Here is a 57,671-nt window from a genome sequence, read left to right as displayed (position 1 = left end):
GTCTTCATATACGGCCAGACGTTTTTTTGCAAATTCCAGTGTCAAAGGGATGCCGCATTTCATTTCAATGCAGACCTTCCAGTCTTCAAAATTTTGTGGAATGACACTCATTGTTCTTTCATTTTGAATCAAAAATACGAATAAAAACCATAAACGCAATAATGTTGCATTAATATATTTATATTTGTCTTTCACTTAGTTGTATCCAGATATGTTAAATAAACTACTGATCTTGATGTTTTTCGTAGCTTTTGTAGCTTGGCCGGGTCACGCGAAGACCCAGCAGAAATCTGCTGAAATGCAGCATCTGGAGGATCACAAGCCGTTAATGAACAAAGTATGAGAGACGTTTGATATGCTGATGTATAAAGTGACCAAAGAAAACGGCAAAACGGTCTACACACCGCATTTCCCTCCACCCTTGGCCGCATTGGACGGTAAGACCGTGGAACTACAGGGCTACATGATCCCGATCACGTCCGGTTTTCGGCATAATACTTTCATGTTATCCGTTTTACCGATCCAGCAGTGTATGTTCTGCGGGCAGAACGGGATTCCTGCCATGGTAGAGGTCATCCTTTCCGATAGCAAAAAGGAAAAGATGTCTGAGCGCCCCGTGACCATAAAAGGAAAAACTGTTCTGAATCGAAAGGAAAGGAATCGGTTAGAAATATGGGTCACAGACGCCGTCATCATGTAATTACCTGATAAAAAAAGAATCGGACAAAAAATGTCCGATTCCTTCCTGCCATGTGATAAGGACTGTTAATGGTCGTGTCCTTCTTCAGCATGTATTTCAAACGAAAGCTTGATAACATCTTCGCCGGCAAATTTGGCTGCATAGTCGGCCAAGTTCCACTGTTCACGTGTGATGGTTGGTTTTATTAATGCAGACGAGAATTTTCTCAATACATACGTAACATCTTTCTCTCCCTCATTGGCATGTCCCACTGTAAAGTAGAATATCGTTCCCGTTGTACCGGTACCGCTTGCTCCGCTAACGTCAGTTCCGTCGCCATATTTTGTTTCTCTTGGCTGGAAGATTGCACCGCTTTCATCTTCTGTAGTAGAATTAAGTATAAACTCTCCACCGATTAAAAATGCCTTATAGTATTTAGCTACGTCTTCACTTTCGATATATTTTCCCTGTACTTCGTTTCCGGCATCGTCAAACTGTTTCAGTTCGACTTTGTAGATTCCATGAGGATCCAAATGCAGGTGTCCTCCTGTGATAGCTGATCCTTGCGCATCAAAACTCACCGTAATTATTTCTGCGCCTTCTTTGTCTGCCAGGTCATGGAAATGATTGCCATGTGCATAACCCGCTGATTCGATAAATTGTAATTGATAGGCAACAGGTACATCAGCACTTTCGATAATCAACTCAGACTCGACTGTTGCCGTGTTTCCAAGTTGATCCGTCACGGTAAAATGCAGATGATATTCTCCAGCGGGCGCAACATCAGGAATATCCAAATGCTCGTGGAATGTTGCATTTTTTTTACCGACATATTTCTCGCTGGTCCAAGATTTTTCAATCTTGTATTCCCCGCCACCTTCCTGGTGGATTTCGATATCGATCTTCGCAATCAGACCTTCTGCCAGGACATCTCCCTCCAGATGTAAGTCTGAACCTGCAACGGCAGTTCTGCTGTTTTCAAGCCCCACTTCAGAGAGGTTGATTACGGGCTTTCCAACAGGGATCTCATCATCGTCTTTACTACAGGAACTCAATGTGCCGAATATTCCTAATAAAAGGAATAAGAATAGATAAATGTTTGTTTTTTTCATGTTAACTTAATTTTAATTATGATAAATTATTGATATTATTTCTTCAATTCGTATAGCTGTTATGACATATCGGCCCCCAGCAAGCATGTTATTCCACAATCTGTATACTCAGTCCTTTTATAGTACTCCAACCAACATGATCGGATATGGATATCATAAAGTGATAGTCGCCAGGATCGATGTCGGCAGGTACTTCGATCTGTTGTACGGCCTCATAATTTTTTTGACCGGATGGTATATCGTAGGACTTGATAAACAAAAAAGGTTTTACAGGCTCTTTTTTAGGTTGCAGTTCACATTCTTCGAACTCGGTGCTATGGGTGTGGTGATCAAAGTTATGGTGGATATCTATGCTGTAGGTACCCAGTTCAACATTGTCGCTGAATTTCGTTTTAAAGATAAAACTACCGCCTCTCTTCAACGTGCTGCATTGAACGGGAAAAGCATCACCAGTAAGGTCAATAACGGGTGCATGATTATCGACAGTTGTTTCATCGTTGTCCTTTTTGCAGCTCCATAATATACACATGGCTGCCGCCACTGTTCCGATTAATCTTAGTTTCTTTTTCATATACTATTAATTTTCAATGTCCGTTTATGTTAGAGTCGGTTTAAGAATCTGCCCTCCATCTGTTTTCCTTACTGTTGTGCGTATTTACCGTAAAAATAGAGACCGTCTACCCTGAAAACCGTCAGCTCCTTATTAGAGATAAACCCCAGTTCTACCTTGCTTCCGCTTACATACTTAAAGCCGTTGCCGCCGATCAACGTATAGTTATTAACAGTATTGTCAATTTCGGCCGCGTCAGTTGTTCCCGAGCCATAGGTGGTTGTACCTGCTTTGTTGAATGTATATATCACGCCGGTCCTGTTGCTTGCTTCCCCCATTTTGAACTCTTCGCCCATGAAAGTTTTGCCGGCAAGCTCATTGGTTTCCGACACAGGTAAAAGTTGTCCGGTCGCATCGTATTCCATCGTCAATGCCCGATAATAGGCTGATGTAATCTTTTTGTTCTCATCTAAGGTAAATCTGGCAACACGCTCGTTGCCTCCTGTCACCTCAAATGTCAACTCGTCATCGGTTAAGGTGTATGTACCGACGAGGTTGTTTGAGCTGGAATTGATGAACAGCGCCTTATTGTCTTCAAGGAACTGGATAAAGAACACACTAGTATATTTACTACCGCTCTTTTGCGTCAGTGTTCCTGCTACAAAATGATCTGTAATCTCAAATGGTGATTCTGGTTCCGGTTTCGGGATTTCATCATCGCTTTTGCAGCCAGAGAAAGAAAAAATTCCCAGTAGAATAAATAAGCATAGTTTTTTAAATGGTTTCATATATCTAATTTTTATTTTTTTCACGATTTATTTTATTTAACATGTTATAGTCATCGTTATGATTTTCTTTTACGGGAGAAGTCAAAGGGTACAGACAGCGAAAGCACAATGTTTCTTCCTACTTCGGGCATTTCTATCAGCCTATAGAAACTGGTATGGTCCAGATATTTGGTATCAAAGAGATTCTGCACCTGCAGATTTATCTGTATAGGTCTACCATAGATCATCAATGGATGACCAACCTGAACGTTTACAAGTTCATATCCCGGCGTTTTCTTTTCCGGAGGAACGATTTCGTTCTGCGGAGCCACCAACCGCAAATCAACAGAGAAGTAAGAATTCTTTAGGGAACCCGTATTCGGTTGCCAGCTCATATTGGCGAGGAAGGAGGCCGGCGGCGAGAATGGTAATGGATAGCCTTTCTTGCTCCCCGAGAGTTGCTCAGCTTTTACGTATTCGGCGAGCAGCTCTGTACGGAAGACTTCCGAGAGCCGGTAACCTATTTTGATCTCTCCGCCATAGCGTTGTACCCGACTTTGTGTATATCCAAAAATCTGGTTCCCGGCTCCATAAAAATGGTCGTGGCGGGGCGTGGGGTTTAAGTATATATAGTTACTAAAGTAGTTATAGAAAGGATTCAGTTCTAAACTGAGTTTTTCTTTGCTGTAGCTGAGTCCCGCATCGAATTGATACGATTGTTCGGGCGATAGCGCCGGATCCCCAAGTTCGTAACTGAAATAATGATAGTTGACACCGTTTGCAGCCAGTTCTTTGGCTATCGGTACGCGGAAACTTTTACCAACATTGGCCTTCATTGAAAAATCTCCTTCATTGTATGTGGCTCCCAAAGACCAAACCAAGCTGTTAAAGGTGCGCTGAAGATTAGCGGCCCGCGTGAGATATGCAGTTTCCGAGTTGCCGTTCTCGTCTGAAACGACAGACGGAAACCAGTCTGTATATTTTATGGTTTCGATATGGCTATAATCATATCGTAAGCCTCCATACAGCGAAACTTTGTCATTTAACCGGTATCGGTCATATAGAAAAGCGCCGGCCGAAAGTTGATTAAAACCGGGAATGAGGAAACTCCATCCGTCAATCCGGTTATGCTGGTACTCACCATTGATTCCGGCTACAAAAGTGTGCTGTCCTACGGAAAACCTGTCACGAAGATTCAAAGAATAAACCCTTTTGTCATATTGCCGTTCAAGGTCTGAAGGCATTTTCATGCTGTCCGGATATACAGGTGGCATGTAGCCATGATTTACATATTTGCTGTATTCCTGACGGAAATTATGCTGAAATCCGGCTTCCATTTCTATACGATGGAAACCTATCGTTAAGGAACTTCGGTTGATAACCTTGAAGTGGTTCACCTGTTGATACGGCATTTGCATATCCCGGCTGGAGGTATCGTGCAGTTCGGTATCGACTCTTCTCGGTTCGAGTCCATGGGCATTAGCAAAGAAACCACTTCTGTTCGAATTGTTGCTGATATAGAAAATAGTCTCGAAATTTTCGGTAGCATACCCTCCATTGAAGTGGAGGTTCAGTTCTTTTCCGGCCGTATTCCGAGCCTTATTTTTGTGAAGGCGCACCGGATAGTCATAAACATGCACGGTATCCGTTGGAACCCGATAATCGCCATAACGCTGATAGGTAACCCTTCCTCCATAGATCCAGTTTTCTGTCCTACCCTGTGCATTTGCAGACACACCGTAGAGGTCGTTATTCGATTTGCCGATGAGGTTCAGGGATCCCGAAAGCGATTCCTTTTCGGACAAAGGCTCTGGCTTTATATCAATGACACCGCCGATAGCATCGGAGCCATACAGGAAAGACGCCGCCCCTTTGATCACTTCGATATTTCTGGCAGCAAATTGGTCGATTTCCAGTCCATGATCGGCGCCCCATTGCTGTCCTTCATGTTTGACGCCCTTTTCTACGACTACGACGCGGTTGAAACCGAGACCTCGGATCAAAGGTTTTGACTGTCCAGATCCGATACCGATATTGCTTATCCCTGGAAGTCGTGAAAGTGTCTGCATTAAGCTTCCACCCAGATGCCGATGGATATACTGCTGATCGACAAGCTCTTTATTCAGCGCACCGGCAGGCGTAGTGGCGTAAATCTCTCCCAGGACATCAACTTGTTTTATCGCATAATTGGTCTTCTTCATAACGATAATTCCCAAATCAATTGGGGTACTTTCAATCGTTATTGTTCTCTCTTCCGGTATATAACCTACATGACTGAGTACGACGACATATTTACCCTGAGGTAAACCAGCTATTGAAAACTTTCCTGTATGGTCCGATTTCGAGGAATGTCTTAATGTATCGATTGTGATCGCTACATTAGGCAAAGTCTTGCAATCAACATCAATTATCACACCTGAAAGCGTACATTCTTTTTCCTGTGCGTAAATAAATGTCGTTAATAATACGTTAAACAAGCAGATAATGTTATACTTCATCAATTCGCGTTCCTATTAGCTCATTAAAAGCAACAAAGATGCAAATATAAAACACGCAAACATCAAAAGCAACTTTATTGCTTTTATTTTTATATCCGTGTTAATCTAGATCCACTCCCAAAAATCTCAACCCTTGGTACGTAATAAATAGATAGCGTAATACAGTGAATAGTTCGCTAGAAAAAAGGGTAAATAATTCACAAAAGTGATGTTTATCATTTCTAGAAGATATTCTTTCCGTATCTTTGTTGAGATCCATTAAGAAAAAAAGGTTTGATACGTTTTTGTACCTATATTCTATTACTCGCTTTGACACTGCAATCATTCTATCGCAGTATTATGACTATGGAATATCAGATACATCTACCCGATTATCTCGCAAAGTGTGTAAACAAGGACCGACCACAGCTTCACTGTGATGGTCAATGTGTATTGATGCAGAAAATAAGCGAAAAAGAAAAAGAAGAAACAAAAAAGAATCTAGTCGTATATGAATATAATGCACTCTATCTGCATAAAGAGAGCACCATACATACGATGTATCAGCCGAAAGAAGAAATCGGCCCAAACCATTTTTCACCTTATCTGATTGATTACCTATTTAACTACAACACCTCTGTATTCCATCCCCCAATTAGCTAATCCAAAACAATGAAACGTAGCCCTGACATCAACCTGAAGCTACTTGTTATTTGGATACAATTGATTTCTTAGCTGAGACGAAAACCAATTATCATTTTATATATGATGATAATTGGGAATACCTTATCCAGCCCATATAACAATGTTGGTTCCTATTCTTGACATGTCAGTTTAATAACAGGCTACTGGATTTCAATCACTTTAACGAAACAATTGTCAATAATAATGAGAAGAAAACTATTTTTTCTTGCCGCAGCATGCTTTGCGATATTGTCCTGTACAAAAGAAAAAACGGATTACGAAGCAGAAATAGATGTCGTCGTTCCAACATACGATGAATTTAAGGAAGCTATTCATATCCATAACGGAGATTATGACATCAGCATTGAAGCATTAAATGGAACGTTCTATAAGGGCTACAATGAAATCCGTTTAAAGATTACGGATAGCCAAACGAACGAAAAAAAAACGGCTTCTTCCGCTACCTTCCTCCCCATCAGAACAGATCGGGAGGAAAACAATACTTCCTGCCCTCATCAATACGATTTGGCTTATATAACAGCGGAAAACTATTTTTCGGGGTATGTCGTATTTACGCATGAAAGTAGTCTGGACGAACAATGGGAGCTTTATATCGACTTCACCATTGATAATCAACTCCACACTATGCGACAAGCCATCACTGTTCAACAACAGACTAACAAAAATCTGAATATGGCTACATTTACGGGAAAAGACAATGACCAATACGTTATCGCATTGGTGTCTCCACAAAAACCGAAGGTCGGCGAAAATAATTTGATTGCGGGAATTTACAAATTTAACAAGCCGATCATTGCATCCTCCGACGATTATCCGGATCCTTCAAAGTTTTCCTACACTGAAGTAAATGATTATACTTTAAAGCTAGATCCCCGGATGCCAGAACCCTCTATGGGCAATCATTCGTCACCCAACAATAAAGATTTAACACCACAAAACGACGGTCTGTACCATGGCGTGGTCAATTACACGATGACCGGAAACTGGACATTGAATTTCATCATGCTGGATCAAAGCGGAAATATTATCAAAGGTACCGAAGTACCTACAGATTTTACGCCAGGAGTCGAGGGTCTAAAAAGTGAACTGCATATTGACATTCTATTCTAGATTTATGAAGAAGCTACATATTATTTTTGGAATTCTTTTTCTTGGAATGAATGCTAAAGCACAACATATGCATACCCAGCGTGATAGTATTCAGCAAATTGAAGAAGTGAAAGTTATCGCCACTGCTAAGAAAAAAATAGAAAACGAAATGAAGATGGCGGTTTCGGTAGATGAATTTTTAGCCTCTTCTGACAATATCAGTTTCATCAAACGCGGAGCATACGCATGGGAGCCCTTACTGAATAACATGAGTACGGAACGCTCTACCATTACGATCGATGGGATGCATGTTTTCGGTGCATGTACAGATAAAATGGATCCCGTCACCTCATATGTAGAAAGTAACAACCTTTCCACAATCGATATTACATCGGGTCAAGAAGGAAGTATACATGGCGCTACGGTTGCGGGAAGCATCGATCTGAAAAGAAAAAGTACCCCATTCGGGATGGAAAAAACATGGAGTGGCGGTTATCAAACTGGTTTTGAGACTAATAACAAACAGTTTTTCAACCTAGGGAACCTGTCTTATTCAAGCGATAAGTTTGTAGCGGATGGAAGTGTTGCTTTCCGGAAAGCAGGCAACTATTCTGACGGAAACAACACTGAAGTAAATCACTCGCAATACCGCAAATTTAATACTTCGTTAGGACTAGCCTATAAAACGGGGCCGCTTTCCTCCGTTCGGGTAGATGCTATATATGACAAAGCAGAGGATGTCGGCTTTCCGGCCCTCCCCATGGATTTATGGCTTTCCCGTGCATTGATCACGTCAGCCGCTTATAAACAATTGTTTGAAGAGGGAATTGTACGCGTCTGGGATACCAAGCTATATTTCAATACGATGGAACATTATATGGACGATACGAAACGGCCTGAAAATTTAGTCCATATGGATATGCCAGGCTGGAGTACTACTTACGGACTGGTTTCGCGTGCGAATTTAAAACGACATGCTTATAGCGCAGAGATTCAGTTAAATGCTTATGATAATCTTTCTATTGCGGAAATGACTATGTATCCGCAAGACCGGAGCAATAAAACTATGTTTGCATACAGCTGGCCTTGGGTTACCACGCGTTTCACCGGCTTGTCAATAAATAATTCTTGGGACTTTTCAGAAGTCAGCCGATTAAATTTCGGTGGATCGCTGGGGTGGAACTACAACCATTCCAAATATGTAGAGTTTAACTGGATTTTCTATCCCGGCACGCCGCAGGAAAAAAACAGGATATTGCCAGCTTTGCATACCAGTTATCAGTTAAATATCCAGCAGTTTGATTTTTCCGTGGGAGCGGGCTACGGACATAGAGCACCATCTGTTTCGGAAGGATATGGTTACTATATATATAACAGCTTCGACCGATACGATTATATTGGGAACCCCGACCTGAAGAATGAAATATCCTATGAAGTCAATGCGAGCACAGGATTTAAAAAGGACGGAATGGGTATTGAAGTTAAAGCAAACTACTTTCATATCCAAAATTATATCGTTGGAAAAATCTTGAGTTTGGGAAGCCCGATGAACTACCAATCGGTCGGTGTGAAAGGCTACACCTCGTTGAATTATGCTAAACTTTTCAACATGGCTTTGAATGCCAACTACGATATCCTGCAACATCTGCATTGGAAAGGCACCCTTAGCTATGCCCGGGCAACAGACGATCAACAGGGGAATCTACCTTTCATCCGTCCGTTGACCTATCAAACATCCCTTCATTTTATGCATCATAAATTCGGCATTCAAACGTCTTTGCATGGTGATTTTGCACAGGATAATTACAGTCCGGAATATGGCGAGGACCTCACTCCGGCTTATCAGATTTGGAATGCCTCCGCCGATTATACGTTTAACTTCAAAAATTATAAAGCGGTTTTGCAGGTCGGCGCAGAAAATTTATTCAACGCGTATTACAGTACATACGCAGATTGGGGCAATATCCCGAGAATGGGGCGCAATATCTTCACGGCCTTGAAATTTAATTTTTAATACACAAAGTATAAACAACTATTACATTCATACATCTCATATAACTAAAAACATGAAAACACTTAAAAACTTTCTATTATTATCGATATGTTCACTTGCATTTATAGCGTGTAGCAAAGACGATGACAAGCCTGTTGCCAACAATATCACCTTGCATTTTAATAATACGTTTAAAGAAGAGACTATCGTGCTGGGAAATGCAACATCTTCTACAGCTACGGTGAACACTTCCGCTGCAGGACAAAATCATCATTTCTCCGAATTAAAATACGTAATCAGCAACATTCGTCTTATAAAAACAGATGGCAATGAAATACCGTATAATATCAATGATTTAGATAAGGGAGCAACCGTCGTAAACCAGGCCAAACCGCAAACGTTGGATTATATATTGAGCAACGTTCCTGCGGGTGAATATAAACAAATCAAATTCGGCTTGGGCGTTAAATGGGATTTGAATACCCTAGACCGGTTTCCTCTCTTCTATGCCGAAGCTGGTGCAAACGACACCAAAATGATGTGGGAATGGGGAACAGGCTACCGCTTTACAAAAATCGAAGGCGTCTATGGCACTGACAATAAGCAACTATCTATCCATACGGGAAGCACAGTGGAAGGAACAAAGGATAATGAGGAGACCTATACCCAAGGCGTAGACGCTTACCGAGACATTACGCTGAATCTTCCTTCCAGTGCTATAGTCGGCAAGAAAGCACCCAAAATTACGATAAAAGCAGATTTTGATAAACTCTTGAGCGGCAATCTCTACAAAATTGTGTTAAAATCTGGAAGTAATCCAGATGATCATGAGCATGAGGATACAGAATATAATGACGCTACTCCAAATACGCACACTGCCCTTCAAATGGTAAAATTCGTTGATAATCTGGGCGGAAATGGTTCAAACGACGTTACCGGTATGTTTTCGATTCAAAGCATAGAAAATTAAGGTGAAGAAAAGAGCCGCCGAAAACGAGTAATAATGGTGGCTCTTTCCCCCACGATATCTTCTTAAACATGAGAAAAGTACTTGCCTTTTTATCCATTTTACTACTCTTACTATCTTGTGAGCGGGATGACATTATCGAACCAATACACCATGATAACCCCGAAATTCCACTGGATATCCCTTTAGGTTTTCCACCACTGAACAGTTCGGTAAGCAAAAATAGGCCTACAAAATATGGTGTGGAACTAGGCGAAAAATTATTCCACGAGAAAAAGTTCAGCGGGAATAATACCATTTCATGTGCAGATTGCCATCATCAATCGAGTGCTTTTGCAGACAATAACGTTCAGGCTATAGGAATTTATGGGAGAGTAGGGCTACGGAATACCCCCCCTATTCAAAATTTGGCATTTATGAAATTTTATAATTGGGATGGCAACAAACTCACGCTGGAAAGCCAGCCGTTAGTCCCCATCATCACACACGAGGAAATGAATTCCTCCATTATGGAAGTCATTGGAAAAATAAAGGATGAACATGAATATAAGTACTTATTCAAAAATGCATTCGGCGATGAAGAGATTACGCCTGACAGAATTTACAAAAGTATTGCACAGTATGAATATACACTGATCTCTGCTAACAGTAAGTACGATAAAGTGAAGCGAAACGAAGGAGAGGTATTTACAGAACGTGAGGCAAGGGGATATGAAGCGTTTAAGATTAAATGTGAAAGTTGCCATAGTACAGCGCTGTTTACCGATCAACGTTTCAGAAATGTAGGATTTCCTTTAAACCCTAGTACAGAAGAAGCAGGACGTGCCCGAGTGACAGGGATGTCTAGCGATTATATGCGTTTTCGAGTTCCATCTTTAAGAAATGCTGAATACACGGCACCATATGGTAGCTTTGGCCAGTTTCCCACTTTAAGAGCCGTTTTGGATTATTTCGATAGTGGCGTATTAGATGCTGACAACCTAGATCCTATCTTAAAAGAGAACAATAATAGAATACCCTTAAGCGAACAGGAAAAGGAGGATATTATTTCCTTCATTAAAACATTAAGCGACAGCACATTTATAGGAAAATAAATTCCCAATTGTTTCCCAAATTGAACCTAATATTTGTTCTTAGGATATGCTATAACACCTATTTCTTCGTTATAGATATGGCATAATTAAGAAAGACAATATTTTGATTAGCAAATTTATAGGCAATACTCCACTTCGGCGCTGTGATGCTCTCTCCACTCGATATCACACCAACATTTTTATTAAAGAAGAATTTCATAACCCTGGGATGTCTGCAAAAGATAGACCCGCATTGTTTATGATTAAGGATGCTATCGCTAAAAACAAAATCAAACCTGGTGGAATTTTTGTAGAAGCGAGCAGCGGTAATACTGGGCTAGGGATTACGTTAATAGCGAAAAAATTAGGATATCGTGCTAAAATATTCATTTCACAGAGCTGTTCACAAGAGAAGATTAATCTTTTGATAAAAGCGGGCGCAGACATCGAGATTTGTGAGAACTCCAATGGTTTACACGATTTCAACTCCACACAATTCAAAGCACAATCATTCGCGGCAATCCATCCTAATGCATACTTTACCAATCAATATTATAATAACCAAAATATTAGAGCGCACTATCAAACAACGGCTCCCGAAATATGGGAACAAACCGTTGGGAATATCACCCATTTCATCGCAGGGGTAGGCACAGGGGGAACGATCTCGGGCGTAGGTCGTTTTTTAAAAGAACAGCGTTCGGATATTAAAGTGTGGGGTATAGAGCCAAAAGGTTCTATTCTCAGCCATTTTCTTAAACATCGCACGTTACCCACGAGCATGATTCCTTTTGATGCCATCGAAGGAATTGGAAGAAACTTCGTCCCGGGGTCTTTTGATGCAACCTATGTAGATCACATCTTTCAAGTAAATTGTCAAAAAACAAAGCATATTGCAAAAGAATATTATTCCCAAACGGGTATTATGGCGGGGTTTTCCAGTGCTGCTGTCATGGCATCTTTAGATTGTTATATAGATAAGATGAGCTTCATCCCCACAGATACCGTTGTCCTATTTTTTCCGGATCATGGTGACCGGTATATCAGCAAACTTTATAACGGAAGTGTTTATCCAGCCAACATCTCTTCCAACATTACTTCATTCTAATTTTTGAATATGTATACTTTCAACGATATCGCTATTCCAATTTCTTGGCCTGATAAAACTGCATTGGGTGATGAAAAATGGATGATATTTTTAAAGCAGATAGGCCTTGTAAAAAATCTCCATTTTAAAGTAGGACATGCGGCCTTATTACTTATCGAAAGAAATAGTGGCACCATACGTTATTTTGATTTCGGTCGTTATTTGTCTCCAAGGGGTTATGGAAGAGCAAGATCTACTCTTTTTGATCCACGTTTGGAGATCTTCACAAAAGCACTTATTACGCCACAAGACGATATCCAGAACATAGAAGAAATTTTGAGAGAACTTTGTAAAAAAGAAGAGGCGACACATGGGGGTGGACGTACAGTCTTCTCGATATGTAAAAACGTTTCCTTTTCAAAATGTGTCGCCTATGCGGAAAAATTGGTAGCCGAGGGACCTATTTTATATGGGGCTTTGGCAAAAAATAACAACAGCTGTTCCCGATTTGTAGCCCAAGTAGTAACAGAAGGAATGGATGCAGATGATAAAAGACGGCGTAAAATACTTTATCCCGAATGCCTAAAGGCAAGCCCGACGAGTAATGTTGTTAATGCCGCTCCTAAAGAAGAGGTTTTTTGTTACGAGCAAGGTATACTCAAACAATGGAAAATGAAACGAAAAGACTCCCTGTTGTTCCAATTCGGCTTGTTGAAGGATAATTTCACAAAAAAAGGATCGCAGAATTTGGCATCAGACCAAATACCTGGCATGATATCGGCCCCGCCATGTCCAGCCCTTGTACCTCCACATGTGCAATGGATCGGGGGTATTGGTGAGGGCGCTTGGTTCCGATTAGAGCAACTCCAAGGTGAAAACATATTTGTCATTTATAAATATGCTGTTTCGGGAAAGCTAGAATATAAAATACAAACGACCTGTATCCAAAATTTCGACATCAATCGTCCCTATACTTTTACCTTCAATTTCCTACATAGCAGCTACTCCATTTTACAGGACGATAATCTTTACATATTTTCAGCAGGGTCAACCTTTCAAGAAGCAGATGACAATACCGAAAACATAAAAGCTATTTTATAATAATAAATTTATATAGATGAAATTAACAATTTTAAAAGCAAAAATTCACACCGTTAAGGTCACGGAGGCAAATGTAGAATACAATGGATCTATTACGATCGATGCCGATTTACTCGATGCAGCCGGTATCAAAAAATATGAACAAGTTTATATTAACAATGCCGTCAGTGGTAGCCGTATCATGACCTATGTGCTCCCCGGAAAAAGAGGTAGTGGAGAGGTTTGTATGAACGGTGGTGCAGCACTTCACGCTAAAGTAGATGATACCGTACATATTCTTTCTTTTATCCAACTATCGCCAGAAGAAGCAGACACCTACCAACCCACCCTTGTTTTCACAGAGGGCGAAAACAAAATAAAATCGGTTGAACAGTACGATTATTGATAAGAAATACACACCTAAAAGGTTGCACTATACAGACAAATAGCGCAACCTTTATACGTCATCTCCTATTTTTTCTGTGATTTCTTATTTACCTTTGCATTTGGAGATAAGTTATGGCAAAAGCAGATATACAAACGTTGGATGATATCAAATTGATGGTCGATACTTTTTATGGTCGTGTGCAAGAAGACGATCGTATTGGCCCGATATTCAACAGCAAATTGGAAGGTCGCTGGCCAATACATTTAGAAAAGATGTATACATTCTGGCAAACCATCCTTCTAGACGAGTACACCTACCAGGGGCGACCCTTTCCTCCTCATGCCCAATTACCCATTGGAGTTGAACACTTCGAACGCTGGTTACAGCTTTTCGATAAGACAGTAAATGATTTATTCGAAGGGCCCATAGCGGAAGAGGCTAAAAGTCGAGGACGCAAAATGGCTGCTTTATTTCAGATAAAACTTGATCATATCCGGCAATCGCCTTTCAAGCCGTTGCTCTAACGCATATCCATTTTTTCACATGGCAAAAACATTACCGAAACCTCCAAAGATAGTGGATTTACATACAGAAGCTTTCTTGGATAACCTCGACATTTATGAGACCAATGAGTTATTGGCAGAATCGTTGGAATTGATGCGAGAGATGCTCGACGCAGCCATCTATTGGGATTATACCGAAATACGTTTTATCCACGGGAAAGGAAAGGGTATATTGCGCCAAGCCGTTTATGACGAATTAGCACATTATAGACAGAGCGCCGCCATTGCCAGCTATCACCCCTCCTATCATAACGAAGATATCGTGGTCGTTAATATCGGTCTATAAGACTTTTACGCGATAAACCTCGTAAGGGTAAGAAACCTTATCTTCACCCTCATTCCATTGCGGTAAACGATTCATTTGTGCACAAGAAAAATATAGATAACCATCGCTTCCCAGTCCCAAAGAATCCGGCCAAATCAAACGACTATCTTGTATTACAGTCTCCATTTTACCTTCGGGCGTATACCGTTTAATACTATAGTCCAACGAAGAAGTTAAATAGATATTTCCTTTTACATCTGCGACCAAACCATGCGTAATCGTCGTTTCTCCTAAATTCTCGACCTTTGATTTCAACTCCTCCGCTGTTAAAGATACATCTTCGAGGTAAACCGTTTCTATCCGATAAAGTTTGGTTGTATTAATCGGTTTGAAATAAAAATATTTGTTGTCCTTTGTCAACGCAATACCGTTCACGTTAGAACGGAACGGATTACCGTTATTGTCTCGCATGTCCTGTCCATCATAACTTAACACCACATTAGGGTCAGCTTTTGTAAATGGTGAATCCGCTAGTACCAATCTTGTTATCGCCGTATTTAAATCTAATACCACAATCCCCGCCTGTCCAGGATCCGAAAGGTAAGCCAATTTCTTATCCGTATCCACGCGTACATCATTTAGTCCTGATTTTGCTTTATCCAAATCATCGAATGTATATTGTTGCACCACTTTGTCGTTTGCCAAGTCTATCTGCACCAATTTAAATTGTCCTTGCCGACTCTCCTCCGAACCGTCTTTGCCAAAAACAGAACCCGCTGAAGAAGGTTTGGAATCCAAAATCCATAATTGATCCTCCGTATCCACATAAATGTCCTGTACATTTACAAAATGGCTATTTGGATCCCCATTTTTTGCATTCCAACTTTTATCAGGGTAAGGTTTAGGCTCACCGTTAATAATTTCAGATAGCCCCATGATGTAAGGTTCCCGTCGAGGAAAAGATACGAACACCCGGTTATTACTAGAAACACTTACCCCTATTGGCTGCGACTTCCCGAAAGAAGCGACAATTTCTAAACGAGCATCTTTTGTCTCTTGGGATAATACATGGAAACTCATCGTACATAAATAGATAAAAATTAGATTCTTGACCATTATATTATGTTTACCTATATTTTCAAACACGATAAATCGGTTTTGGTTTGTTAATTTTCAGCAAACCTTCCTACTACATCATCTACCATGAAGTCAACTGAAGTCAATCCGCCGCCGGAGATAAACCACAGATCGGGATCGAGATAAAATATCTTACCGTTTTTAAATGCACCGGTTTGTTTTATAAGAGGGTTCTCGACTTCGCTTAAATTCGCTTTTTTTCCGACTACAGCGGCATTTCGATCAACGATAAAAAGGTAGTCTGGATTGGCATCAGCAATAAGTTCGTTAGACACCCGTTGACCGTGTACCGACTCATCCTGTAATTCCATTACGGGTTTGATGTGCAATACATCATGTATAAAGCCAAACCGGCTTCCTCTACCAAAAGCGCTGAATTTACCGTTATTATAAATCAAAAAGAGCGCTTTACCCGGATTTGCTTCAAAGTCCTCCTGCGCTGTCCTGATTTTTTCTTCCAGTTTATCCAGCTTCTCCTCAGCTATGCTTTCCTTATCCACTATTTTTGCCAAAAGCATAACATTATGCTTAAAGGAGGGTAAATAGTCTTTATTATCCGTTCCGATAAATATAGCGGGTGCAATATCATTCAATTCGTCATAGAAACGTTCCTGACGGGTAGACATTAAAATCAAATCAGGAGACAACGCGTTTATTCCCTCAAAATTAGGTTCGATTACAGAACCTACATCCGCGATGTCCGGGTTATTTTTAAGGTCATCCAAATATTCCGGCATATATTTCTTCGGAATTCCGATAGGTGTTACGCCGAGTTCCTTTAGTGTCTCCAACGCTCCGATATCTAACACGACAATACGTGACGGATTTTGAGGAACCATTGTAGGACCTAGTTTATGTTCAATCTCAAGCTGATTGCCCGATGATTGTTCCTGCTTATGATTAGCATTACAGCCCGTTTGCATCAGGCAAAATAAGAGGCATGAGAAAACGAGTATTGATTTAAGTATGTTGTTCATTTTTTGTTTATGCTAAATTATCTTTCCACTCCCAAGATCGTTAAAGATTAAAATAATTGCAGATTTTCTTATTATTTTTTTCAATGATATCAAATTCAATACCGAAGATCTCCTTAAGAATTTCGGGTTTGATAATATTATTTACTTCGTCACTATAACGTATTTTACCATTTTTCATCGCAATAATATGATCCGAATATTGTGCAGCAAAATTAATTTCATGGATAACGATCACAATAGTTTTTCCTAATTCATCTACCAATCTCCGCAATGTTTTCATTACATGTACAGAATGCTTCATGTCGAGGTTATTTAACGGCTCATCCAATAAGACATACTCCGTATCCTGTGCAATAATCATCGAAATAAACGCGCGCTGGCGCTGTCCGCCACTTAGCTCATCAATATACGCATCTGTGAAATCCTGTAGGTCTGAAAATGCGATAGCCTCATGTACCTTTTGCCAATCTACCTCCGTCATTCTTCCTTTGGAATACGGAAAACGTCCAAAAGCCACGAGATCCTTGACGGTTAACTTCACATCCGTTTGGTTTGATTGCTTTAGAATGGAGAGCTTTTTAGCAAGCTCATTGCTTTTGTAATCAAGAAGCGACCTGTCCATGAAAGAAACCTCTCCCCCATCTTGTTTGAGCAAACGGCTAAGAATAGAAAGCAGTGTACTTTTACCCGCTCCATTCGGTCCGATAAGCGAGGTGATACGGTTGTTCGCTATCCTACCATCTAACTCATCAATGACACGTTTCTTTCCGTATTCTTTTATAAGCCCCTGGAAAATTAGCTTATTTTCGTTCTTGTGCTCCATATCAAATACATAAAATAAATACCCCCCACAAAGTTAATCACAATACTCACTGTAGTCGAAAAGCTTAAGATGTGTTCAACCAAAAATTGTCCCGCAATCAAACATATACAGGATACGGCACTACAAAGCCATACGGTGTACGCATGCCTGGTCGTCCTAAACAACTCGTAAGTCAAGTTGGTCACCAAAATACCCAAAAATGTAATAGGTCCTACCAAAGCTGTGGAAACAGATACTAATAAGGCAATGATAAGCATAAATGTTCGTATCAACTTGTTATAATCCAATCCTAAGTTGATGGCGTGATCTCTTCCTAGCGCAATCACATCTAAATACTTTAAATAACGAAGTGTCAAGACAAGCGTCACAATTAACGTTATCGCGGCTATTCCCAACAGTTTGACGTTCATCTTTGCGAATGAAACGAACATGAAGTTTTGTACAATCGAAAATTCATTTGGATCGATTACAACATGGAGAAATTGGCTCAATGTGTTAAACAGCGTCCCCATCACCATTCCCATCAACAATAAGTAGAAGATATTTTTTCGTTGTCTCCCAAAGATCAGCAAATACATAAATACAGAGAAACAAAGCATCAGCAATACGGCATAGAAAAAGTTTTCTTGCTGTGAGATAACTTTAAAAGCCTTATCTCCGTAAAAAAACACAATCAACGTTTGAAAAAGGATGAAGATCGACTCATACCCCATGATAGCAGGAGTCAATATTCTATTATTTGTAATCGTTTGAAAAATAACAGAAGAAAAAGCCACGCTAACACCTACAATCATCATGGTCGCCAACCGAATACCCCGACGACTTAATACGTAATCAAGGTTATTACCCATATTATGCATCATAAACAATAATATGGATACCCCTAACAACAGCATTAGCCATATAATCTTGCGTTTCTGCTTCATTTACTTTTTTTTAAGATCAGTAAAAAGAACGCGACACCACCGACAATACCAACAGTCATCCCAATGGGTATTTCATAAGGAAAAACCAACAATCGACCAATAATATCACACACGAGCAATAACATCGCCCCCAAAAAAGCGGTTAAGGGTAAGGCACGTCGAAGATTATCTCCTATGAGCATGCTCACCACATTAGGCACGATAAGCCCGACAAAAGGAATTGCGCCTACGGTTACAACAGACGCACTCACAACGAGTGATACGGCCATCAAGCCGATATTGACAACCGTATGGTAGGATAGCCCTAGATTGGTCGCAAAACTTTTACCCATACCCGCAATGGTAAACCGCTCGGCATATAGATAGCTAATCAGCACAATCGGTAGGATGATATAAATGGCTTCGTACTGCCCTTGCATAACAGCAGAGAAATCGCCCAATAACCATTCTTGCGTATTTTGAACGATATTGTTTTTATAAGCGAAAAAGGTCGAAATAGATGCTAAAATACTTCCAAACATAATCCCAACCAAGGGTATAAAAACAGTATTTTTATCTTTGACCCGTTCTACAAACCAAATAAAAAGAAGAGACGACAAAAACGTAAAAACCAAAGCAGAAAACATCCGGACCATTAAGGAAGCTTCGGGCGAAAATACCAAAGCAAAAAGAATTCCCATTTTTGCAGCTTCCAGTGCTCCCGAAGTTGTCGGAGAAACAAATCTGTTTTGCGAAAGCTGTTGCATAATGAAACCCGAAATACTCAGTCCTGCACCAACTAGAATCAAAGCTAGCGTACGCGGAATACGACTGATAAAAAAAACCATAAGTTTATCCTCATCCCCCAACAAATCCACGACGCGGATATCCTTAACCCCCGTAAACAAAGAAATCCATGCCAACAGCAGGATACAGCATACAGAGACCGTATAATAGATTACACTCCGGTTCTTTATTCTCAAATTAATTTCGTTTACAAATATAGAGACGCAACATGTTGCGTCTCTATATTAAATCCTATTTAAGTACAAAGGTATTAATTTATTTTTGTCACCGTATCTCCGTTAGTATCGACGACAACCGGCTGGCCTTCTACCGGTCTACCACCCTTGGTTTTATTGATAACGTAAGCGGTTCCCTGCGCGTCAATTTTTACGTGGTTAGGATGAGAACCTGTTGCTAAATCAGCTAATACTTCGTACGAATTTGCATCAATAACCGTTGTCGTTCCCGTCTGACGGTTTGCCGAGTATATCCTGTTCTTAACGGGGTCATAGGCAACGCCAATAGCACCGCCCCCCGTCTCAATGGCTTTCAACAATTTCCCATCCGTATCCAAAACGGTCAACGTGCCCGACTTTTGGTTCGTTACAAACAAGCGTTTACCATCACTCACGATATTGACGGGCGCTTCTCCACCAGAAGAAAAAGTTTTCTCGATACTTTTCGTTTTAGTATTCACAACAGCTATCGTGTTATCGCTCATTATCGTCACATAAATTTTGTCCTTACCATCGACAAAAGCCATTCCGGTTAAGGTTTTACCCAGATTTTCAATCAGATGCGAAAACTTGTTTGTTTTGCCGTCTATCACCCAAATACTGCTTGGATCACCGACATCACTTACATATATAACGTTATTATCCTCATCCACAAGCACCTCTCGGGTATGTGATTTTTCACCACCATGATTAAAGGTCGCGATCAATTTACCCGATTTCAAATCAACGGCACTGACAGAATTTGTTCTTGTATTCGTTGTATACACCGTCTGTGTTTTATTGTTGATGCCGATTCCAAAAGGAGGATTTTCCGCCAAGCTGATGCTGTCTACTATCGAAAGGTTTGCACGATCAATCTTGTATAAGGCGCCTCCGGGGCTAGTCCGTGAACCTGCTCCGGTAACATACAAAAAACCATCCTGCTGGCTAATAACAGCTTCATATACACCGCGACCGGCTGGTGCGGATTTTTCGACTTGTTGAGCAGACAATTGTAAAGCCGGTAACGTCGCCAACCCTGCAAATAACAAGAAACTTGATCTGTTACTTTTTTTCAAAGATTTATTTGAAACCATAAGTTATTGTAATTAAGTAATCTATTATATGTTAATTGTTTGAAATTTCTTGTCGCCAACGTGTATAAAACCGACTAAAAGCTTTTTGCCAATATAATGCACCGTGTTTTCCTTCTTCGTCTATATCAATCATGATTTTTACACACATCGCTTTTTTATGCGCATCAATAAAATCTAGCATATCTGCTCGCATATCGCCTTGCCCTTCCGGTGCATTTCTACGTTTTTCCCGTCCCCCAGCATAAAAATAATAACATTGTCCGCAAAGCAGGCAAGCATTCTCTTCTAACTTTTTGGCAAAGAAATTTTCCAATTCCTTTTTACCCGTCCAGATCGACGGCGAAAAGACCCCAAGCGTGCCAAATACATCCGCATGGAGCAACCCAGCATAGAGCGTAAGCAAACCTCCAAACGAACTTCCTACCATCCCTGTATGCTTCTTATCCGACAAGGTTCTATAATGCTTATCCACATATGGTTTCAAGACGTTCACAATATCCCGGAGATATAGATGTCCTACCGGTTCCCTGACCTCCCCGAATGGGAAAAGTAAAAATTCCCGCGCTCGATCTGCTATTTCTGTTGGATGCTCTACACCAATTACAATTGCCTCCTGTTTGGCCGCATCAATGGTCTCATCTACCTTCCACTCTACTGGCCCCGTTCTTCCCACCGATGTCGCTTCATCAAAAAGATGCTGTCCATCATGCATATACAGCACAGGATACTGTTTATCTGCATACGGATAATCTTTCGGCAGATAAATCCAAATCCTGCGGTAGGTGTTCAGATGTGGAAAGTAAAACTGATCCGCCATTACATGTACCTGCGGACTTGCTGTAGATGAAGGAAATTTATCGCGCCAGCCGTCAATAGTGACATCCACTTCGGTATCACGACTAACATCTATACGATGTGGCGCTAGAAGCTCTCCGTTTGCCGTACTATTTAACGTATCCCACCCGCCTCTTGTAATCTTAAATTCCAATTCACTTTCTTCTAGCCCCTCAAGTACCACGCTTGTTTTTTCACCTAGCGGCGGTATCAAACCTACCGGGTGCGCATCCACCTGCCAATTACTTATATTGCTTGTCACATAACATGGCTCACCAACGAAACTATCGCTGTTATTCAAAATATGGATGATCACCGTAAATGTTTTCTTCGCCATGTATAGAAAATTTAACACCTGTGCTCGATATAAATTGGCGCTAATTTAGATAGATTCTAAACAAATAACAAGCATTATCTGAATTTAATCTAAATTACCTTATATTTGCAGCAATTATTATAGAGAATAATCCATGCGCTATAAAATATACATGCTATCGGTTTTGCTTTTTTTGTCCAAGTTTATATTGGCACAAACAACCGATGTGTTAACAGGGTATGTGCACAATGAAGATGGAATTCCGCTTGGAGATGCTACGGTACAAATAGGAAATTACGGTACGACGACGCTATCCAATGGCTATTTTAGTCTTAAAAATATCCCGACGGGTAAACATTTACTCACGGTATCTGCTGTGGGCTACACCACTTTTCAAGATACCATTATCAAACTAGCGCAAGAAAATTTAGCGTTACAGATTCGTTTGTCCAAAGATGATAAGGTCTTGCAGGAGGTGACGGTTTTGGGCAAATCGGAAACCCAACAGGTAAGGGAACAGGCTATTCGTGCTGTGGTCGTGGACACCCGTGCTGTTGCGGAGCAACCCGTCACGCTATCGGAATTGATGAACCGTTCGCCGGGCATACGGATTAGGCAGAGTGGTGGGTTAGGTAATGCAATAGATGTATCCATCAATGGTTTTCAAGGCAACGCTGTCCAATATTTCCGAGACGGTATTCCTTTAGAATATCTAGGAGGTGGTTATGGTATTAATAATGTACCCGTTAATCAATTGGAACGAGTGGAAGTTTACAAAGGAGTGGTCCCCGTTTCACTAGGAGGTGATGCTCTCGGCGGCGCAGTTAATCTCGTTAGGTCAAAAAATCGGGGTTCGTCCTTTCAGGCCTCATATGAAATTGCATCTTTTAATACCCATATTGTTAATCTTTCAGGCTATCACAGCTCCAAATCCAAACAATGGTTCGCCGGAATTGATGCCTTTTACAACTATTCTGATAATGATTACAAAGCTGATGTAGAAGTAGTAGACGCAAATAGCAACCTCCAAACAGTTACATTACCATTGTTTCATAATGGATACGAGCACTATTTTGCTGAAGCGTATGGGGGTATCCGAGATGTTTCCTGGGCAGACAGACTTCAATTTGGGCTTGCCTTATATAGTATTGACAGGGAATCCCAACATCCGGCAAGAATGACGACTCCTTATGGCGCATTGAAGGTCTACAATACAGGGGTTGTGCCTAGCGCACAGTACCAGAAAGCATTTGGTAAGTTAAATATTGACCAATTCGTATCGTATAGTCATATCAACAGATCTCGTGTAGATACCATCAAAGGCTCTTTTGACTGGTATGGCAATTTTACGGAAAGAAACGGAGGTACACCGGGAGAAAGTCCGAGACCCTCCCATTCGGATATAAACTTCAGCAACATTATCAATAGGACTAACCTTGCCTATTCCATCAATGAACGACATCATGTCGAAGCCAATTTTGTATATAATTATATTACCAGACTGGGAGAAGACCCTTTAGGCTTTCGATTCGACGGAACGGATATTGATGTATTAACTAAAGAAGCTACATATAGCAAAACCATTGCGGGACTAATGTGGGAATCGAAATGGCTAAACAATAAATTGACTAATCAATTGATGGGGAAATTTTTTAGTTTCAACACGAAAGGCATAAATGCTTTTATGGCCAATGATGTCGACCTTGAACAGTATAAAACATACTCGAACAGTAATTGGGGCATAGGTCATGCTTTAAAATATCAACTGTCAGACTACGATTTCATTCGAGCATCTTGGGAACTTACCAATCGATTACCACGTGAAAACGAGCTTTTTGGTGACAATGATACGCGAGCACCAAATTTCGAGTTGAAGCCTGAACGCAGTTTTAACATTAATATAGGCTATCGCTTTCAAAAAGATAAACTGACCGCCGAAGTAGGTAGTTTCTATCGTAAAACCGACGGGATGATCCTATTAGTTCCTATACAACCTCCCTTTGCACAATATCGTAACCTAGATAGTATTCGTGGTTATGGTTTCGACGTTGACCTCAGCTATATGCTGACTAAAAACTTACAAGTGACAACAAATGCTACTTGGCAAGACAATCGAATGGTTGACATCTCTGAGGGTATCAATGCATGGATGAATGGCACACGTGTCCGTAATACCCCCTATTTCTTTGCTAACGCCAGTGTACTTGGAAACTTCGGTGAGATATTTCGCAGTGGAGACCAGGTAAAAGCATACTTACATTGGAATTTCATCCGGGAATTTTACCTCAACCACATCCCAAGAGAAAATGAACCAAAAGGGTTTTTAGGTCTCTTTGGACAAGCGAGTGTTCCCATTACGAATATCGTACCGAATCAACATCTACTAACAGCAGGATTCAATTATTTTCTTTCAAAACGTCCTATATCTTTTGGGTTTGAAGTCAAAAATTTAGCCGATGCTAAATTATACGATTATTATAAAATACAAAGACCCGGAAGAAGTTTTCATTTCAAAATTAGTTATCAATTGACAAAACACAACATATGAAAAAGTACATCAATCTTTCCTTGCTGACGTTAATAGCAGGAAGCTTAGCCTTTAGTTCTTGTAGTAAAAATGATGATACAGATCCACAACAAGAGGGCTCCGAAAAATATGTTATTATGACATTGAGTGATCGTATATCTGGCAATAAAGCTGGTTATCTGACGGCATTTGATGATTTTCCGACCGGCACAATTTCCAATGTGGAAGCAACCTCATTAGAAGGTGAAGGTATGGGCGGCTGGAGAACACATGGTAACAATATCTATAAAATGTTCCGCACTACGGATTATGCCACGGGTATAGAGAAAATCAATATTGCCGCCGATGGAACAGTCTCTGCAGGCGCATTTATCGCTTCTAAAAATCAAACCGAAGCAAATAAATATTATGGAACCGGAAATTTCGTGATTAAGGATGACAACCTAGGCTATTATTGGGATGCTGCCGAGCCCACTAAAATACAGAAATTCAATCCAAGCACTATGCAGAACACAGGATCCCTTGATTTGACAGCAGCCGTAAATGAACGTGGTGCAGGGGAAGCGGGAATTACATTCAGATCGGTTGGACAAAAATTTCTTGCAATCAAAGGAAATAAGCTCTATGCGAACATTACCTATGCCAAAAGCCCGGTAAACCAGATTGGTTTCTTTGATGATTATTTCGAAGATGTATTTATTGCGGTTATTGATCTCAACAACGAATCATACGAAAATACAATCGAAATCGAAGATACCGGAAGCATTGCCTATATTAACGAAAATCACATGTACGATTTCGATACCAATGGTGACTTATACATTGTTACCCAAGGACGTTCTGCTATCGGAGGAAAATCAAAAATTGTTCGTATCAAAGCAAATGAATCCGACATAGACCAAGCCTGGGAACTGAAGTTTTCAGACTTCCGAGCAGCCGATAACGGGAAGTTTGTAGGTGTTTACGCTAATAATGGAAAATTGATCGTTACCTTAAACACAGAAACCCTTACGGGAGGTGGAACAGGTAACATCAACCGCGGTAATATATGGAAATTTTATTCTGTGGATGTAGCAAATCCGGAATTCAAGGAAATAACAGGTATCCCCGCAGGAACCAATCCTGGAGCGGCGATGGCTGCTACGGAAGTAGATGGTAAAATTTATTTGAGATGTGCACAGCTCAACGTTAACGATGGCGAGGATGAATATAAAAATGGGTATTATGAATATAACCCATCATCCAATTCAGCAAGCCTAGCATTTGAAGTTAATGTAGGTGGAGCCGTATCGGGCTTTACCAAAGTCAATCTAGGAAATTAACAGCATGATTTTACAAAATCGTAAGTTTCTATAAGAAAACCACTTATACTTTATTAAAAAAACGCATATGCAATTTAGTTAAAATGCATATGCGTTTTATATATTTTGCATATGTATTTTGTTGAAAACGCATATGCAATTTTTAATTAACAGGCTTCATTTCTATGAAACTTAGAGATCATCGATTAAAACGATCCGTACCTGTTAACAAAAAAGCTTATTATTTACCCGGTATAACCGTTATCTTTCTAAACTCTACACCTGTATGATCACCCTGCAAGTAAATTGGCCCCGGCTCACCTTCTCTGCTATCCAAAGCTCCTCCGGTAATACCCGGAATCTCCTGATTGCTGATGATAGTTTTACCATTCGCCACAATCGTTACCATACGTCCACGTAGGGTTATTTCATACGTATTCCACTCATTTGGACCCAAAGTTGCCATTTCGCTTGGTGAAAGGAAGCCATATACACCACCGAAATACAGCGAACCGGGATGTTTATCTTTTGGAGAATCTTCAATCTGCACTTCGTAACGACCTCTCAAGTAAATCCCCGAATTTGCTCCTTCCCTATAACGAAACTCCGCGGTTAATTTAAAGTCCTCAAATTTTTGTTCACTGATTAGGTTAGCACCGGTTTCCTTATTAATCAAAACACCATTTTCAACAGCCCACTGACTATTATCTCCTGAGGTTGTCCAGCCAGTAAGATCTTTTCCATTGAAAAGTTCAACAGGTTCACCCCATTGTGCTTCGCCTGTGCGGACAAGATAAGGTGCTTTCACACCCGTGAAATCAAATTTATTGCCTTTGTTCGTCGTGATCGTACCTTTGATACCTTCTCCAGCCAGTTCACCTTCGATCGTGAAGAACCCATCTCCTCCCTCCCACTGTGGTGGAATCTGAAACGAAAACTTACCTTCTTTAAGCTGAATATGTGAAACCGGGCGGGCACTTCCTGCGTCCGCTACAAACAATCCTACCAACACATCAAAGCCAGATAACTTCACCTCCAACCAAGAAGGCACCTCTTTACCATCTTTATCCACGGTAACGTCCCAACGTCCAATTAGTCCTTCCGCCTCTTCGGGGATCACTTGCGTAGCGGCATTGTGTATTTCCTCTTCTTGTTTTTGTTCGGTGGTATCATTATTACATGAAACCACACCTGCTGTTAATAGGCACATCAATGTACTATATCCTACATATTTTTTTAGCATAGCTTTAGTTAGGGTTTTAAAGGCACTAATCTACAAAAATTATTTATATAGATAATAAATCGATAATTTAGCCAAAAGCAAGGCGTAGTATATCATGGGTAAAGTTAATATAAAGTCTATTGCAGCAGCACTTAATCTATCTCCGGCGACCGTTTCTAGAGCGTTGAACGACAGTTATGAAATTAAAGATGAGACTAAAGAGCGGGTTCTAGCCTATGCTGCGGAACATAATTATCGACCCAACCCATTTGCGCGCCATCTCAAAACTGGAAAAACTAACCTCATCGGTGTCGTCATTCCCTTTCTATCCAGTCCATTTTTTTTGGAGTTTATCGATGAGCTCTATAAAGCCGTTTTGCCGCAACATTATACACTTATCCCTTTTCAAACGCAGAATTGTGAGAAAATGGAAAAAGAAGCGTTGGATTTTCTCACTAGTCAAAATGTCGCTGGTATTATTGTCTCTCCTGCGCATGAAAACTCCAATACCAAATTACTACAACATATTCATCATCACACTTGTCCGATTATCCTTTTTGACCGGACGCAGCACTGTTTGGATACCTATAAAATCGGCATCCATAATAGTTTGGAAACCTATAATGCGACAGAAGAATTGATTAAGAAAGGTCGAACAAAAATCGCGTTTCTTTGTGGGAAAGATATCGGTAATACCAAAGACCGTATACGAGGTTATAAAAATGCACTCCACAACTATGCTATTCCTTTTCGTGAAGAATACGTTATTCACGCGGACTATCAAGATCCAACAGAGAATATTGAAAGTGAGCTAATTGCGGTTTTCAAAAAGCTTCAAGAAAAGGACAACATGCCCAATGCCATTGTCGGCGGCACGGATACATTATCTATCAAAATATTGGGGGTTTTGGCCGCTTTAAATCTAGCTGTACCTCAGGACGTGGCCGTTATTGGCTTCACCAATACGAATCTTGCCAATTATTTAAATCCTGCCTTGTCTACAATCAGACAACCTACACAAAAGATGGCACAATTGGCGCTGGAGCTACTACTGGAACTAATTGATAAAAAACAAGACAGGCGGGATATGCTATATGAGAATTTTCTATTGGAAGCGACCACAATCTATAGGAAATCGACGGAGATCGCATAAAAAAGAAGGTGTCTAATAAGGCACCTTCTTTTTTTTATAGCTTTCTCGAGCTCAATAATATTTTTCATTTCCGGTATTAAGCGACAAGGCGATATCTTGTGCTTTTCAGCATGCTGACAGTATGTTTTATCCCAATTAGGGAGTTGTTTCCACCTGGTTTGCCAGTTATGGCCTTATTTTTCCATTTTGTTGCCCATTTTCGTAGGTTATGGGCAATGGCCATCAACCCGAACTCCACGGCTACTTTCTCCAGTCCTTTCATACTGAACCGAGTAAACTTGTTGTTGCTTTTCATCTGCCCAAATACAGCTTCAACTTCTACAGGGCGCTTACTTCGATGATATAGCCCTTCTGCTGATAGTAGCCTTTCCCGGGCTCTAGCCTTGAGCCAGGCAAGCCGGTGGTTCACTTCAATCAGACGGTTGCCCTGAGCTTTATGGTATTGACCCCGCATCGGGCAGCCTTCACAACGTTGAGCTTGATAACAGCTCACCTGGGCAGCATATCCGTTGGCACTGATCCTGGTCGTATGACCGATAAAGCCAAGCTTCTGCCCTGCCGGACATACATAAAAGTCTTCCTGCCGGTTGTAATATAGGTTCTGTACCGAAAAAGGATCCTGCTTATGCCTGCGCTTGTGTTCCATATGGAAGTAATTGTACTTGACAAAGGCGGTTATCTCCTGTCGTTCCAACAGCTCATAGTTCTGCTCACTGCCATATCCGGCATCTGCGACGATTGATTCACTTTGCTTTCCGTAATGGGATTCAAAGCCTTCCAGATGTTCCGGCAGGGTTGTGGTGTCTGCGGCCGTCTGATGGATACTATAGTGGGTGATGAACTGCTCTTCGGTACTGATCTGTGTATTGTAGGCAGGCTTGAGCTGACCATTCTTCATATGGTCCTCTTTCATGCGCATAAAAACGGCATCGGTATCGGTTTTGCTATAACTATTGCGGTCCCCTAGTGTTTCCAGCTGCTGCTCATATTTCTCCAATCGGGGCAAATAGTCCTCCTCAAGCTTCTTGAGCTGCTTATCGGTAGGTTTATTGGTTCCTTTAAGCATGGCATTTATCGATTTGATTTTTTCCTTCAGCTGTGCACTGTCGATTGCCTTGCTGACTTCCTGATTACCTAATGAAGACTGGTCTTCGGTGATCTGCGCATCGATCGCCGAGAGTACAGAAGCGATGTTGGCTTCCAGTTTTAACTTGTTCTTCTCTATCGACTTCTTCCAAACGAACGTATAGCGACCTGCCACCGATTCGATCTTGGTGCCATCTACATATTGAACTTTCAAGCTGACGTACTCCAGTTCATGCAACATCCGCACGATGCCCGCAAATAAATCCTGTATCTGACCTTTAAGGCGCTTGCCGCGGAAATAGTTGATCGTACGGTAATCAGGGGTACTGTTTCCAGAAAGCCACATGAAATAGATATTCTCATGCAAAGCGCGCTCAATCTTTCGGCAGGAATAGATATTGCTTAAATAGGCGTAGAACAACACCTTGAGGAGCATCCTAGGGTGGAAACTCGTGGTACCTCCGCCTTTATACTGACGGATAATATGCTCCAGATCCAAATGGTCAACAACCTGATCGACCAAGCGAACCGGATGGTTCAATGGAATGCGATCAAAAATATCTTCCGGAAATAGGCTCGGGCTGTTGGAAGGAAGAGCCTTAAATCGTATGTTTGGGTTCTTTGTCATAGGCACCCTTAAATTACAAAATATAAGGGGACAATGAAAATCCCCGACACTTTTACGTATCGGGGATCTTTTTAATGAAGCTTTTTAGACAGCCCCCTTGCTTTTAACAAAAGATCCTACTGACCATTTAACATTTGATAGATTGCATGATATGCAGGCTTTCTTTGAAAACTATTGTCCCATAACAACGGGAAATATTTACGCTCACTTGTGTTCAGCCAGCTTGAGGCATCGTCAATGCCCCAAATGGTAATACCATACCGCTGTTCCTTCGGAATGACTTCTAAATAGGTCTTTATAACGTATTCATACATAGCAGCCTGAAACTCGGCGTTGATTGGACTCAATTCCGTCCCGCCACTCGGCGAGGATTTTACATCCAATTCGCTGATCTTAACAAGTAACCCCGTTGCCGCCAGTTTTTCAAACATTTCTCGAATAGGACCATATGACTTGGGATCACTGATATGCATTTGTGTTCCAATACCATCGATTTTCGCTCCTTTTTCATTCAGTTCATTCACGTAGGCAATTAGCGAATCCAGTTTGGCCGGATTCGATTCTAGATTATAATCATTAATAAACAATAAAGCCTCTGGATCGGCACCCTCCGCATACTGGAAAGCATGTAAGCCGTAATCCCGACCCAATATATCACTCCAAAAGAAAATATCACTACTAGATGCGTCACTGTTTTTGCTTGTGCGTAATCCGCTAGCACCGTCAGCCATAGGTTCATTGACCACATCCCATGAACGAACATCGGCTTTATACCTCCCTACAATGGCGTCAATCCATGTTTTCATCTCATTTCTGATCTTCGCTTTGTCTTCCTCCGACGGCCCATCGCCAGAATTATCGGGAATATATACTTTTACTGATACATCATCGATATGGAACGTAGCCTTTTCCGCGGTATGTAAGTCGAAAGCAATCGCATCTTCGGTTCCTTTTGCCTTGAAAATCAGGGTAACTTTTGTCCAATCCGTCGTGGTGGGGAAGGTCGCGTATTGTGCATCTCCACCACTGCTCTCCCGTGTTTCAAATTGCACCGTGGTTGCTGTCGACGATTTTATATAGAATTCGACCACATAATCGACACCTGCCTGCATCTTTTCTGCCAAATCACCTCTGATTTGTACACGCCAGTAACCTTCATCCGTAATAGCGGCACAAGTTCCTACACGCAGACCACCCGTACCATTGCGTCCGTCATTTGCTACTCGCTCATGAATAACTCCACATCCTCCGGATGGATTCGGGTTGAGTTGTGCCCATCCGGTCAAATCTGTTTCAAACGCCGGGTTAGCCACGATATTGGGAGGGCCATCAAAAACCTGTCTAACCGAAACATCGTCGATTTGGAAAGTAGCTTTTTCTGGGGAATGCAGATCAAATGCGATCGCGTCCTCCGTTCCATTTGCCGTAAAATTCAACGTAACCTTTGTCCAATCCGTCGTAGTAGGAAAAGTTTTATATTGTGGTTCAGTTCCACGGGTTTCAAATTGTACGGTCGTTGCTGCAGATGATTTGACCCAGAACTCAACAAGATAATTGCCTCCTGCCTGCATGTTAGCAGATAAATTGCCCTGTATTTGTACACGCCAATACCCAGCATCCGTAATGGCAGCACAGGTTCCAACCTGCAAGCCAGCAGTACCATTACGTCCACCGCTTGCCACTCGTTGATGGATAGCCCCACAACCTCCGGCAGGATTCGGATTAAGTTGCGTCCATCCTGTCAAGTCCGTTTCAAATGTAGGATTTACAACTAGGTTAGGGCCAAAAAACTCGGTAACGGGAGGTGCTACGACGGTTTTCAACCAAGTTGCATTCTGGTTCTGGTGCCATACCAAAGTATGTCCGTAAATATCAAGTCCATTTTGTTTGGCTGAAGCCACCATCGCATCCGTGGTTGTCCAGTTGAACGAGCCATCGTTTTGTACTACGGCACCATGTTTCATATGATATCCAAATGTAACATTGTCAAATTCCGACTTCATAATGGCCATTCGCTCAGGATTCGCCATATCTGCTTGGGAAAAAGCGGCACCAATTTTCAAACCTAAGTTCTGAGCAAGTGCTCTCAGTGTACCCGACGTCGGTGCCTCGGTCACACTATACCCATCTGGAGCTGTCAAATTTTTCTGACATGATGTCAAGATCAGCAAACTCAACAAGATAGCTGATGCATATTTTATATACTTTTTCATCATTATTTAGATTTTGAGGTTCATCATAAATATTAGTTAATAACCGGGATTTTGATAAGCCGCTTTATTATCACCTGTCATAGCATCCATTTGCTGTTGTGGAATCGGACGCAAATGATGAAAACGTCTCACATTGGCCGCAGCCGCACCTGAAAAGTTTGTATCATCAGCTATACCAAACGCATTGTAACCAGCCTGTAAACGGGGAATAAGTTTGTTCGTACGAATCAAATCAAACCAACGGAGTTGTTCACAACACAGTTCTCGCGAGCGTTCATCCAAGATAAAATCTAGCGTAAGGCTTCCCGCTGAAATCTGCATATTAGCGATCGCTTGCGTTTCGTTCACCAAACCCGGGATATGGGTATTCAGGACACTACCTTTGGCCGCTCTAGTCCGGAGCTCGTTGATGTAGGCCACAGCCGTAGCATTATCGCCGATTTTAAAAGCAGCCTCCACGGCAACTAATATTGTTTCGGATAACTTGGATACAATAAATGGGCGGTGCGAGGAATCATTAATCTCGCCGTTAGGATCAGCTAATTTTAAGCTGGAAGGAAACATATTACGGGTAAAGGAACCGTTGTATCGGATCAGCTGTTTGGCTGTCGCAGAACCCTCTACCTGCATCTTGTCTATTACTTGTTGAATTTCCGGTGCTGCAGCTGCATACGATGCCACGCCGGGCATAAAAATCGCTGGCTTTCCAAAATCAGGATGGTTTACACCATCGTTTACACGGTTTACTGACCAGAGGCTTTGAAAAGACTTGTAATAGCGACTATCGTTTACCTTATCTGCGAAAACGGTTTCGATCAAATACTTTGTCGGAACGAAACGTCGCCAGCCACGGCCGTATTCACGAGTACGAGCCAACAAGGTACCGTCACCATCAGGGCCTTCATAATAAGCACAAAACATAAAGTTAGCACGGTTCTCCTTCAATCCATCTTCCGGGCCGCCACTTGCACCGGCTCCTGATTCGTCAAAAATGTAGTCGGTAGTACGTTCCACTGTGAATAAGGATTCAATGCTATGCTCATTGCCTGCCCTGTTTACATCGGCAAAGTCGGCAAGAAGGCCCACACCATATGTTCCACGATTGTCCAATATCTGTTTAGCGGTCGTAAGCGCTAGTTGATAAAACTCCCTCGCCTTAGCGCTATTTACGCCCTCGACGGAAGCCGTAGAATTATAATCGTTGTTGATCTCGTTCGTATAATCATAGTCATAGTAACATGCTATAGCCAGATAGGTTTTTGCTAAATAGTGTATGGCAGCCGCTTTTCCTACCCGACCAGGTGTAGTACTGATGGCAGGCAACCCTTCGATAGCACCTTTCAAATCCTCTACGATGGCCTCGAACACTTCGATAGCTGTGTTACGTACCGAGGTGGTCGTTGGCGTAGTGGTAAACTTCAGCGGACCGCTTCCCAGATCCAACGGAACTCCGCCAAACATCGTTACAAGTCCGTAATAATATTGTGCACGCAGGAATTTGGCTTCGGCTACTAAAGCCTCATTATCACCAGTCGCATAGTCTACGATACCATTACAAGTATTGATGAACGTAAAATTACGATTCCAAGGAGTTTGAAAATGTCCGGCACCGAGTATATCTACACCATAGTTGTTAATCTGTTCTTCATTACCGTCCCCTCCTTTAGTGGCCTCATCGGTTCCCACCGAACTGATAGACATACCGCCTTGTGTTCCATATTGGTACCTTAATCCCGAATAAGCCGCGGTTAGTCCGGCTATTATACCTTGCTCCGTCGTAAAAAAGTCTGGAGTCAAGCTTGATCTCGGTTGTTCCTCGAGAAACTTTGAGCAAGAACTCACCGTCAACATGAGACCAAGCATAAGACTAGATATTTTTAACGTTTTCATACGCTTTATTTTTTTAATGTTTTATAATGATTAGAAAGTTACATTTAGCCCCAATAAGAAACCACGTGTAGGGGGTGTATTAAGTCCCGCTACAATATGACGAGCTTGTACCCCGCCAGCGCCACCTGTGTATCCGCTATTTCCTAGGTTGGTGCCTTCTGGGTCAACGCCGCCTCCACGTTTCATATAATCAGAGAAAAATACAAATGGATTCTGTACAGTGGAATACAGTCGGAAGGCATTTATACCGAGTCGCTGTGTAATCGATTCGTTAAAACTGTAGCCTAAACTGATAGTCCGTATCTTCAAAAACCCGGCATCATAAAACCCCAATGTAGATCCATAATTTCCAGCGGGTTGATCATTGCTTCCATCAGGCATAGGATATTCATTCGTGGGATTCCAAGGCGTCCAATAATCGACCTTGATCTGGTTACGACGGCCTTGCAACATATTGGTGTAAGAATTCCCTTGATGGATCTGGCTGATCAGTGTACCACCTACCCGGAAGAACCCAACGACGGTAAAATCGAAATTTTTATATCCCATCCGATTTGTAATTCCCCCTTCAAAATCAGGATCCAATCTCCCCGAAACATGACGGTCATTGGCGTCTATTCTACCGTCATTATTATAATCCAATAACTTAACCTGTCCAGGACGGAATCCATAGCTGGCAGCTTCTCCAGCCTCATCAAGTTGCCAGATGCCTACTTTGCTGTAGTTAAAGATCACATTGATCGGATGTCCGACAAAGTAACCCCGGCCTTCATCGGCGGTAAGTCCACTACTTAATGCTAACACTTTGTTTCTGTTGAAAGTCAGGTTAGCATCTATTTGCCAACTAAAACCGGTGTCGTCCGACGGCCGGATAATGTCTGATGACAGAGTGAATTCCATTCCGCTATTCCGGGTTCTGCCTTCGTTGACTACCACACGCCCCGGCACGCCTGAGGTTGGTGGTAATGATCTGTCATAAAGCAAATCATGTGAATCTTGCGTATACCATTCAATGCTACCACTAAATCTGTTTTCAAGTATTCCGAAATCCAACCCGATATTCCAAGTATTGGTCGGTTCCCATGTCAGTGAGGGATTCGCCAGATTATTGACATAATAACCGAATGCATTTTCATCTCCAAAATTATATCGGTTCTGGGATAAGCTTCCAAGCGTTTGGTAAGGATTTATGGCCTGGCTCGCCGTTTGTCCGAATCCGACGCGTAATTTTAGGTTAGAAAAAGCACGCTGATTTTCCATGAATTGTTCATTCATGATATTCCATCCAGATGAAAGCGCAAAGTAGGTTTTCCATTTATGGCCAGGAGCTAGAACTGAAGATCCGTCACGACGGAGGGTCGCCGTGAGCAGATAGCGGTCATCGTACCCATAATTAATGCGTGCCATTAACGACTGCAGTGCTCGTTTGTTATACCATTGGTTGCCTGCAGGAATAGCTATATTGCCCGTTCCTTCCTTATAATAGCCCAGGTTATAATAAAGCATAAAGTCAGCCATCATGTCCAATGCATCCGCTCGGAATTCGTGACTTTCGTTTTCTTCAGCCGATACCATGGCTACCGCGTTTAATTTATGTTTTTCGGCAATTGTCTGTTCATAGTACAAAAGGTTTTCTATTGTCCAACTTGTACCAGGTTGAAATGTTACACGCGCTTCAGATGGATTTCCGTTTCGGAATGGCGTTTTTGAGCTATTAAAATGTCCATAGTTGTTTTGGGTGTAGGTCAAACCCACGTTCGTACGCCATTTTAGATAGTCAGTAAACCTAATTTCACCATACAAAGAATTAAAGGAATTGAAGCGGTTACGATCCTGTGCCCAGGCATCCGGTTGATTAATAAGCAATGGATTAAAATATTCATCTGTTGGATACGAAGGTTGCATGTATATACTTCCATCAGCGTTGTGCGTGGGAGCCAATGGAGACAACGTTAACATCTGGTACATCAAGCTAGCTCCTTCACCCTTGGTGATACTGTAGCTATTTTGAGTACTGAGGCCAACCTTGATATATCGGCTAAGTTCCAGATCGGTAGCAAAACGAAGCGAGTAGCGGCTATATTCCTGCCCCGGTAAAACTGTAGACTCATCGTAATAGCCCAAACCTACTGAATATTGCCCTTTGTCATTTCCCCCAGCTATACTAAGGTTTTGGTCGGTTACTCGTCCGTCTTTATACATAACGTCTTGCCAGTCCGTAGACTTACCTGCTTCCATCATTTCTTGTTCTTGAGGCAGATACTGGGTATAGCCCGCCACATCCCGCAACTGTGCGAACTCTTCTCCATTGAATACTTGATATTTTTCCGCCACCTTTTTTAAGCCATAAAATCCGTTGTATGTAACCCTAATTCCACCGGTAGATCCCCGGAAAGTCGTTACCAAAATCACACCATTAGCAGCACGTGAGCCATAAATAGCAGACGCTGATGCGTCTTTCAAGACGTCAACACTCCGGATATCACTGGGATTTATATCTGCTAACGATCCGGCAAATGGAATTCCGTCCAAGACAATCAATGGATCATTTGCTGCCAACAAAGAACGAGAACCGCGGATACGAATCTGCATTCCCGCTCCGGGGCGGGTAGATGTCTGCGAAATATTCACTCCAGCTACACGTCCTTGTAGTGCTTGCGTCATACTGGCAGCAGGAATCTCCCTTAGTATCTTGCTGTCTACAGAGGCAATAGCTCCCGTCACATCCTGCCGACGCTGGGTACCATATCCCACCACAACCACCTCGTCCAAGGCACTGGTTTCTGTAACCATAGTTACACGCAATTCACGGTCGGTTTTTCCAACCGTAATTTCTCGCGCCGCATAACCTACGTAGACAAATCTTAAAACACGATCTGTCGACAACTGAATACTGAATCTCCCTTGATCATCCGTGGACGTACTGGATGAACCATCTCCATTGCGCACAGATACACCACCAATAGCAGCTCCCTGTTCATCCAATACTCTTCCCGATACCCGTTCGCCACCTTCTTGCGCTTCCGCATAAAGAGAAGAAAAAAAAGCAATCAATAGTAGGCAGGTCATCCGAACAACATATTTTGCCTGTTGTCGCGGCCTAAATTTGTAGATACTCATCATATTATAGGATTTATTTAGTTATAAAAATTTAATTTAACATTCTATCTTTTTATTTTTATACAACCGGTTGCATTCGTTCAAGAGAGTTGAAGTTTATAAAAGGACGTTTCATGATTATCTCTCTTTAGCAGAAATAAATTCTTGGTTGCCTGTACAATGATATACTTATATTTATTTTTAACTGTTCGTATATGTATCATAAACATTTCAATTCGTTACACACTATATATATTGTTGATAATCAATAAATTTCAATTAGTAAAGTCGCTAGCTCGGCTATTGCTGAAGTGCCTCCATACAGAATGGTATAGTCTCCGGGTTCCAGCTGTAAACCGTCTGCTTCTTCATCATAAAACTGAAAAGCATCGGGTTTAATTTCGATATCGACCATTTTTGATTCGCCGGCCTTGAGTGGAACACGTGCGAATGCACGTAACGATTTAACGGGAGCAAGCGCATCATTATTCCGCGCTACGTAAACTTGTACGACTTCTTCACCGTCTACCTTCGACGTATTGGTCACCGGAATTGACAGTTGCACCGGACTTTTACCATCTATGGTAGACTGCGGTAAGTGTGCTTTTCCATAGGAAAACGTGGCATAACTCAGCCCGTGGCCAAATGCATACAATGGAGTCTCCTTCATATACCGATACGTACGTCCTTGCATATCATAATTTTCAAAGCCTTGACGATCCTCATCTCCGGTCTGCGTCAAAGCACCATCCAGCTGGGCTAAGGATTTATAAAAAGTTATTGGTAATCGGCCTGCTGGATTGTAATCTCCAAAAAGTACATCCGCAACGGCTGTTCCTGCTTCCTCGCCTCCATACCAAGCACAAAGTAAAGCATCGTAGTTTTTTTCATCTTGCTCAAGTGCTAAAGAACTTCCAGTACACAATACGAACACAACCGGTTTTCCCGTCTGGCGTAAGGCAGCCAACAGATCACGTTGCACCTTCGGCAAGTCAATGGATGTTCGATCACCTCCTTTGAACCCCTCCGCATCCACAAACATTTCCTCTCCTTCTAGTTGTGGAGACAACCCTCCTGCATAAACAATCACATCGACATCTTTCAAACGCTTCGTCAAATCCGTAAAGTCAGCCTTTTCTTTTTTAAAGACGGAGAAGCCCATGGTTAGGATACTTCCTTTTTGACGATGCTCGAATACCACGGGATAAGCTTTGTCCTTCTCCACCTGCACGGCATATTCTGCCCCACGAACCGCTTCAAGGCCGGCCATCTTACCGATTTCCTTGCCGTCAAAGATCACCACATACCCATCATTGGCATGTGCTTTAAAAACCACTTCACCCGTGTAAGGTGCCACAAAAACCCCCGAAATACGTGTAGACGTGTTTTCGAGGTTGACATCCTGCGCTAAAGCCGTACCGCCACGGTTGGAATACTCAATTCCCAAACGGTTGATTAAGGTGCGTACAGGTTTTCCCTTCAAGGCATTGTTATTGTAAAACTCCACTTTCAGACCTCGCTCCCCATCCTTGGTTGTCAAGAAAGACTCGTACAGGGAATGACGAACCCAAGGATCGACTAGATCACTGCCTTTTTCATAGATGATCTCGGCATTTGGCATTTTCTTTCGGATACCGTCCAAAATTGTTACCGTCGATGTTGGCGTACCATTATAATTCCCCCATAACATCATACTATCTGCGGCATTTGCGCCCACAACGGCTATCCGTTTCAATTTTTTGCTTAACGGGAGTGTTTCCTTTTCATTCTTCAACAACGTCATCGACTGACGAGCCACATCCAAAGCCTGCTGTCGGTGCTTCGCAGATGCCACAATATCATAAGATAAGGTACTCCACGGCACACGGTCTTCCGGATCAAACATACCCAATTCAAACCAACCACGTAACACGCGCCGCAAAGAAACATTAATCTGTTCCTCCGTAATCAGCCCTTGTTTTACCGACGCCAGTAAATGCTCGTAAGACTGCCCGCATTCCAAATCGGTCGATGTTAACACGGCATTTGCCACGGCTTCTGCAGGTGTGTTGTGCGATTCATGATGCCCTTTTTTGTAAAAGTCGTCAATCGCCCAGCAATCCGATACCACCATGCCGTCGAAACCCCATTTATTACGGAGAATATCCATCATCAATCGGTCGCTTCCGCAACAAGGCTGTCCCTCAAAAGCATTATAGGCACACATCACTTCCTGCACATTTCCCTCTTGCACCAAAGCTTGAAAGGCCGGAAGATAAGTTTCCCACAAATCCCGGTTCGAAACGACCGCATTATACGAATGTCTGTTCCATTCCGGACCGCTGTGTACGGCATAATGTTTGGCACAGGCGTGCGTTTTAAAATACCTGTCATCGTTGCCTTGCAAACCCTTTACGGCCGCTAACCCCAAACGCGTCGTCAAATGAGGATCTTCTCCATAAGTTTCCTGTCCACGCCCCCATCTGGGATCGCGGAAGATATTGATATTGGGTGTCCAAAAACTTAAACCGTAATAACGCCCCCTTTCCCCCTGTTTTACAGCTTCATTGTATTTGGCGCGAGCTTCGTCGGAGATAATTTCAAAAGTCTTCAGATGATTATCTTCATCCCAAGTTGCTGCCATACCGATAGCTTGCGGAAACACGGTCGCTTTTCCCGAACGTGCTACGCCGTGCAAAGCTTCATTCCACCAATCGTACGCCGGAATCCCTAACCGTGGCACCGGCTTTGAACTGTTCATCATCAATCCGATCTTCTCCTCTAACGACAATAAGCTTATCAAATTTTCTATACGTTCTTCCGTAGGAAGATCTGGGTTTCTAAATGGGTAATCTTCCTCATTCGATTGTCCTTTAAACGCAAAAGCCGTTAAAATCAAGGACAGCAACATTCCTGAAAAATAATACGTTCTTTTCATATCCATAGTTTTTCACCAATTATCTGTTCTAAATGGCGAGGCCAACAAGCCCGCCTTGTTCTCCAGATTAGCATCTTCAGGATTGCTGCTCCACGCATAACGAACTCCAACTGGCTTTTTCACCTCTGGGCTGCTCACGACCACGGTATTACCTGTAATTACTGCATTCGCCCACACAAACTTTTGATCTTCTCCTGCAATCGCAAAATGCCGTAACACGCCATCCTTACTCTGTAATCCTCCACCAATCTCCGTGAAATACAACACCATTTTATCGCCATCTATTTTCATTTTCTGATACATAGGTCCCGAGCTGATTAACTTCTCGCCGAAAGATACTTTCCTTGCACCTAAAAATAGCCGATGTGCGATATCCTTTTTGTTCAACGGGTGAATGTCATTCCATTCACCAACATCGTATGTCACAGCTAATGCCGTGTTCGGAACTCGCTGGGTCGCTTTAAACTGTGCCTCGCGTATCTCCGCCCAGCCACTTTCCTCCGGTTTTTCCGATTTTTTTAAGTGATTGGGTAACTGCACGATCAAAAATGGTAGTTCAGGAGCTCGATACAATTCCCGCCAATTACGCATCAACGACTCCAGATAGGCTTGATAATGCTGTGGGCGACCGGCATTCGTCTCTCCCTGATACCAAATCGCCCCTCGTACCCGATAATCACGGATAGGGTAAATCATACCATTGTACAAACCAGATCCGGCTGTTTTTATATTTTGGAGGCGGGTTCTGTATACCGCAATTTCATCAACGTCTACACCGACCTGATATTTCCATTCACCGCTTAGATCCACCTCTATATCATCTCCAATGACCTTATAAGGCTTGTCCTCTACAAAACCACCGTTGCCGTTCTTCGCCGTTAATTGTACCGTAATATTATTTTTCCCCGCACGCAATACACCCACCGGGATATGATATTCACGCGGCGGATACATATAGGAGGTGGAACCCACAAAGTGTCCATTAACAAAAACAGAATCACTATCGATCAACATGCCCAAACGGATTCTCGCGTGCCGTCCGTCCATAGATCCGGGCATTTCAAATTCTTTCCGAAAATAGATCACACCTTTCGTGTGTATTCCCTGAGAGCGCCAACGCCCCGGAACGGTCATCGTTTTCCAGTGGGTATCATCCAAATTTGGGTTCGTCCACTTTCCTGCTCCTGGGTCTTGCATTGCTTTAGGCAAACTGTCGACGGCCACTTGATCAACCAATAAATGTGGGAACTCCCGGAGATGTTCTTGGCTAATCCAACTTTCGATCGCGGAACCGCCCAAACTAGAGACGAGCATACCCACAGGCACTTTCGTATGATGGTAAGCTTCTTGTGCATAAAAATAGGCCAAAGCCGTCCAGTTCATCACTTCCGACGCTACCGCGGAATACCATTTTCCGCCCGCCGGAATATCTTCTTGCACCGATTCGACCGTGTTTTGTGTGGGCACTTTAAAATGACGGATCATGTGGTTATTGGATACGTTTATTTCCGGGTAGCGATGCGTTAAACGCGCAATAGGCGTTTCCATGTTCGATTGCCCGGATGCTAACCATACGTCACCAATGAGGATGTCGCGGATCACGATTTCGTTGACCTCCATGATATACGGCCCTCCTGCTGCTTGCGGAGGTAAGGACACAAACCATTTGCCGTCGTTGCCCGCTTCCGTATAATAGTGTTCACCTTGAAACCGAACGGTTACTTTCTCGCCTACATCCGCCCATCCCCAGATACGGAGATCAATGTCACGCTGCAGAACCATCTTATCGCTGATGAGCGCCGGTAAACGTATTTTGGCAGAAAGATTAACCGTCCATAAAAGTAATGGAACCAGCGTCCATAAAAGCCGATGCGCAGAATTTTGCATACACATTAATTTAATAATTTAGCGTCCAAGATATATTTCCAGTCGATAATCCTTTTGATGCCACGGGTTTTGCGGCTGCCTCTCGTTTATCGAGATCTTCTTTTACTTCCGGTCGGACATCGTAGATTAAGTTGTCACCTCCTGTTGGATAACGATAAAATTTCCAACCTTCGGACAACAACGTCCGTTCGCGTTTATCTATAGGTTCATGTTGCCCAAATAAACGGTTGAATAATAAAAGAGCAAAAAGAAAAGTGATCGCTTGTTTAAGATGTGTCATATTGTGTATGTCCCGCTAGATTTATTTCGTTTATAATTTATTGTTGGCTTATAGCTAAATTACAAACTTGTTCCCATCCTTACGAAACCAATATGGCAGAAAGAGATAATAACCGCCTGCTAAAGCAATAAAATGACACTATCTGAAATAAATAGAAAGGAATTTGCAACATGTTAAAATAAATCAAAGTATCATCTTCCAGATATATTATGCAAATAAAACTCCATTGTTTCGAATACTCCGTCATGATGGAGAAATACTTAATCGTTGTAGGAGGATAATGTCCGTTATGTAGCGGAAAACCCTGCATCTATTGCGGGATATCGCAGTCCTGATCCATTAGTATCTGGGGCTGGAAGTCGTTTTCCCATAGCTTAGGTTCCAGTAATCCCAGGGTGAGCTGCAGGATCGACATCCTCTTTTTGGGGCTGTCGGGACATCCCGAAGCCGTCAGCTTCCATACAGGAACCCCTAACTCCCGTGTGGAAGTAGTTTACTTCTATCCCGAAGTAAAGTATACCAGTATAGCCCTATTGTTCTTCCATGCGCGACCTGTTATACTTCAACCCGGTTATAAATTGGTTACATCCCGACTCATGGTTTCGGGGAGGAAGTAGGGAACTCCAGTCCAGAAGTAGTTTGTTGCTACCTAGAACTACGCTTCTTCGAGATGGTAACGGAGCATATCTGTCCGGAAGCTATATACTATGGCACGGTTATCATTTACTTCCGTGCAGAAGTTGGATGGTTCTGCACGGACGTGGCAAATAGCTGTCCGGTAGCGGCATATTTGCGGACAGCTCCTGCATACTCCTATCCCGCAGCTGGCAAATACTGCAGGGGATTGGTTTACTTCTATACGGAAGTAGGTTATTGCTGTGCAGAAGTAAACCACGCCGCCCTAGAACCATTTTGCTTCGATACGGAAGCTGGACGTTCCATTATCGAAGCTGACCGTTTCTATACAGACCTATAGCAATGTAACGTTGATCAGGCTTGTTTTGAGCTTGTTTCCATTATCTGCTGCCCATTAATGGGAGGACAATCCAGTAAAACGGAAGGTCTTTTTTCCACTTATTTCGAAGTGAAATAATGGATATAATTTTGTTAATCAACACATTACCATCCGAATCGATATAGTAGATGATATACGGCGAATCGAATTCTTTCATGCCAACTAATTATGATGCGTCATATCCAATTTAATTTTTTTCAGTTCTTCCAGTTCGTGAACCGGTCGCTCGAGGTCATAAGGTATAGGCATTTTGGAGAATGTTTGGAAATACAACAAACAGGCATCTTTCCACCACACCGCATCTTTTGATTGAATTTTTAGTTTGGATTGTACTTCTAAAAACCGCTGTTGGTCTACGTGAGCTTGTAGTTTATCCCAGGTCTTTTGAAATCCGCGTACCTGCTGAACACCTCGGTCATAATGTATACATAGCTCATCCCATAGTGTACGACCATTTTTCATAGTATGCGTCCACGGAACATGGTGAAACCAGAGCAACAGGCTTTCCGGACAGCTATTGATACCTCCATAGATGCTATCCAACGGTGGGTAATATTGCGACACGGCATTGCTCCCCGTCGCCGTGCGATCAAAACCTAAACCAATCGTATCCGCATTATGGTAATACCAAGGCATCCAGTCTGGTCTCCCTCCTTTCCGGTCGCCCCAAGGCTCCGGACCATAATGGTGGTCGAAGGCGAAAATATGATGTAAGCCCAAGGGCATCATATAATCCACGACTGCTTCACGTGAATCCATCATCATCTGGCGCACAGGTGTTACGAAATCAACCGCGTTTGTGAAGGTCTGCCGAATCCATTCGTTGGCGATATCTTCGGATGATAATTGGTGGTTCCAAGCCAGCCGCCCAAATGCATACCAATTCGCTTGTGCAAAATGGTGCCCCGTCCAATTCGTATCTTCACCAATATTGGCAACAGCCGAAACCGCTGTTTTTTCTCCCCTAAACATACTCCCGTCGGTAACACGCGCCACCGTGCTCCCTTTCCCCTCGCTATAGGTATCCGCATCCAAGGTTTCTTTAAATAATGGCGCCAAGTACGCTAAGTGGTTCGAAAAACCCAGGTATTCTTGGGTAATTTGAAACTCGATCATTTGCGCCGTATGCTTCATGGCACCAAAAAGCGGTGTAAACGGTTCTCTAGGCTGAAAGTCTACCGGGCCATTTTTAATCTGGATAATGACATTATCCCGAAACTCGCCATCCAGCGGTACAAACTCCTGATAGGCTTGTTTAGCCCGATCCTCTTCCGTTGGATTATAGACAAAAGCCCGCCACATCACCAGTCCGCCATAAGGCTTCAACGCATCCGCCAGCATATTCGCCCCATCAGCATGGGTACGTCCGTAATCCTGTGGTCCTGGCTGGCCTTCTGAATTTGCTTTGACCAAAAAACCACCAAAATCCGGGATATGCTGATAGATTTCTTTCACCTTAACTTTCCACCAATCCTGCACCTCCTTACGCAAAGGATCAGAGTCTGCTAGCCCATCCAGCACTTTCGGTGAAGAAAAATTGGCCGATAGATAAACCCGGATACCGTATTTCCGGAATATATCGGCCAAAGCTTTCACCTTTTGTATATAATCACCGGTCAGTATTTGCGGTGATGCGTTCACGTTGTTCAGCACGGTTGCGTTGATACCAATCGAAGCATTTGCCCGCGCATACTCTTCATAACGGGGAGATAACTTGTGTGGTAATTCTTCCCATCGCCATAAAGAATACCCCGCATATCCTCTTTCTACGGTACGATCCAGATTATCCCAATGGTTCAGGATGCGGATGTCATAATCGGGAATCTCTTCGATATACAGGTGCCGCATATCAGCTTTGGTTTCCTGAAGGCGCAATAAATGATAGGCACCATACAACAAACCGATAGGCTCGGCGGCCGTCAAATAAACAGCAGAGGTGTCGCCCTTAATCTGATAACCTTCTTTTAATCTTTTCGCCTTTTTGTCGAGATGCATCTCAATAGACGGTCCGCGCCAGTAACTGTCCAGCTCCTGTTTAGCCAGCAGGGCAGTTTCATGCTTATCCTGCAGACGGATATGCCGCTGCTTCTGCGTCTGCGCGTCTACCGGTTTGTATCGCAACCAAAGCTGGCTTCCATCTTCGGCATATCCGAAAAATGGCAATAGAAAGAAAAAATAGATGAGGTATTTTTTAATAGGCAACATAGTCATTTTGTTTATTTACTGTCCGGCTATCGTCTTGATAGCACCCTCTTCATCATATTCCAGCTCTACCATCTTCATGCTCCGCAGCCAGGTTTTCCCGCCAGATGGCATCGCATCATGGTAGAACAAGTACCATTTATCTTTAAATTCCAAAATGCTATGGTGTGTGGTCCAGCCGACTACGGGAGTCAATATCACACCTTGATAGGTAAACGGTCCATAAGGATTATCGCCGACGGCATAACACAACAGATGCGTATCACCGGTAGAATACGAAAAGTAATATTTACCTTGATATTTATGCACCCATGAAGCTTCAAAAAAGCGGCGTTCCGAATCACCCTGTTTCAGCGGATTACCCTGTTCGTCCAATATAAGGACATCACGCGGTGCTTCCGCAAACTCCAACATATCATCCCCTAACTTCGCTATCTTAGGGCAAAGAGCCCGTTCATGAAAATGAGGCAGTTCGCAGGGAGGCGTCAACTTATTATCCCGATAAAACTGCAATTGTCCGCCCCATATTCCGCCAAAATACATATAGTACGACCCGTTATCTTCAAAAACACAGGGATCGATGCTGTAGCTGCCTTTCATCGGGTTTGCGTTGGGAATAAAAGGTCCTTCTGGTCGATCACTGATAGCAACGCCCATACGGAAGATATCGTTTTGGTCTTTCAACGGAAAGTACATATAATACTTACCATCTCTATACGCCACGTCGGAATCCCAAAGTTGCCTTCCTGCCCAGGGAATATCGTCCGTGGAAAGCACCACACCGTAATCAACCACCTCGGCTTCGGGATCGTCCATCGAAAACACATGATAATCCCGCATATTGAAATGGTCACCATTGTCATTTTCGGGGATACCGCTTTCCCAATCGTGCGAAGGGTATATATAAATTTTATCTTCAAATACGTGAGCAGATGGATCTGCCATATAGTCGCTCGGAAATAAATATCTGGAAGCTTTCATATGATAAATATAAAGTTAGAGGAGGTTATAGAGTTAGAGAGCTAAATCAATAATATCGGTAACAAAGGGCTTGGGTTCGTAATTACGATCGAACAATAAAGGATAATCCGTACGTCCTTCGATAGGCCAACCATTCTTCCAGGAGTCTGCATCCCCCACTCCCCATAAGGTCACCCGGCTAATCTTATCCTGATGCTTGAGGTATAATTTAAAGAAATCGACATAACGCTGCCCCAATTCATTCATCTTGTCTTCTGGAAGCCCTTCCTGATAAGGATCTAGGGCTTGCTTATACGCGGCCGTATCCGTTAACTCCGCTCCTACATGACGGCGTGCGTGCGGAAGTACCGATATGTCCATTTCCGTCACCATAACCTTTACACCTAAAGCAGCAAAATCTAGAATGGTCTGCTCCGTTTCCGCTATTGAAGCATGGGTCAACCCGTGATGTTCCTGCATGCCCAGACCATCGATTTTGATTCCGGCAGCTTGTATTTTCTTGGCCATTTCCACAATACCCTTACGTTTTTCCGGGATAGCTGTAGAATAATCGTTATAATATAATTCAGCTTCCGGATCCGCCTCTTGTGCAAACTGAAAGGCTAACGGAATAAACTCTTCTCCGATAATCTCATAAAACTTGCTCTTACGATATTCGCCGTTATCCAGTATAGCTTCATTCACCACATCCCATCCATGGATACGTCCCTTATACCGGGAAACGACTGTATGGATATGGTTGCGCATTCTTTCGATCATGACCTCGCGCGAGACATCTTTTCCCTCTTTATCCGTGAAAAACCATCTCGGTGCCTGCGAATGCCAGATCAAGGTATGTCCCACGATGTGCATATTGTTTTTCTCGCCGTACGCCACAAATTGGTCCGCATCCTTGAAATAAAACTCGCCTTCACGAGGTTGTATATTTTCACTTTTCATGCAATTTTCGGCTACGATCGAGTTAAATTGCTCTTGGACTACTTTTTCAGCAACAGGATTACGTTCCCAAATCTGATCTAAATTCAGGGCGGTACCGATATAGAACCGATCGGCATAGGCTTCTTTAATCGTTGTCGTATCCTTCTTCTGCGTGACCTGCGAGTTTGTTGATGTACAACCGATACTCCACGTAGCGATTCCAGCTAAAATTATTGTTTTTACTATATTCATAATGTTTGATCTTTCTTACTATTTGTGTCTATTTTCTATTTCATGATTGATCTTATCGATGAGATCATCTTCCAGTTTATATTTCGAGATGATAAACATGGCGACGATCAACAAGATTGCAGGAATAATAGCGACGAGCCATAGAATTCCTTGTTCTGCAAATACGGATTGCGTCAATGTATTATCCTTATCAAAACCCACATAAGCCAATACTAGGCCGGGCACTACGCCGCCTAACGCCATTCCCGCTTTGTAAAAAATCCCGGTCAATGCATTAACAATACCAGAAATGCGTTTACCTGTTGCATGTTCTCCATACGATATCACTTCGGGAACCAATGCCCACATATAGCCGGTGGCGACAATGATTCCGGTCGACTTTACGAACTGTGCAACGAGAACCAGCCAAATCTGGCTTTTTAAGGTTGGCACGACAGAAATGATATAGAGCATAATCATTCCCACAATGGCAACCGTCAGGAATACATAAAACATCTGTTTTTTCCCTATAGCCCGCTTGATAGCCGGTACCAAGGGCATAAAGATAAATGCCGGGATAGAGCCTAATGCCATAAAATAGGGCAGCATTTCTGGAGTTTGTACGTTATAGATCATGTAATAGGAGCCGGCAGAGTTCCCGATGGCCATCATGGCAAATGCGGTAATGAAAAAGAATGCCAGTATGCGTAGCGGACCGTTATGTTTGAACTCGACCCAAAGATCGGACACCTGTACTTTTTCGGTATCTTTCTCATCCATGACGACCCGTTCTTTGGTTTGCGTATAACAGAATAGCAGCAAGCACAAGCCGACGAGCGCATAAATGGTCATGGTAATAAACCAGGCTTCGCCCGATTCCCGGGAGTTGATCTTCCCATCGGGTGAAAAATATTGTACGATAATCGGCACACCGTATCCTACGGCAAGTCCTCCTAAGTTGGCCATAAACATGCGTGCCGATGTCAGTTTGGTAATTTCATCGGTATCCCGCGTTAGGGAAGCGTTGAGCGCGCCATAAGGGACATTGATCAGGGTGTAGAGCATAGACAGCCCGACATAGGTCACGTAGGCGTATACAAGTGATCCGGAAAATCCGTTCCAGAAACAAAGGATAGCAAATCCGGTAAGCGGTATCCCACCTAAAACAAGGTAGGATCGGTATTTTCCCATTTTCGGATTACGCTTATCAACGAAAGCACCTACAATGGGGTCCCATATCACATCGACAATCCGTACAACCAAAAACATAACGCCGGCTGCGGCGGCAGAAATGCCGAAAACATTCGTGTAAAAAATAAGCAGGTACATCGAAACCGTCTGGTAAATAAGGTTCTGGGCCAGATCGCCTGATCCGAAACCGATACGTTGCACATGAGAGAGCTTATAAAAGCCTTTTGATTCGTTAACCAAACGTGTTTCTGCGTTCATTATATAAGGTTATCTATGGTTTATGTTTTATAGTTTGATGATGCGTTGTGCACTCTCGGGTGCGCCGAGATAAGAAGGTTTCAATCCGCCAAAATCCAGCATGATTTTTTGGATGACGATACCCTGTTCCAAAGGCCGGATACGAATACGGTATTCGCCCGCTTCGGGAAAATCATGCTCGGTGACATTTTCGATAATGCGATTCGCTTGCCAACGTCCTAACTCGCCTTTGTAATGGCCATTTATATTTAGTATTTGCTCTTCACCACCATTGATGGAAACAGCATAGCGCAGACCCTGATTGGCATTATAATTTAATGTCGGTGAGGTTAATACGACGAGCTTTGCCCGTCCGGTCGACTGCACATCGACCTTATATTCGAGGTATACTTGTTCGTCCAATGGCGCGGTAACGGGCAGCGTCGTGATTGCGGAAACGGTTTTGCCGAGGTTCGGTATCTCCGTCCACTTGACCTGCTCAGCATGGTTTGCATGGTGGAAATTCATCGCCTCGATCGACACATAACCGTCCGCTTCCACAAAAATCTTGCTATCGGCATGCACAGTACTGGAATCGATATACGTTACCTTCGGCAGGATGCTATGTGGTGGGTTGTTCCAGCTACGATAACCAATACGCACCTGATCCATCATATGCTTCCATTTCCCACCCGAAAGCGTATTGAAATGTAGGGTTAATAAGGAATCGCGCTCAAAGCCCTCTTTAACCTGGTCTGCCCAGTAATTGGCACATATATCGTTCTTGCTTGCATAGACGGCATTTTGCGCCTGTGCATAATACATATCGTATAGATTCGACATACCATTGATTGGAAACAGCACCAGCTGATCAAAGGTATCCTTATATGCATTCGGCAATTGGTTGTACAGGCGTAGGGCATCAACCAATAACTGGCGATATTCTTGCACAACCGTCTCAAATTCGTTATAGTTTTCCAGGCTATACGTTCGATGGTTCAATAATTCGGGGGTCACACGATGGTTGAACTTGGTGTACATATCAATTAACCGAGCAGCTTCCCTGGCATATTGCTCGCCAAATTGCTGCGCACACCATTCCTCGGTATGTGCCAACAGGTTAGCAGGATTAAAACGGGTTGGATCCCAAGCCATATCCAAGAAAAAAGAGATGGGGTATTCCATCGGTTTCAAATCCCCCACATTGACTACCCAAATCTTGTCTACACCATGGGCGTAAGTTAAGTTCATCTGCTCCCACACACGGGATATCTGACTCACATTAAGCCACTTGGTATTCCGTGGTCCGCCGACATAATCAAAATGATAATACATGCCGTATCCGCCTTTTCGGGGCTTGGCATCCAATGCAGGGAGCTTACGCACATTCCCCCAGTTATCATCACAAAAAAGCAAAGTCACATCATCGGGCACACGCATCCCATCGTCGTAATAATCCTGTACTTCCTTGTACAACGCCCAAACTTGAGGAGTGTGTTCTGGTTTCTTTCCGGTAACTTGTTGAATAATTTTACGCTGGTCGCCTACGATTTCCTCCAATAAACTGATATTCTGCTCATCGCTCATAGGCTCATCGCCATCACCACGCATCGCGATGGTGACAAATGTTTCCCAGTTTTTTGTACGCTCCATACCTCCTTGCCAAAATTCCTGGAGGCCTTTTTTGTTTTTATTGTAATCCCAGGTTCCGCCATTGCCATGTCGCTTCCACTCCGCTTGCGCACGTGCCATAGGCTCGTGATGCGAAGTACTCATCACAATACCCATCTCATTGGCCAGCACGCCGTTTTGCGGATCATCGTCGTAAAAAGCGTTCCCCCACATCGCAGGCCACAAAAAGTTTCCTTTCAAGCGGAGGATCAGTTCAAAAACGGTTTCGTAAAACTGGCTATTATAGCCCCCGAAGGTATGGTTGACCCAGCGCGTTAATGCAGGGTATTCGTCGTTGAGAAAGATACCACGATACTGTACGGCAGGTTCTCCATCCGTATAGATACCAGGCTTTATGTATAAATTTGCTTTACGCTCCACCGGTACGTCTGCCCAGTAATACCAAGGCGATACACCCATTTGTTTAGACAATTCGTAGATGCCGTAAATCGTTCCTCTTTTGTCGCTACCGGCTATAACCAAGGCCGATTCAATACCCGCCGCGGGTTGTTCTACGATGGTAATGATAAATTTCTCCCGCTTCCCGGCTATCTCGTTCTTGGGTAACTGTCCTTTTGCGATCAGGCCATCGATTAAAGTAGATTGTCCGACCGTACCGATCCAAATACCCGACTTCGCTCCAGAGGCCACCTCCGCTCGCTTTCCGGCTACTTTTTCAAAATCTCGCTGTAAACTTTCGACGGCACGCAAAACACCTTTATCATCCTGCGGATCTACTTGCAGCGGAAGCGGTTGTCCTTCCTTTATCAGGGTTAGGTAGCCCTTCGCCGGGTCATGGGACACAAATACATCGTCCGATTGTGCATAAAGTATTGCATTGGAAAAAATAAGGCAAAAAACAATTAACCATTGTCTTATCATCATCATGATTTATTAACGTGTTTAGCATATTCCTATTTTCGCATCAGCGCAGCACATCAAAGACACAGTGAGCGGATCAAAAACGTGAAGTAAAGGTAAATCAATCGGTTAGCAAAGACAATCCAACATGTTACATTCCATCTTCCTTTTGTTGCAAAGACCTTTTCATATGTTACATATTCGTTTCTTTCTGTTTCCCACCCAGACTCTTTATACCTTTTACCTCGAAAAAAGACATTCCGGCATCGAATAGAAAAATAGATTTTGTATCTTTCCTTTTAATAACCGTGAAAACCAATGTTAAGAGTATTTTTGCTATCGATATTTTCCTTCTGTACACTCTTGGTTAGTGGACAAGCCACTCGCATTTATGATCATCGGGACTATGGATTTGGCGAACTGTCGTCCAATCTGATCAAGAGCATCTCACAGGATAAACATGGCTACATATGGATCGCTACAGAATATGGGCTTAATAAATTTGATGGAATACGATTTATACAATACCTACACGATATACAGGATAGTACATCAATTTCCAGTAACCATGTGACCATTCTTCATCGAGATTGTCATGATCATCTGTGGATCGGGTGTTCAAATGGCTTACAGTACTATAATGAAAATACAGACGAATTTATACGCATCCAGTTTCCAGATCAGATAGCCCCGCATATCACGGATATATTAACGCGGCATGATGAATCGCTCTTGGTAACCACTTCAGGATGGGGGCTTTTTTCCATTGATATCGCTAACGGGGTGGCTATTCCGTTAGAAGGCGCAAATCAGCGTATCGGCGGGATGTATGGACGCAAGCTCGTGGAAGATAAAGATAAGCACGTTTGGGTGGCGATGGATCGTCTGGGCGTCGTACGTTTATCACCGGATTTCAAACAAGTCCAGAAATTTTCCCGGGAGGAAGTGCCTTTTCCTAATGGAGACAAATACAATATGCTGGTAACTAAAAGTGGCGAGGTAATCTTGAACTATCATGCGGATATCGTCCTTAGCGATCGGTCTGCTCGTCGTTTTCAACCGATTACCTTTAACGGTAATCGAAGACCGTTTATTAATGACATCCAACTTAATGCAGAAGGAACAGCGGTTATTGCCAGTACTGACCGCGGAGGGATTTGGCAATTACCTTTGACGGAACGCCCACTTCAGCTCCGACAGATGGAGCTCTCCAATCTCGATAAAAACTACAGCAATGCCCGTATAACGAGCTTTCTGTTGGACAGAGAGAAAAATTTATGGCTCGGCTGGTTTCAGCGAGGCTTAGTTTTTATTCCATCCAGCAACAAACAGTTCGAATTCTGGCGGGTATTGGAATTGGAAGAAGCCGATAAACATAAAATCAACGCATTGACAACCGACGTCAATGGGAATATATGGTATAGTGTAGAGGGCGTGGGCGTTTTTCAAGCAGACAGCGCAGGACACGTCCTTCAGACTTTCCCTGACTTACGTAATATAACAGAGTTGCAGGTGGATGATCAAGGCATTCTTTGGTTTTTATCATACCAGCAGGGACTGGGCAAAATTATAGACGGCCAAGACGTACGCTACCTAAATCTATTCGCCGGTGAGGAAACCAAGGCGATGGTCTTCGGCAAGAATAACAAACTGTATATCTCTACCTTTGGTCGTGGTTTTATTGAATATGATCCGCGGAGGAATGCCTCCAGGCAATTTAGCATGAATAATACGACCGCTACTAGTGGGACGTTGGGAAATGACTGGATCAATACCCTCCTATGTGATCAGGAGGGATTGATTTGGCTAGGCCATCACAAGGGTGTCAGTTGCTATGACCCGCGAAAAGATGCCTTCGTCCATCAACGGGCAAATCAGGGACTCTCCGAACAAATCGTACTGTCGTTATTGCAAGATCGTCATCAAAACCTTTGGATCGGCACCTATAACGGGCTACATAAAATTGCTAAAGACACACGGGAGCTATCGAGTTACACCACCAATAACGGCCTTTCCAGCAACGTTATTTCCGGGTTGGGTGAAGATAAGCAAGGGAATATTTGGTGTAGTACCTATAATGGCATCAACTATGTAAACCCAATCGACAATAAAATTGTAAACTATTATACCGGAGATGGGCTGGTTGACCGCTCTTACAATACGGGCGTATTTCACCAAAATGCCGATGGAAAAATATATTACGGGGGAAAACAAGGTATTACCTCTTTCTTTCCACAACAGGTACATGTATCCGAATATGCACATCCGATCTATATCACGAATATCTACGTCCGTAACCAAACAATCAAGCCCGGATATTTGTCTGGTGGGAAGCCCATTTATGCCCAAAGTTTGGCGGCAGCGAGTGAATTTCACTTTGCAAGCCAAGACGATAGCTTTACGTTGGAGCTCTCCACGATGGACTTTAACAGCCCGGAAAATATTCATTACGAGTATCGGTTAAAAGGCTTCAACAAAACCTGGAATACGACGTTACCCGGCGTCAACCTCATTACCTACAATAACCTGTCGCCCGGAACCCATGAATTGGAAATCAGAGCCTGCAAATTCGGTGCCTATTCGGAGAGCAAATTCGTCACCCTGCACGTCATGCCGCCATGGTACCGCAGTACGCTTGCTTATCTCGTTTACCTAGCCATATTTATTGGTATCCTGACCTTAATCGCCCATTACCTTCGAGAGCGCCGCTTGGAAAAGCTGCATGCTTATAAACTCCAACTTTTTACAGACATCTCACACGAGATTCGCTCGCCGCTGACCCTGGTCCTGAGTCCTATCGATAAGTTGATCAAAAACGCAACCGATGTACACGCCAAAGAGACTTTGCAAAACATGCGTAGGAATGCACATCGTATTCTAAACCTTGTCAACCAATTGTTGGATATCCGCAAATTGGAAAGCGGGCAGCTTCAATTAAAATTTCAAGAAACAAATCTCGCGGAGTTTATTACACAGTGTGCCGACGCATTTAAACAACAAGCCGATGAAAGAAATATAGCCTTTCAAGTCACTTCCGATTCTACCTACATCCCGGTTTGGATTGATACGAATAGTCTGGATAAGGTGCTCCATAATTTACTGTCCAACGCTTTCAAATATACGCCAGATGATGGCATTATCGATGTCCATGTCACCTCCTCTTTCAACAAACAGCCTAGTTATGCCGAAATAACGGTCTCAGACACCGGTCCAGGTATACCGCAGGATGATACGGTCAAGATTTTCAAACGATTTTATCAGGGCAACAATCAGGTTTCTGGAGGACAACAAGGTTCCGGCATCGGGTTGCACCTTACCCAGGTCTTAGTAGAAAAACATGGCGGAAAAGTATTTGCCGAAAACCGGGCTGACAAATCCGGAAGCCGCTTTTTCGTTCATATGCCAATGGGCACTGCCCATTTGCCGAAAGCCCAATTGATAAAGGATAACGACGATAAAAATATGTTGGTCGAAAAAGCACCTGTTCCATTGGTAAGGGAAACGGTTACCGCTCCTATCATTTCCCATAAAACAAATTTCAAGGTACTCGTCGTGGACGACGAGAAAGATATTCTGCGTTACGTAAGTCAAGAACTGCAAAGTATCTATAAAATCATATCCGCCGAAAATGGACAGGAAGCCTTCCAACTAGCGTTGTCGCAACTCCCTGATCTTATTATATCCGACGTTTCTATGCCTGATATGGACGGCTTTGAACTGGTTAAGAAAATAAAAAGCAACAGCACGACAAACCATATACCTGTTATTCTACTTACCGCTAAAATAAACCATGAGGATCGCATGCAGGGTATCGGTTTAGGTGCCGATGCTTATCTGACCAAACCTTTTTTAATTGAAGAATTGCTGGTCATGGCGGAGAACTTGATTAAAAACCGTATGACCGTCAAAGGCAAATACTCGGGGGCCCAAGGACAAGAAGGTAAAGTAAAGACGATCTCCTTCAAATCAAGTGATGAACTCCTGATGGAGCGCATTGTTAATATCGTTAATAAATATCTACAAGATCCGAGCCTAAATGTACAGCTATTAGCGGATGAAGTTGGATTAAGCCGGGTACAGTTACATCGAAAGGTAACAGCCCTAACAGGAGTCTCAACGAGCGAATTTATTCGGAATATACGTCTCAAACAAGCTGAAAGGCTACTTTTGGATAAGCAAATGAATATTTCCCAAGTTGCCTATGCGCTAGGCTTTACCAATCAAACACATTTCTCAACATTGTTTAAAAAAATGTACGGACTAAGCCCATCGGAGTATATTAATCGGCACGCGAAGCAACATAGCCCATAACGAATTTCTTATTCATATAAAACGGTCGATAAATTAATGAATTCATCGACCGTTTCATTTATCGCCTTTTAAGATCACTAAACATTAATTAATATAAACATAACCATAACATCATATAAGCATCTTACTTTTAAAGTTATTACCTCTATTTCACACAGGACAATAATTTAAGATGACAATTTTATCCAGGTATTTATTCTTTCCCGTATTCCTATTATGTCTGGGGAATGTGTTGCCTGCCCAAAAAAACACGTCCCAGGCTCCGCTCCTACGGGAATCGATGCGTGAAAACCCCGATGGAGCATTTAAACAGATAAGAAGAACGCTACAAACCGCTTTAGCCGATGGCGACGACTACCAAGCAGCGGTTTGCTACGGACAGATAGGCGAGCTATACTATTTTCAAGCAGCCTATCTGCAAGCACTGGACAATTTCTACCGGGCCGAATCCTTATTCAGAAAACAAAAACAGCTACCCGAACTGGCAACGATATGGATTAAAATCGGCGAAACAAGGCTCCATAACAAACAATACCCTTCATCCTTAGAAGCCTTTGAACAGGGGCTTGCTCTGTATGAGTCGGCTGGTACCGAAGAAGGTATTACCGATGCCCTGGCACACATCGGACAGGTGCACGAGAAAAACGGAAATCTGGAAAAAGCGAAATATTACCAGTATCTGGCACTTGCACAGCTCAACGAGAAAAGCGACGGGGCACTTGCCGCTATAATCCATGAAAACATCGGCAGCATCTATGAAGATAAATTTCAGCTCGATTCGGCCCTCGTATATTTTAGCAACGCGTTGGAAATCGCCAACAAGACAAATGATAAGACACTCCAAATCAGGATTACCAATAATATGGGCGACATTTACCGGAAAACGGGTGAATACAGCACGGCCCTGGGTTATACGCGTCAGGCGGTCGCCTTGGCAAAAAGGATGAACGAACACTATCAGCTGGCCAGTGCCTACCGTGATCTCTCCAAGATATTTTCTTTGATCGGACAGCACGACAGTGCCTACTATTACAGCGAAGCCGGAAGAAATATCCATACCGAGATATTCTCCGAAGATACCGCCAAACAGTTAACGATACTGCAGACTTTATTTGAGCTTGAACAGAAAGAGGATGCTATTACCCAATACGAACGGGAGCGGAGGGTGCACTATACCATGTTGCTATTTGGTATAGCAATTTTCCTGCTGTTGCTATTCTTAGGGCTCAGCATCATCAGCCGACAACGATCAAAGATTGCCAATGAACGCAAGCTTAACGAGCAAAATCAAAAACTCTACGAGACGCAGAAGATCGCCATGGAGACCGATCTCTATAACAAGCAGTTGAAAGCCGAAAACCTGCGAAACGAGTTAGAACTCAAAAGCAAAGAATTGACAAGCCACACCCTCCACCTGATCCAGAAAAACCAGCTCCTCGAAGAGTTGAAGGAAAAGCTGGGCGATATCGTTAAAAGCGATAAAAGAGATCAGCGGAAAGAATTAAAACAGCTCTTGAATTTGCTCCAGCTCAACCACAACCAAGACAAGAACTGGGAAGATTTCCGTATTGTATTCGAACGGGTTCACGAACATTTTTTTGATGGCTTAAAGGCGCACTGCAGTAAGCTGAGTTCAGCCGACCTGCGATTGGCCGCACTGTTAAAAATGAACCTGCGTTCGACCGACATATCGACTATGCTGGGCATATCAAAGGATAGCCTTCGGATTGCCCGATACCGGTTACGAAAAAAACTTGCCCTACCCGAAGGGAAGAGCTTAGGCGCATTTATCCAGAAGCTTTAATGTCTTTGTTAAAAATAAGAGAACATTTGTTTAATGTAAACTTAATGGCTCTACAGAAAAATCACAACACACTTATAAACAGACCATTAAATAATAAAAAGACAGACTGTTGCCCTGTTGTATACGGTCATAAAGTAGTTGTTAATGTTTTGTTTACGGCC

The 57,671-nt window shown here is 42.7% G+C and carries 44 protein-coding genes (1 of these 44 only partly in view); 18 read left to right on the top strand and 26 right to left on the bottom strand.

Translation table 11 applies throughout. From position 1 onward, the window contains the following. Window positions 1-111 carry the start of a hypothetical protein gene (locus H8B06_RS09170; RefSeq protein ID WP_190993971.1) on the bottom strand. It extends 117 nt beyond the left edge of the window, so only the first 111 of its 228 coding nucleotides appear in the window; the start codon lies at window positions 109-111; its stop codon lies off the left edge, out of view. A 244-nt stretch (window positions 112-355) separates the two neighbouring features. Here H8B06_RS09170 and H8B06_RS09165 point away from each other — a divergent pair, with 244 nt between their 5' ends. Then, complete coding sequence (locus H8B06_RS09165) at window positions 356-700, top strand: hypothetical protein (RefSeq protein WP_190993970.1); 345 nt, start codon at window positions 356-358, stop codon at window positions 698-700. Between the two features lie 65 nt (window positions 701-765). Here the strand turns inward: H8B06_RS09165 and H8B06_RS09160 are convergent, their stop codons facing one another. The 4 genes from H8B06_RS09160 to H8B06_RS20815 all read right to left on the bottom strand — a co-directional run bounded on the left by H8B06_RS09160 (window position 766) and on the right by H8B06_RS20815 (window position 5,606). Beyond that, the gene (locus H8B06_RS09160; protein ID WP_190993969.1) at window positions 766-1,791 is read right to left on the bottom strand and encodes a DUF4625 domain-containing protein; all 1,026 of its coding nucleotides are present in this window, start codon (window positions 1,789-1,791) and stop codon (window positions 766-768) included. An 88-nt stretch (window positions 1,792-1,879) separates the two neighbouring features. Further along, window positions 1,880-2,362, bottom strand: a complete 483-nt coding sequence (locus tag H8B06_RS09155; RefSeq protein ID WP_190993968.1) for a DUF4625 domain-containing protein — start codon at window positions 2,360-2,362, stop codon at window positions 1,880-1,882. Window positions 2,363-2,430: 68 nt separating this feature from the next. Continuing rightward, on the bottom strand, window positions 2,431-3,129 hold the full coding sequence (locus tag H8B06_RS09150) for a hypothetical protein (RefSeq protein WP_190993967.1): 699 nt from the start codon (window positions 3,127-3,129) through the stop codon (window positions 2,431-2,433). A gap of 56 nt (window positions 3,130-3,185) precedes the next feature. Continuing rightward, entirely contained in the window at window positions 3,186-5,606 is a 2,421-nt protein-coding gene (locus tag H8B06_RS20815; RefSeq protein WP_190993966.1) for a TonB-dependent receptor, read from the bottom strand. Window positions 5,607-5,951: 345 nt separating this feature from the next. On the opposite strand from H8B06_RS20815, the gene H8B06_RS09140 reads away from it, so the two are divergent. From H8B06_RS09140 to H8B06_RS09095, 10 genes are all read left to right on the top strand, one after another. Then, window positions 5,952-6,248, top strand: a complete 297-nt coding sequence (locus H8B06_RS09140) for a hypothetical protein (protein WP_190993965.1) — start codon at window positions 5,952-5,954, stop codon at window positions 6,246-6,248. Window positions 6,249-6,473: 225 nt separating this feature from the next. Then, on the top strand, window positions 6,474-7,400 hold the full coding sequence (locus tag H8B06_RS09135) for a hypothetical protein (RefSeq protein ID WP_190993964.1): 927 nt from the start codon (window positions 6,474-6,476) through the stop codon (window positions 7,398-7,400). A 4-nt stretch (window positions 7,401-7,404) separates the two neighbouring features. Further along, window positions 7,405-9,393 carry a TonB-dependent receptor plug domain-containing protein gene (locus tag H8B06_RS09130; protein ID WP_190993963.1) on the top strand — a complete coding sequence of 663 codons (1,989 nt, stop codon included), beginning with the start codon at window positions 7,405-7,407 and terminating at the stop codon, window positions 9,391-9,393. 52 nt (window positions 9,394-9,445) lie between these two features. Beyond that, complete coding sequence (locus H8B06_RS09125) at window positions 9,446-10,342, top strand: MbnP family protein (RefSeq protein ID WP_190993962.1); 897 nt, start codon at window positions 9,446-9,448, stop codon at window positions 10,340-10,342. Window positions 10,343-10,410: 68 nt separating this feature from the next. Further along, window positions 10,411-11,433, top strand: a complete 1,023-nt coding sequence (locus H8B06_RS09120; protein WP_190993961.1) for a cytochrome-c peroxidase — start codon at window positions 10,411-10,413, stop codon at window positions 11,431-11,433. 103 nt (window positions 11,434-11,536) lie between these two features. After that, window positions 11,537-12,520 (top strand): PLP-dependent cysteine synthase family protein, encoded by a 984-nt coding sequence (locus H8B06_RS09115; RefSeq protein WP_190993960.1) that lies wholly within the window; start codon window positions 11,537-11,539, stop codon window positions 12,518-12,520. Window positions 12,521-12,529: 9 nt separating this feature from the next. Continuing rightward, window positions 12,530-13,600, top strand: a complete 1,071-nt coding sequence (locus H8B06_RS09110) for a DUF6695 family protein (RefSeq protein WP_190993959.1) — start codon at window positions 12,530-12,532, stop codon at window positions 13,598-13,600. A gap of 16 nt (window positions 13,601-13,616) precedes the next feature. Next, complete coding sequence (panD, locus tag H8B06_RS09105) at window positions 13,617-13,985, top strand: aspartate 1-decarboxylase (RefSeq protein WP_190993958.1); 369 nt, start codon at window positions 13,617-13,619, stop codon at window positions 13,983-13,985. 113 nt (window positions 13,986-14,098) lie between these two features. Further along, window positions 14,099-14,491, top strand: a complete 393-nt coding sequence (locus H8B06_RS09100; RefSeq protein WP_190993957.1) for a group III truncated hemoglobin — start codon at window positions 14,099-14,101, stop codon at window positions 14,489-14,491. Between the two features lie 19 nt (window positions 14,492-14,510). Next, the gene (locus tag H8B06_RS09095) at window positions 14,511-14,816 is read left to right on the top strand and encodes a Smr/MutS family protein (protein ID WP_190993956.1); all 306 of its coding nucleotides are present in this window, start codon (window positions 14,511-14,513) and stop codon (window positions 14,814-14,816) included. Here the strand turns inward: H8B06_RS09095 and H8B06_RS09090 are convergent. The 7 genes from H8B06_RS09090 to H8B06_RS09060 all read right to left on the bottom strand — a co-directional run bounded on the left by H8B06_RS09090 (window position 14,811) and on the right by H8B06_RS09060 (window position 21,906). Then, entirely contained in the window at window positions 14,811-15,911 is a 1,101-nt protein-coding gene (locus H8B06_RS09090; protein ID WP_190993955.1) for an L-dopachrome tautomerase-related protein, read from the bottom strand. The two genes, H8B06_RS09095 and H8B06_RS09090, sit on opposite strands and share 6 nt — an antisense overlap. 50 nt (window positions 15,912-15,961) lie before the next feature. Beyond that, window positions 15,962-16,909: a siderophore ABC transporter substrate-binding protein gene (locus tag H8B06_RS09085; protein WP_190993954.1), complete on the bottom strand. Its 948-nt coding sequence runs from the start codon at window positions 16,907-16,909 to the stop codon at window positions 15,962-15,964. Window positions 16,910-16,949: 40 nt separating this feature from the next. After that, complete coding sequence (locus H8B06_RS09080; RefSeq protein WP_190993953.1) at window positions 16,950-17,732, bottom strand: iron ABC transporter ATP-binding protein; 783 nt, start codon at window positions 17,730-17,732, stop codon at window positions 16,950-16,952. Further along, complete coding sequence (locus H8B06_RS09075; RefSeq protein WP_190993952.1) at window positions 17,705-18,658, bottom strand: iron chelate uptake ABC transporter family permease subunit; 954 nt, start codon at window positions 18,656-18,658, stop codon at window positions 17,705-17,707. The genes H8B06_RS09080 and H8B06_RS09075 overlap by 28 nt, the downstream gene beginning before the upstream one ends. After that, window positions 18,655-19,620, bottom strand: a complete 966-nt coding sequence (locus tag H8B06_RS09070; RefSeq protein WP_223857566.1) for an ABC transporter permease — start codon at window positions 19,618-19,620, stop codon at window positions 18,655-18,657. The genes H8B06_RS09075 and H8B06_RS09070 overlap by 4 nt, the downstream gene beginning before the upstream one ends. A gap of 74 nt (window positions 19,621-19,694) precedes the next feature. After that, window positions 19,695-20,717: a YncE family protein gene (locus tag H8B06_RS09065; protein WP_190993951.1), complete on the bottom strand. Its 1,023-nt coding sequence runs from the start codon at window positions 20,715-20,717 to the stop codon at window positions 19,695-19,697. Between the two features lie 49 nt (window positions 20,718-20,766). Beyond that, window positions 20,767-21,906: an alpha/beta hydrolase gene (locus H8B06_RS09060; RefSeq protein ID WP_190993950.1), complete on the bottom strand. Its 1,140-nt coding sequence runs from the start codon at window positions 21,904-21,906 to the stop codon at window positions 20,767-20,769. A gap of 133 nt (window positions 21,907-22,039) precedes the next feature. Here H8B06_RS09060 and H8B06_RS09055 point away from each other — a divergent pair, with 133 nt between their 5' ends. Together H8B06_RS09055 and H8B06_RS09050 are read left to right on the top strand one after the other, a co-directional pair. Continuing rightward, window positions 22,040-24,433: a TonB-dependent receptor gene (locus H8B06_RS09055; protein ID WP_190993949.1), complete on the top strand. Its 2,394-nt coding sequence runs from the start codon at window positions 22,040-22,042 to the stop codon at window positions 24,431-24,433. Then, window positions 24,430-25,734, top strand: a complete 1,305-nt coding sequence (locus H8B06_RS09050; RefSeq protein ID WP_190993948.1) for a hypothetical protein — start codon at window positions 24,430-24,432, stop codon at window positions 25,732-25,734. The genes H8B06_RS09055 and H8B06_RS09050 overlap by 4 nt, the downstream gene beginning before the upstream one ends. Before the next feature lie 220 nt (window positions 25,735-25,954). On the opposite strand, the gene H8B06_RS09045 is transcribed toward H8B06_RS09050, so the two are convergent. Further along, window positions 25,955-26,956: a 3-keto-disaccharide hydrolase gene (locus tag H8B06_RS09045; protein WP_190993947.1), complete on the bottom strand. Its 1,002-nt coding sequence runs from the start codon at window positions 26,954-26,956 to the stop codon at window positions 25,955-25,957. A 94-nt stretch (window positions 26,957-27,050) separates the two neighbouring features. Between H8B06_RS09045 and H8B06_RS09040 the strand changes: the two genes are divergently transcribed. Continuing rightward, window positions 27,051-28,088 (top strand): LacI family DNA-binding transcriptional regulator, encoded by a 1,038-nt coding sequence (locus H8B06_RS09040; protein ID WP_190993946.1) that lies wholly within the window; start codon window positions 27,051-27,053, stop codon window positions 28,086-28,088. 76 nt (window positions 28,089-28,164) lie between these two features. Here H8B06_RS09040 and H8B06_RS09035 read toward each other — a convergent pair whose 3' ends face one another. The 7 genes from H8B06_RS09035 to H8B06_RS09005 form a co-directional block, all read right to left on the bottom strand. Beyond that, window positions 28,165-29,802: an IS1182 family transposase gene (locus H8B06_RS09035; RefSeq protein WP_223857565.1), complete on the bottom strand. Its 1,638-nt coding sequence runs from the start codon at window positions 29,800-29,802 to the stop codon at window positions 28,165-28,167. A 116-nt stretch (window positions 29,803-29,918) separates the two neighbouring features. Next, complete coding sequence (locus H8B06_RS09030) at window positions 29,919-32,018, bottom strand: endo-1,4-beta-xylanase (protein ID WP_190993945.1); 2,100 nt, start codon at window positions 32,016-32,018, stop codon at window positions 29,919-29,921. A 33-nt stretch (window positions 32,019-32,051) separates the two neighbouring features. Then, a complete protein-coding gene (locus H8B06_RS09025) occupies window positions 32,052-33,905 on the bottom strand; it encodes a RagB/SusD family nutrient uptake outer membrane protein (protein WP_190993944.1) in 1,854 nt (617 codons plus the stop codon). 30 nt (window positions 33,906-33,935) lie between these two features. Then, a complete protein-coding gene (locus H8B06_RS09020) occupies window positions 33,936-37,028 on the bottom strand; it encodes a SusC/RagA family TonB-linked outer membrane protein (RefSeq protein ID WP_190993943.1) in 3,093 nt (1,030 codons plus the stop codon). Window positions 37,029-37,269: 241 nt separating this feature from the next. Then, window positions 37,270-39,921 carry a glycoside hydrolase family 3 C-terminal domain-containing protein gene (locus H8B06_RS09015; RefSeq protein WP_223857564.1) on the bottom strand — a complete coding sequence of 884 codons (2,652 nt, stop codon included), beginning with the start codon at window positions 39,919-39,921 and terminating at the stop codon, window positions 37,270-37,272. A gap of 12 nt (window positions 39,922-39,933) precedes the next feature. Then, window positions 39,934-41,808, bottom strand: coding sequence for a sialate O-acetylesterase (locus H8B06_RS09010; RefSeq protein WP_223857563.1), 1,875 nt, complete (start codon window positions 41,806-41,808; stop codon window positions 39,934-39,936). A gap of 10 nt (window positions 41,809-41,818) precedes the next feature. Then, the gene (locus tag H8B06_RS09005; RefSeq protein WP_190993941.1) at window positions 41,819-42,088 is read right to left on the bottom strand and encodes a hypothetical protein; all 270 of its coding nucleotides are present in this window, start codon (window positions 42,086-42,088) and stop codon (window positions 41,819-41,821) included. Window positions 42,089-42,483: 395 nt separating this feature from the next. On the opposite strand from H8B06_RS09005, the gene H8B06_RS09000 reads away from it, so the two are divergent. Further along, entirely contained in the window at window positions 42,484-42,705 is a 222-nt protein-coding gene (locus H8B06_RS09000) for a hypothetical protein (RefSeq protein ID WP_190993940.1), read from the top strand. Window positions 42,706-42,758: 53 nt separating this feature from the next. Beyond that, window positions 42,759-43,064, top strand: a complete 306-nt coding sequence (locus H8B06_RS08995) for a hypothetical protein (RefSeq protein WP_190993939.1) — start codon at window positions 42,759-42,761, stop codon at window positions 43,062-43,064. A gap of 40 nt (window positions 43,065-43,104) precedes the next feature. Here the strand turns inward: H8B06_RS08995 and H8B06_RS08990 are convergent, their stop codons facing one another. Genes H8B06_RS08990 through H8B06_RS08965 form a run of 6 tightly spaced genes read right to left on the bottom strand, consistent with a single transcriptional unit; the run spans window position 43,105 to window position 51,422 of the window. Continuing rightward, window positions 43,105-43,260, bottom strand: coding sequence for a hypothetical protein (locus H8B06_RS08990; RefSeq protein ID WP_190993938.1), 156 nt, complete (start codon window positions 43,258-43,260; stop codon window positions 43,105-43,107). A gap of 5 nt (window positions 43,261-43,265) precedes the next feature. Further along, window positions 43,266-45,308 (bottom strand): alpha-glucuronidase, encoded by a 2,043-nt coding sequence (locus H8B06_RS08985; RefSeq protein WP_223857562.1) that lies wholly within the window; start codon window positions 45,306-45,308, stop codon window positions 43,266-43,268. 15 nt (window positions 45,309-45,323) lie between these two features. After that, window positions 45,324-46,286 carry a glycoside hydrolase family 43 protein gene (locus tag H8B06_RS08980; protein ID WP_190993936.1) on the bottom strand — a complete coding sequence of 321 codons (963 nt, stop codon included), beginning with the start codon at window positions 46,284-46,286 and terminating at the stop codon, window positions 45,324-45,326. 33 nt (window positions 46,287-46,319) lie between these two features. Next, window positions 46,320-47,456, bottom strand: coding sequence for an endo-1,4-beta-xylanase (locus H8B06_RS08975; protein ID WP_190993935.1), 1,137 nt, complete (start codon window positions 47,454-47,456; stop codon window positions 46,320-46,322). Between the two features lie 18 nt (window positions 47,457-47,474). Further along, entirely contained in the window at window positions 47,475-48,884 is a 1,410-nt protein-coding gene (locus tag H8B06_RS08970) for an MFS transporter (protein ID WP_190993934.1), read from the bottom strand. A 27-nt stretch (window positions 48,885-48,911) separates the two neighbouring features. Next, window positions 48,912-51,422, bottom strand: coding sequence for a glycosyl hydrolase 115 family protein (locus H8B06_RS08965; RefSeq protein WP_223857561.1), 2,511 nt, complete (start codon window positions 51,420-51,422; stop codon window positions 48,912-48,914). Between the two features lie 291 nt (window positions 51,423-51,713). Between H8B06_RS08965 and H8B06_RS08960 the strand changes: the two genes are divergently transcribed. Both H8B06_RS08960 and H8B06_RS08955 read left to right on the top strand, forming a co-directional pair. Next, window positions 51,714-55,706, top strand: a complete 3,993-nt coding sequence (locus H8B06_RS08960) for a hybrid sensor histidine kinase/response regulator transcription factor (RefSeq protein WP_190993933.1) — start codon at window positions 51,714-51,716, stop codon at window positions 55,704-55,706. A 172-nt stretch (window positions 55,707-55,878) separates the two neighbouring features. Further along, window positions 55,879-57,510 carry a tetratricopeptide repeat protein gene (locus H8B06_RS08955; protein ID WP_190993932.1) on the top strand — a complete coding sequence of 544 codons (1,632 nt, stop codon included), beginning with the start codon at window positions 55,879-55,881 and terminating at the stop codon, window positions 57,508-57,510. The last annotated feature ends 161 nt before the right edge of the window (window positions 57,511-57,671 follow it).

This window comes from Sphingobacterium micropteri (genome assembly GCF_014692515.1).
GTDB classification, from domain to species: domain Bacteria; phylum Bacteroidota; class Bacteroidia; order Sphingobacteriales; family Sphingobacteriaceae; genus Sphingobacterium; species Sphingobacterium micropteri.
The sequence above is the reverse complement of the archived record's forward strand: the minus strand, read 5'-3'. Positions and strand labels throughout refer to the sequence as shown.

Coding starts and splice junctions, on each gene's coding strand:
- H8B06_RS09165 (WP_190993970.1), top strand. CDS start 356: ATGCTGATGTATAAAGTGACCAAAGAAAACGGCAAAACGGTCTACACA.
- H8B06_RS09160 (WP_190993969.1), bottom strand. CDS start 1,791: ATGAAAAAAACAAACATTTATCTATTCTTATTCCTTTTATTAGGAATA.
- H8B06_RS09155 (WP_190993968.1), bottom strand. CDS start 2,362: ATGAAAAAGAAACTAAGATTAATCGGAACAGTGGCGGCAGCCATGTGT.
- H8B06_RS09150 (WP_190993967.1), bottom strand. CDS start 3,129: ATGAAACCATTTAAAAAACTATGCTTATTTATTCTACTGGGAATTTTT.
- H8B06_RS20815 (WP_190993966.1), bottom strand. CDS start 5,606: ATGAAGTATAACATTATCTGCTTGTTTAACGTATTATTAACGACATTT.
- H8B06_RS09140 (WP_190993965.1), top strand. CDS start 5,952: ATGGAATATCAGATACATCTACCCGATTATCTCGCAAAGTGTGTAAAC.
- H8B06_RS09135 (WP_190993964.1), top strand. CDS start 6,474: ATGAGAAGAAAACTATTTTTTCTTGCCGCAGCATGCTTTGCGATATTG.
- H8B06_RS09130 (WP_190993963.1), top strand. CDS start 7,405: ATGAAGAAGCTACATATTATTTTTGGAATTCTTTTTCTTGGAATGAAT.
- H8B06_RS09125 (WP_190993962.1), top strand. CDS start 9,446: ATGAAAACACTTAAAAACTTTCTATTATTATCGATATGTTCACTTGCA.
- H8B06_RS09120 (WP_190993961.1), top strand. CDS start 10,411: ATGAGAAAAGTACTTGCCTTTTTATCCATTTTACTACTCTTACTATCT.
- H8B06_RS09110 (WP_190993959.1), top strand. CDS start 12,530: ATGTATACTTTCAACGATATCGCTATTCCAATTTCTTGGCCTGATAAA.
- panD (WP_190993958.1), top strand. CDS start 13,617: ATGAAATTAACAATTTTAAAAGCAAAAATTCACACCGTTAAGGTCACG.
- H8B06_RS09100 (WP_190993957.1), top strand. CDS start 14,099: ATGGCAAAAGCAGATATACAAACGTTGGATGATATCAAATTGATGGTC.
- H8B06_RS09095 (WP_190993956.1), top strand. CDS start 14,511: ATGGCAAAAACATTACCGAAACCTCCAAAGATAGTGGATTTACATACA.
- H8B06_RS09090 (WP_190993955.1), bottom strand. CDS start 15,911: ATGGTCAAGAATCTAATTTTTATCTATTTATGTACGATGAGTTTCCAT.
- H8B06_RS09085 (WP_190993954.1), bottom strand. CDS start 16,909: ATGAACAACATACTTAAATCAATACTCGTTTTCTCATGCCTCTTATTT.
- H8B06_RS09080 (WP_190993953.1), bottom strand. CDS start 17,732: ATGGAGCACAAGAACGAAAATAAGCTAATTTTCCAGGGGCTTATAAAA.
- H8B06_RS09075 (WP_190993952.1), bottom strand. CDS start 18,658: ATGAAGCAGAAACGCAAGATTATATGGCTAATGCTGTTGTTAGGGGTA.
- H8B06_RS09060 (WP_190993950.1), bottom strand. CDS start 21,906: ATGGCGAAGAAAACATTTACGGTGATCATCCATATTTTGAATAACAGC.
- H8B06_RS09055 (WP_190993949.1), top strand. CDS start 22,040: ATGCGCTATAAAATATACATGCTATCGGTTTTGCTTTTTTTGTCCAAG.
- H8B06_RS09050 (WP_190993948.1), top strand. CDS start 24,430: ATGAAAAAGTACATCAATCTTTCCTTGCTGACGTTAATAGCAGGAAGC.
- H8B06_RS09045 (WP_190993947.1), bottom strand. CDS start 26,956: ATGCTAAAAAAATATGTAGGATATAGTACATTGATGTGCCTATTAACA.
- H8B06_RS09040 (WP_190993946.1), top strand. CDS start 27,051: ATGGGTAAAGTTAATATAAAGTCTATTGCAGCAGCACTTAATCTATCT.
- H8B06_RS09035 (WP_223857565.1), bottom strand. CDS start 29,802: ATGACAAAGAACCCAAACATACGATTTAAGGCTCTTCCTTCCAACAGC.
- H8B06_RS09030 (WP_190993945.1), bottom strand. CDS start 32,018: ATGATGAAAAAGTATATAAAATATGCATCAGCTATCTTGTTGAGTTTG.
- H8B06_RS09025 (WP_190993944.1), bottom strand. CDS start 33,905: ATGAAAACGTTAAAAATATCTAGTCTTATGCTTGGTCTCATGTTGACG.
- H8B06_RS09020 (WP_190993943.1), bottom strand. CDS start 37,028: ATGATGAGTATCTACAAATTTAGGCCGCGACAACAGGCAAAATATGTT.
- H8B06_RS09015 (WP_223857564.1), bottom strand. CDS start 39,921: ATGAAAAGAACGTATTATTTTTCAGGAATGTTGCTGTCCTTGATTTTA.
- H8B06_RS09010 (WP_223857563.1), bottom strand. CDS start 41,808: ATGCAAAATTCTGCGCATCGGCTTTTATGGACGCTGGTTCCATTACTT.
- H8B06_RS09005 (WP_190993941.1), bottom strand. CDS start 42,088: ATGACACATCTTAAACAAGCGATCACTTTTCTTTTTGCTCTTTTATTA.
- H8B06_RS08995 (WP_190993939.1), top strand. CDS start 42,759: ATGGTAACGGAGCATATCTGTCCGGAAGCTATATACTATGGCACGGTT.
- H8B06_RS08990 (WP_190993938.1), bottom strand. CDS start 43,260: ATGAAAGAATTCGATTCGCCGTATATCATCTACTATATCGATTCGGAT.
- H8B06_RS08985 (WP_223857562.1), bottom strand. CDS start 45,308: ATGTTGCCTATTAAAAAATACCTCATCTATTTTTTCTTTCTATTGCCA.
- H8B06_RS08980 (WP_190993936.1), bottom strand. CDS start 46,286: ATGAAAGCTTCCAGATATTTATTTCCGAGCGACTATATGGCAGATCCA.
- H8B06_RS08975 (WP_190993935.1), bottom strand. CDS start 47,456: ATGAATATAGTAAAAACAATAATTTTAGCTGGAATCGCTACGTGGAGT.
- H8B06_RS08970 (WP_190993934.1), bottom strand. CDS start 48,884: ATGAACGCAGAAACACGTTTGGTTAACGAATCAAAAGGCTTTTATAAG.
- H8B06_RS08965 (WP_223857561.1), bottom strand. CDS start 51,422: ATGATGATGATAAGACAATGGTTAATTGTTTTTTGCCTTATTTTTTCC.
- H8B06_RS08960 (WP_190993933.1), top strand. CDS start 51,714: ATGTTAAGAGTATTTTTGCTATCGATATTTTCCTTCTGTACACTCTTG.
- H8B06_RS08955 (WP_190993932.1), top strand. CDS start 55,879: ATGACAATTTTATCCAGGTATTTATTCTTTCCCGTATTCCTATTATGT.